The sequence below is a fragment of the Priestia sp. YIM B13491 genome, assembly GCF_042787605.1.
Lineage (GTDB): Bacteria > Bacillota > Bacilli > Bacillales > Bacillaceae_H > Priestia > Priestia megaterium_E.
The window spans coordinates 921760-963127 of the sequence record NZ_JBHZOR010000002.1 but is presented as its reverse complement, the minus strand read 5'-3'; the positions used below and the strand labels follow the sequence as shown (position 1 = coordinate 963127).

Annotated in this window: 32 protein-coding genes (1 of these 32 cut by a window edge); 24 read left to right on the top strand and 8 right to left on the bottom strand. The window is 38.9% G+C overall.

Annotation, left to right across the window (positions count from 1 at the left end):
- Positions 1 to 250: 250 nt before the first annotated feature.
- Both ACFX4E_RS10810 and aceA read left to right on the top strand, forming a co-directional pair.
- Positions 251 to 1510, top strand: coding sequence for a M48 family metallopeptidase (locus ACFX4E_RS10810; RefSeq protein WP_098790804.1), 1260 nt, complete (start codon positions 251 to 253; stop codon positions 1508 to 1510).
- 392 nt (positions 1511 to 1902) lie between these two features.
- A complete protein-coding gene (aceA, locus tag ACFX4E_RS10805) occupies positions 1903 to 3186 on the top strand; it encodes an isocitrate lyase (protein WP_028407422.1) in 1284 nt (427 codons plus the stop codon).
- A gap of 196 nt (positions 3187 to 3382) precedes the next feature.
- On the opposite strand, the gene ACFX4E_RS10800 is transcribed toward aceA, so the two are convergent.
- Entirely contained in the window at positions 3383 to 3619 is a 237-nt protein-coding gene (locus ACFX4E_RS10800; RefSeq protein ID WP_013055344.1) for an IDEAL domain-containing protein, read from the bottom strand.
- Between the two features lie 176 nt (positions 3620 to 3795).
- Here ACFX4E_RS10800 and ACFX4E_RS10795 point away from each other — a divergent pair, with 176 nt between their 5' ends.
- The 8 genes from ACFX4E_RS10795 to ACFX4E_RS10760 all read left to right on the top strand — a co-directional run bounded on the left by ACFX4E_RS10795 (position 3796) and on the right by ACFX4E_RS10760 (position 20316).
- Complete coding sequence (locus ACFX4E_RS10795) at positions 3796 to 5775, top strand: S9 family peptidase (protein ID WP_377237316.1); 1980 nt, start codon at positions 3796 to 3798, stop codon at positions 5773 to 5775.
- Positions 5776 to 5937: 162 nt separating this feature from the next.
- Positions 5938 to 6555 (top strand): TVP38/TMEM64 family protein, encoded by a 618-nt coding sequence (locus tag ACFX4E_RS10790; protein ID WP_013081701.1) that lies wholly within the window; start codon positions 5938 to 5940, stop codon positions 6553 to 6555.
- Positions 6556 to 7135: 580 nt separating this feature from the next.
- A complete protein-coding gene (fabG, locus tag ACFX4E_RS10785; protein ID WP_013055347.1) occupies positions 7136 to 7876 on the top strand; it encodes a 3-oxoacyl-ACP reductase FabG in 741 nt (246 codons plus the stop codon).
- A 262-nt stretch (positions 7877 to 8138) separates the two neighbouring features.
- On the top strand, positions 8139 to 11639 hold the full coding sequence (gene addB, locus ACFX4E_RS10780) for a helicase-exonuclease AddAB subunit AddB (RefSeq protein ID WP_098433390.1): 3501 nt from the start codon (positions 8139 to 8141) through the stop codon (positions 11637 to 11639).
- The gene (gene addA / locus ACFX4E_RS10775) at positions 11632 to 15369 is read left to right on the top strand and encodes a helicase-exonuclease AddAB subunit AddA (protein ID WP_377237317.1); all 3738 of its coding nucleotides are present in this window, start codon (positions 11632 to 11634) and stop codon (positions 15367 to 15369) included. Before addB ends, addA begins: the two co-directional genes overlap by 8 nt.
- Before the next feature lie 53 nt (positions 15370 to 15422).
- Entirely contained in the window at positions 15423 to 16607 is a 1185-nt protein-coding gene (locus ACFX4E_RS10770; protein ID WP_098525536.1) for an exonuclease SbcCD subunit D, read from the top strand.
- A complete protein-coding gene (locus ACFX4E_RS10765) occupies positions 16604 to 19996 on the top strand; it encodes an AAA family ATPase (protein WP_098248703.1) in 3393 nt (1130 codons plus the stop codon). Before ACFX4E_RS10770 ends, ACFX4E_RS10765 begins: the two co-directional genes overlap by 4 nt.
- Positions 19997 to 20010: 14 nt before the next feature.
- A complete protein-coding gene (locus ACFX4E_RS10760; RefSeq protein WP_028407428.1) occupies positions 20011 to 20316 on the top strand; it encodes an HNH endonuclease in 306 nt (101 codons plus the stop codon).
- Positions 20317 to 20362: 46 nt separating this feature from the next.
- Here the strand turns inward: ACFX4E_RS10760 and ACFX4E_RS10755 are convergent, their stop codons facing one another.
- From ACFX4E_RS10755 to ACFX4E_RS10730, 6 genes are all read right to left on the bottom strand, one after another.
- The gene (locus ACFX4E_RS10755; RefSeq protein ID WP_025749935.1) at positions 20363 to 20581 is read right to left on the bottom strand and encodes a spore germination protein; all 219 of its coding nucleotides are present in this window, start codon (positions 20579 to 20581) and stop codon (positions 20363 to 20365) included.
- Between the two features lie 59 nt (positions 20582 to 20640).
- Positions 20641 to 21072 carry a spore germination protein GerPE gene (locus ACFX4E_RS10750; RefSeq protein WP_028407429.1) on the bottom strand — a complete coding sequence of 144 codons (432 nt, stop codon included), beginning with the start codon at positions 21070 to 21072 and terminating at the stop codon, positions 20641 to 20643.
- A gap of 12 nt (positions 21073 to 21084) precedes the next feature.
- Positions 21085 to 21261 (bottom strand): hypothetical protein, encoded by a 177-nt coding sequence (locus ACFX4E_RS10745; protein ID WP_013055355.1) that lies wholly within the window; start codon positions 21259 to 21261, stop codon positions 21085 to 21087.
- Positions 21258 to 21974: a spore germination protein GerPC gene (gene gerPC, locus ACFX4E_RS10740; protein ID WP_028407430.1), complete on the bottom strand. Its 717-nt coding sequence runs from the start codon at positions 21972 to 21974 to the stop codon at positions 21258 to 21260. Before gerPC ends, ACFX4E_RS10745 begins: the two co-directional genes overlap by 4 nt.
- Positions 21975 to 22063: 89 nt before the next feature.
- The gene (locus ACFX4E_RS10735) at positions 22064 to 22339 is read right to left on the bottom strand and encodes a spore germination protein GerPB (RefSeq protein WP_016763006.1); all 276 of its coding nucleotides are present in this window, start codon (positions 22337 to 22339) and stop codon (positions 22064 to 22066) included.
- Between the two features lie 30 nt (positions 22340 to 22369).
- Positions 22370 to 22591, bottom strand: a complete 222-nt coding sequence (locus ACFX4E_RS10730; protein ID WP_013055358.1) for a spore germination protein — start codon at positions 22589 to 22591, stop codon at positions 22370 to 22372.
- Between the two features lie 198 nt (positions 22592 to 22789).
- Here ACFX4E_RS10730 and ACFX4E_RS10725 point away from each other — a divergent pair, with 198 nt between their 5' ends.
- Together ACFX4E_RS10725 and ACFX4E_RS10720 are read left to right on the top strand one after the other, a co-directional pair.
- Positions 22790 to 23962 (top strand): DUF418 domain-containing protein, encoded by a 1173-nt coding sequence (locus ACFX4E_RS10725; RefSeq protein WP_377237318.1) that lies wholly within the window; start codon positions 22790 to 22792, stop codon positions 23960 to 23962.
- A gap of 78 nt (positions 23963 to 24040) precedes the next feature.
- Positions 24041 to 24388 (top strand): DUF1516 family protein, encoded by a 348-nt coding sequence (locus ACFX4E_RS10720; RefSeq protein ID WP_013055360.1) that lies wholly within the window; start codon positions 24041 to 24043, stop codon positions 24386 to 24388.
- 41 nt (positions 24389 to 24429) lie between these two features.
- On the opposite strand, the gene ACFX4E_RS10715 is transcribed toward ACFX4E_RS10720, so the two are convergent.
- A complete protein-coding gene (locus ACFX4E_RS10715; protein WP_016763009.1) occupies positions 24430 to 24990 on the bottom strand; it encodes a DUF2777 domain-containing protein in 561 nt (186 codons plus the stop codon).
- A 171-nt stretch (positions 24991 to 25161) separates the two neighbouring features.
- On the opposite strand from ACFX4E_RS10715, the gene asnB reads away from it, so the two are divergent.
- The 12 genes from asnB to ACFX4E_RS10655 form a co-directional block, all read left to right on the top strand.
- Complete coding sequence (gene asnB, locus ACFX4E_RS10710) at positions 25162 to 27009, top strand: asparagine synthase (glutamine-hydrolyzing) (protein ID WP_025749930.1); 1848 nt, start codon at positions 25162 to 25164, stop codon at positions 27007 to 27009.
- Positions 27010 to 27324: 315 nt separating this feature from the next.
- A complete protein-coding gene (locus ACFX4E_RS10705; RefSeq protein WP_098248700.1) occupies positions 27325 to 28857 on the top strand; it encodes a phytoene desaturase family protein in 1533 nt (510 codons plus the stop codon).
- Complete coding sequence (locus ACFX4E_RS10700; RefSeq protein ID WP_028407434.1) at positions 28854 to 30311, top strand: phytoene desaturase family protein; 1458 nt, start codon at positions 28854 to 28856, stop codon at positions 30309 to 30311. The genes ACFX4E_RS10705 and ACFX4E_RS10700 overlap by 4 nt, the downstream gene beginning before the upstream one ends.
- A 58-nt stretch (positions 30312 to 30369) precedes the next feature.
- Positions 30370 to 31218 carry a phytoene/squalene synthase family protein gene (locus ACFX4E_RS10695; protein WP_377237319.1) on the top strand — a complete coding sequence of 283 codons (849 nt, stop codon included), beginning with the start codon at positions 30370 to 30372 and terminating at the stop codon, positions 31216 to 31218.
- Between the two features lie 185 nt (positions 31219 to 31403).
- The gene (locus ACFX4E_RS10690; protein ID WP_025749925.1) at positions 31404 to 31745 is read left to right on the top strand and encodes a P-II family nitrogen regulator; all 342 of its coding nucleotides are present in this window, start codon (positions 31404 to 31406) and stop codon (positions 31743 to 31745) included.
- 37 nt (positions 31746 to 31782) lie between these two features.
- Positions 31783 to 33183 (top strand): ammonium transporter, encoded by a 1401-nt coding sequence (locus ACFX4E_RS10685; protein ID WP_034275482.1) that lies wholly within the window; start codon positions 31783 to 31785, stop codon positions 33181 to 33183.
- A 148-nt stretch (positions 33184 to 33331) separates the two neighbouring features.
- Positions 33332 to 34846 carry an alpha-amylase family glycosyl hydrolase gene (locus ACFX4E_RS10680; RefSeq protein ID WP_098433395.1) on the top strand — a complete coding sequence of 505 codons (1515 nt, stop codon included), beginning with the start codon at positions 33332 to 33334 and terminating at the stop codon, positions 34844 to 34846.
- Positions 34847 to 34904: 58 nt separating this feature from the next.
- Positions 34905 to 35939, top strand: coding sequence for a LacI family DNA-binding transcriptional regulator (locus ACFX4E_RS10675; RefSeq protein WP_098433396.1), 1035 nt, complete (start codon positions 34905 to 34907; stop codon positions 35937 to 35939).
- 345 nt (positions 35940 to 36284) lie between these two features.
- Positions 36285 to 37832 carry an L-glutamate gamma-semialdehyde dehydrogenase gene (gene pruA, locus ACFX4E_RS10670; RefSeq protein ID WP_014461625.1) on the top strand — a complete coding sequence of 516 codons (1548 nt, stop codon included), beginning with the start codon at positions 36285 to 36287 and terminating at the stop codon, positions 37830 to 37832.
- 23 nt (positions 37833 to 37855) lie between these two features.
- Positions 37856 to 39061, top strand: a complete 1206-nt coding sequence (locus ACFX4E_RS10665; RefSeq protein ID WP_028407439.1) for an ornithine--oxo-acid transaminase — start codon at positions 37856 to 37858, stop codon at positions 39059 to 39061.
- 103 nt (positions 39062 to 39164) lie between these two features.
- Complete coding sequence (locus ACFX4E_RS10660; protein ID WP_060746439.1) at positions 39165 to 40844, top strand: M20/M25/M40 family metallo-hydrolase; 1680 nt, start codon at positions 39165 to 39167, stop codon at positions 40842 to 40844.
- A gap of 23 nt (positions 40845 to 40867) precedes the next feature.
- Positions 40868 to 41368, top strand: the start of a protein-coding gene (locus ACFX4E_RS10655; RefSeq protein ID WP_028407441.1) for an amino acid permease. 918 nt of this gene lie beyond the right edge of the window; only the first 501 of its 1419 coding nucleotides appear in the window; it begins with the start codon at positions 40868 to 40870; its stop codon lies beyond the right edge, outside the window.

Sequence of the window (41368 nt, the reverse complement as noted above, 5' to 3'; positions counted from 1 at the left end):
CTTTCACGGCGGTAACACGGGTTCGAATCCCGTACGGGTCATCTTAAAAGCAGTTTGCATATGCAAACTGCTTTTTTTGTTTGTAAACAGAGTTTATTCTTTTGTCTAAACTCTATTTTTCGTTTTTCTATGATTTCCTCGTCTCAAATTACATTTCTTATAGCACATCTATAAACGCTTGTTCTAAATTTCGAAAAAAAACCTACAATAGTAATAGCGGCATACTGTTTGTACAAAAGGAGGGGAATGCGTGAAAAAAATTGTTTGGTGGTCCATCGGAGTTTTTCTTGTGTATGGAGCGTGTATTTGGGTGTATTTATTCTATATAAGCGATACCTCTATTCCACAATCATTAAAAGGCACCAGCGTAGACCCGGCTACGTTTATGAATGGACGAGAACTTATGTTAACCGAAAAATATTCAAAAATTAGAGATGCGCTCTTTTTTATCCGAATTCCATATGAGTGGCTAGGGTTTATTTTAATTTTAGTGTTAGGTGTGTCTAAGAAAGTTAATAAGTGGTCTAAAGATGTCAGCCGTTTCAGTCTTCTCCAAACTGCTATTTATGTATTTTGGTTATCCGTTCTGCTGCTGATTTATTCTTTTCCTATGGACTGGATTAGCTATAAGCTTTCAAAGGCTTATCATATTACGACGCAACCTTTCCAAGGATGGATGAAAGATCTTTTTACAGATTTTTGGGTGAACTATGCCACCATGTTTTTAGTGATTGCTGTGTTATATGCATTCATTCGTAAGTTTTCAAAAAGATGGTGGCTGTATGCGTGGCTAGTATCTATTCCATTTACACTATTTTTGACGTTTATTCAACCAGTGGTTATCGATCCGTTATATAACGATTTTTATCCATTAAAGAATAAAGAGCTGGAGACGAAAATTTTACATTTAGCAGACGAAGCTCATATACCTGCTAAGCATGTATATGAAGTAAACATGTCTGAAAAAACGAACTCCCTTAATGCATATGTGACGGGAATAGGTTCTAATTCAAGAATTGTGTTATGGGATACTACTCTTAATAAATTAACGGAACGTGAAATTTTGTTTATCATGGCGCATGAAATGGGTCATTATGTAAAGAAACATATTTATGTAGGGATTGCTTCAGCATTAGTTTTATCGATCGTAGGCCTATGGCTAACGAAACATTTAGCCGGCTTTGTGATTAAGAGATGGGGGAAAGCATTAAAAATTACTTCTCTTAGTGATTTAAATTCTTTACCGCTTATTCTACTTATTTTTTCTATTCTTACATTTGCTGTGAGTCCGTTAACAAATATGCAGTCGCGTCATCATGAACTTCAATCTGACACGTACGCTATGAACCTAACAGGAGATAAGCAAGCTGCTATTAAAACGTTTCAGGACTTAACGAAATCAGGACTATCTCAGGTAAATCCGCCGTATTTAGTGAAGATTTTCCGATATGGTCACCCAACAATACTGGAAAGAATTTTATTTGTTGAGAAGTATGAAAGAAATGAATAAGTGATATAAGAAAAAGTAAAGGATATATGAAGCCTTTTATACGTAAGTATTAATAGAAAAGCCTCCTTGCGAGTAGGAAAAAAATTCTAAAAGGAGGTTTCATTTTCGGAAGTACTGTTATATAATAACGTATGTAAAATAAAAACTGTTTTATAACAATAGGGAGGAATAGTTATTTGTGATTGAAAAGATAGCAGTCTAAATTTTCAGCGTATATTCACCTCAGCTAAGTCTTACTACATGTCCTTCAACTACTTACTTATTTCATCTACGTTCTTGCTAATATTATGGCAAACTGCTAATTTACTTCATCATGAAACAGACATATTCTAACTGCTGCGTTTTATATTTTTATGAATATAGAATTTTAAATTCATTAGGGGGTATAAAGAATGAAAGACATTCGTGTAAAAAACCTTGAAGAGAACTGGAAAAGCGATGAGCGTTGGAAAGGAATTGAACGTCCATATTCTGCAGAAAAAGTCATTGGGCTAAGAGGGTCCATTGATATTGAACACACGCTTGCTAGAAGAGGAGCCGAAAAGTTCTGGAACTTATTAAAAACAGAGCCATACGTTCATGCATTAGGAGCTTTAACAGGGAATCAAGCAGTACAACAGGTAAAAGCAGGATTAAAAGCAATTTACTTAAGCGGATGGCAAGTAGCTGCAGATGCAAATCTTTCAGGAAACATGTATCCTGATCAAAGTTTATACCCGGCAAACAGCGTGCCGCATGTTGTTAAACGAATCAATCAAGCGCTCCAGCGTGCCGATCAAATTCAGCATTTAGAAGGAGAAGGGGATATCGATTACTTTGCTCCAATTGTAGCAGATGCAGAAGCAGGGTTTGGAGGACAGTTAAATGTATTTGAACTCATGAAAGGAATGATTGAGTCGGGAGCATCTGCCGTACACTTTGAAGATCAATTATCCTCTGAGAAAAAGTGTGGTCATCTCGGCGGCAAGGTATTGCTTCCAACTCAAACCGCTGTGAAAAATTTGATTGCTGCTCGTTTAGCTGCTGATGTAATGGGTGTTCCAACACTTGTGATTGCTCGTACCGATGCTGATGCCGCTGATTTAATTACAAGTGATGTTGATCCTGTAGATCGCCAGTTTATTACAGGTGAACGCACCGCTGAAGGTTTTTATCGTACGAGAGCGGGAATCGATCAAGCTATTGCTCGTGGCTTAGCATATGCTCCGTATGCTGATTTAGTATGGTGTGAGACGTCTGAACCAAACTTGGAACAAGCACAAAAATTTGCAGATGCTATTCATGAAAAATTCCCAGGTAAAATGCTTGCTTATAACTGTTCACCATCTTTCAACTGGAAGAAAAAATTAGATAAGAAAACGATTGAAAAATTCCAAAGAGAAATCGCAAAAATGGGCTACAAGTTCCAATTCGTTACGCTTGCTGGCTTCCACGCTTTAAACCACAGCATGTTTGAGCTGGCACGAGGATATAAAACAAGAGGAATGGCAGCTTATTCAGAGTTACAAGAAAGAGAGTTTGCTAGTGAAGTAAATGGATATACAGCTACAAGACATCAGCGTGAAGTAGGAACGGGCTATTTTGATGAAGTGGCACAAGTAGTTTCTGGTGGGACTTCTTCTACAACAGCTTTAAAAGGTTCCACAGAAGAAGAGCAGTTTCAGACGCATAAATAACAAAAAAATCTATGAGTGGAACGGTCGGTTACTTCCACTCATAGGAAAAACCCTAACAAAAAAGATTCTTACAGATGTAAGAATCTTTTTTTATGTAGTAAACACGATTTAACAGACAGCTGTTCTTCCTGAGAAGAAAGGATCTGCCTGTTAAACGTACATATAAATCATTAACATGAATTAAGTTATTAAAATATTAAGTAGATGTTTGAAGCAGGGATTGGTACTGTGCTGATAACTCATAAAAAGCAATTTCATCACGTTGATCTAATGCCGTGTTAATGTTTGTTTCTAACAGTTCTTTTTGACGCTTAAAAAGCGATTCATCAATTACCATTTCGATATAAACATCCAACATACTCACAGTATCAATTACTTTTTTCTTGCGAGCGAGGGACTTCATCATTTCCGTGTACGATTTTTCATTGTTCATACCTCATCACCTCTGCACCCTTTTTATTATTATATAGATTAAAAGAAGAAAAAACAACTAATTTTCTAAATTTTTAGATTTTTATTTTTAGAAATGATAAAGTAAGAGGGAAACGCTATTTTCGTTTTTATCGATTGACTATTTGATTTAAAAATGAATCCTTGGGGGCGAAGAAATTGAATGATTTAAAAAAGCGTACGGTAACGATAGAGGATTTGTATGAATTGAAGTCTGTTTATAATCCTCAGATTTCTCCAGATGGAAAAAGTGTAGTTTATACGGTTCGAAAAACGAAGAAAATAGAAAATGCGTATGAAACGCAGCTGTTTATGTTAGATCTTGAAACGAAAGAAACTAAGCAATTAACGTACTACAAAGGAAATAATCATTCTCCCGCCTGGTCCCCGGACGGCAAGTGGATTGCTTTTTTATCCGATCGCAGTCAAGCCGTTCAGCTCTACCTATTAGCAGCGACAGGCGGAGAAGCAGAAGCACTCACAGATCTTGAAAAAGGCGTTAGTAATCCGGTATGGTCTCCTTATAGTGATGAAATTATGTTTTCCACAAAAGTAGAAGAAAAAGCTGTAAGAGTTGAACAAAATCATGAACATCCCCCGCCGTATGAAGTGGAACGTTTACTGTACAAATCCGATGTTAGCGGTTATTTAAAAGGTGAATATACTCAAGTTGCTTTCGTTAAACTTAAAAATAAAGAAGTGACGTTTGTAACGGATGGACCTTATCATCACTCTGTAGGGTGCTGGGCCCCTGATGCAAGCTCAATTGTATTTTGCAGCAGCCGAGGAGAGAATCCGGATTTATCGCTAACGATGGATGTGTTTATTTTGCATCGTGATACTAAAAAATTAACATCTATTACAGCGGAAACAGGATATTTTCATCAAGTTTCGTGGTCACCGGATGGGTCATACATAGCATACATTGGAAATGAACGTACATACGGATCGGCTTCAATGAATGACATATATATTTATCAGATCTCTAACCAAAAAACAGTTTGTATCACTGCTGGTATAGACTTAGAAATAGGAGATATGGTAGCAGGAGATTTTCACTTTGGTAGAACCGCAGCGGGAATTATGTGGGGCAGTAATGAAGAATTTTATTTTGTCGTAAGTGAAAAGGGTTCTGTAGGCATATATAAAGGAACTGTGAATGGAAAGCTAGACTCTGTACTTATGGATAATGCTCACGTATATGAGGTATCTGTTCTTCCCAATTGTGAGGAAGCTATCGTGGCAATCAGTACATTTACACATCCCGGAGATCTTTATTCTCTAAATTTAAAAACAGAGGAATTAGTGAAGCTGACAAACGTTAATGACTCATTTTTAAAGCATGTGCAGCTCACACAAGCAGAATCTTTTTATGCCACTTCTACGGACGGTATAGATATCCACAGTTGGGTAGTAAAAGCTGCTGCTACTAATGATGTATCTCCAACCATTTTAGAAATCCATGGAGGTCCGCATCTTATGTATGGTCATACATTTATGCTTGAATTCCAAGTACTTGCATCAAAAGGGTTCAATATCCTCTTTTCTAATCCAAGAGGCGGCAGAGGATATGGTCAAGCATTTACAGATGCGGTTCGAGGGGATTACGGAGGCATGGATTATACGGATTTGATGGCAGTGACCGACGAAGCAGTTAAGCGCTACTCTTATATTAATGAAGATAAGCTTGGCGTAACAGGAGGAAGCTACGGAGGGTTTATGACAAACTGGATTGTAGGAAGTACAAATCGGTTTAAAGCAGCGGTGACGCAACGGTCTATTTCAAATTGGACAAGTTTTTACGGCGTTAGTGATATTGGCTATTATTTTACCGAATGGGAATTAAAAGCTGATATTTATGAAAATCCGGAAAAACTTTGGAACCATTCTCCGCTTCGTTTAGCGGAGAATGTTAAAACACCGCTGTTAATCTTGCATAGCGAACAGGATTACAGATGTCCAATTGAACAAGCTGAACAGCTTTATGTGGCCCTGAAAAGAAAAGATAAAGAAGTAGAATTTATTCGTTTTCCTCAGTCTAATCATGAACTTTCTAGAAGCGGTAAGCCTAATTTACGAACGGCGAGACTAAAATATTTAACAAGCTGGTTTAAACGGTATTTAAAACAGTCTCAGTAAAAAGTGCATGGCTGTTCAACCAAATATGTGTGTGTAAATAAAGGCTGTATGGCAAGCGTAAAAGGGCAGGAAAGGTAAAACGCTGTAAAACTTTTGTTTGGTAAAGGAAAGTAGTACAATAAGTGAAAAGTAGCACAGTTGTTTAAATAAGGAGAACATTCGATGGATTTTGAAACATTAAAGCATTATTTGACGTTAGACGGCGTCCTCGAGTTATTAAAACAATATCAATCATTTGGAATCATTCCAGGGCTGCTGTTGCCTATTTTAGAAGCGTTTATCCCTATCTTGCCGCTTTTTGCGTTTGTAATGGCCAATGCTGCCGCTTTTGGCTTATGGTTAGGTTTTTTAATTTCATGGGTTGGTAGCTGCGTTGGATCACTGCTTGTCTTTTTGATTTTTAGAAAATATGGACAGGCGAGGTTTTTACATTTCATCAGCCGGCATGCGCAAATTCGAAAGATTATGATTTGGGTAGAAAGACACGGGTTCGGACCGCTGTTTATTATGCTTTGTTTCCCTTTTACCCCGTCTTCGGCAATTAATGTAGTAGCAGGGCTATCACGTGTTAGTATGGCTCAGTTTATGCTGGCTGTATTAGCCGGTAAAATGGTGATGATATTTATGATGAGCTTTATTGGGGCCGATTTTGTTTCATTTGTGAAACAGCCTCTAAAAGCAGTACTTGTTTTAGTCATCATTTTTGTTCTATGGCTTGTTGGAAAACAAATTGAACGAAGGTTAAATGAAAAATCTAAAGTGAAACAGTATGACAAATAGTTTGTTTATATATAACAAATAGTGATGAAAGACTGCTTTTTAATAGGCAGTCTTTTGTTATACATACAGCCAAAAGGGGTATTGTAAACTATAGAAAAGCCTTTTCTTATAAGGATACAACAGCATTTTTGAAAGGACCTTAAAATTTTTCTTAAAGAAGTTATTTGTCTGTTTATTCGGTTGGCAGAACAATGCATATACAGAGTATCTGTCCAGCAATGAACAAGTTTTTTGTTTATCAATTATGAAAAATATGCTAAAATAAAAGAAAAAACTGGGAATAAATTAGACGTCTATTCCTAGTTGCACCTAAGTAATGAACCCTTTGTTTTCTAGAGATATACATGTTTTTTCTCAACATGTATTATCACCTCATGTATTTCAAAACGTTTTCTTAAAAATTATATGAATGATTTTTGAGCTTGACTACTAAGATGTAAGTAGAGGGATCATTACTAGAAAAGCACCGAATGATCATTAAGACGTGCTTGGCGTCGTTTTGAGGAGGGGAATGCGCTATTAAGATTCAAGCGACTTGCTGATTAATCGTTGTTAGTAAGCGTCTTATAGCGCGGGTGACATGAGATTAAAAGATAAAGTGGCAATTATTACGGGTGCAGCAAATGGATTAGGGTTCGAAGCTTCTCGAATATTCGCACAAGAGGGTGCAAAGGTCGCTATGGTTGACTACGATGCAAAAACGGGAGAAGAACGAGCAGCTCAGCTAAAAGAAGAAGGCGGAGATGTAGCATTTTTTCAAGTGAACGTAGCGGATCGAGACAGCGTAGATGCAATGGTAGAAGAAGTAGTGAAACGCTACTCTAAAATAGATATTTTAATTAACAATGCAGGTATCACCAGAGATGGAATGCTAACCAAATTATCAGTTGAAAATTTTCAAGCAGTAATCAACGTAAACCTTACAGGCGTTTTTCACTGTACACAAGCAGTGGTACCGCATATGATTGCTCAAGGTAAAGGGAAAATTATTAGCACATCTTCGGTATCTGGCGTATATGGAAATGTTGGTCAAACAAACTATGCGGCGACAAAGGCAGGCGTAGTAGGAATGACAAAAACATGGGCTAAAGAGCTGGGACGAAAAGGAATTAATGTAAACGCTGTAGCTCCCGGGTTTATTGAGACGGATATGGTGAAGGCGATGCCAGACAAAATCATTGATCAAATGAAATCCACGATTCCTTTACAAAGATTAGGTCAGCCTTCTGACATTGGTTATGCTTATCTGTATTTAGCATCTGATGAGTCCAACTATATTAACGGTACAACACTTCATGTAGATGGTGGAATCATGATGTAAAAGTAGAAAATAATTCGCTTTTCTAAAACTTTTCAGTGGTCTTTTGACTACTGAAAAGTTTTTTTGTTGCATCCAGCATTTCACATATCGGCAAAGTGGAATTTTGTCTGCAAGTTCAGTAAAATAATAAGGAGAGAGATAGAGAGATTTAGATGATTATCACTATAAAATTTTGACGACTGCGTCACGTGTTTACGTGGCGTTTATCCATTTTGTACTTAAACAAATGAAAATATAGAGAAAAAAATCAAGGGGTGAAAACGTGGGGCTACAGTTTTTATTAGGACGTTCAGGAAGCGGGAAAACGGAATATCTTTTAAATAGCATGCGCCAAGAGCTGTTAAATGCACCGCTTGGGCATCCACTTATTTATATTGTACCTGAACAGATGACATTTCAGTCGGAGTATGCGCTTGTTCAAACACCTGGGTTAGAAGGCATGATGCGTGCTCAAGTTTATAGTTTTACACGTCTTGCATGGCGTATCCTGCAAGAAGTTGGAGGTATTAGCCGCTATCATGTGGATCAAACAGGTATTCATATGATGCTTAAAAAAATTATCGAACATCAAAAAGAAGAGCTTCGACTGTTTGCGAATTCTTCAGAACAAGCAGGGTTTATTGAAGAACTGGAAAAAATGGTTAAAGAATTTAAACAGTACACAGTAGATGCCCCGTCTCTCGAAGAGATGAAGAAAAAGCTTCAAGCAGAAGATGAGAAAGTCCTTGCTGATAAATTACATGATTTACATCTCATTTACGGAGAATTAGAAAAACAGCTGATGACGAAATATGTAGATGGAGAAGACTATTTGAAGCTGCTGAGTGAAAAAGTAGCGTCTTCTGGCTATCTTGCTCAAGCAACGATTTATGTAGATGGATTTCATCACTATACTCCTCAAGAATTAACCGTATTAGTAGAGCTGATGAAAGTTTGTAGAGAAGTAAAAATAGCGGTGACTTCTGATTATTCATATCAAGATTTTATTCCAAATGACTTGCACTTGTTTCGATTAACGAGCGAAACGTACCGAGAAATAATGGGCCTGGCGGCTGAAAACGGGATAGAGATTCAAGAGCCAATCGTATTTAACGAACAAAAAAGGCATCAAAACAGTCCAGAGCTTGCCTATTTAGAACGATATTATGATGAACGGCCAACGCCGGAATTTCAGTCAGAGCCCGAGCACATTCAGCTGCTGCCGGCTGTTAGCCGAAGAGCAGAAGTTGAAGGGATTGCAAGAGAAGTACTTTCACTTGTGCGCGATCACGGCTATCGCTACCGTGATATTGCCTTGATTGTTAGAAATGCAGAAGATTATCATGACTTGCTTCAAACCATTTTTCGAGATTATGAAATTCCGTACTTTATTGACCAAAAGCGAGCGATGTTTCACCATCCACTCGTTGAATTTGTTCGCTCAGTCTTAGAGGTGGTAAGCGGGTCATGGCGATATGAAACCATCTTTCGAGCAGTGAAAACAGATCTTTTATTTCCTTTGTCATCTGATGTGCACCAGCTTCGCGAAGAGATGGATGAATTAGAAAATTATGTACTCGCTTACGGTATTCAAGGATCTAAGTGGACGAGCAAGGAACCATTTACCTACAGAAAATATCGTTCACTTGAAGACATGAACCTTGGAAAAACGGACGAAGAGCTTGCTTTTGAGCAAAAAATAAATGAATTAAAAAATATGATTGTTCCTCCTATTTATTCGCTTCAGCAAAAATTAAAACAAGGGAAAATAGGAAAAGAAAAAGCAGAAGCGCTCTATCGTTTTTTAACGAATTTAGATATTCCACAAAAGATAGAAGCGCTGCGCAATCGATGTGAAGAAGAAGGAAAGCTTCAAGAAGCAAGAGAGCACGAGCAGGTATGGAAAGCAATTCTTCACTTATTTGATCAGTTTGTTGAAATGATGGGAGAAGAGAAAGTATCGATTTCTTTGTTCGCAGATCTATTTGAGACAGGGCTTGACAGCATGCAGTTTGCACTTGTTCCGCCTGCACTGGATCAAGTGGTTGTGGCAAGTTTTGAGCGTTCGCGTTTATCCGATATCAAAGCAAGCTTTGTGTTAGGTGTAAATGACGGTGTGATTCCAGCTAAACCAAAAAGCGATGGCCTGTTATCTGAGAAGGAGAGAGAGCAGCTGCTTGAATCAGGTTTATTACTTGCGCCAACCGGAAGACAAAAGCTGTTTGACGAACAATTTCTCATTTATTTAGCACTTTCCAGCTCTTCGGAAAAACTTTATGTTTCGTATCCTCTTGCCAATGAGGAAGGGAAGACCCTGCTGCCTTCACTCGTTATTAATCGAGTAAAAGAGCTATTTCCGCTCCTGCAGGAGAAGCTGTTAATGACGGAACCTACAGATTTAGAAGAAGAAAAGCAGGTTGATTATATTACAAATCCTTTAACAAGCATCGCGCATTTAGCCAGCCAGCTGCAAGGATGGAAACGCCATTATCCAATGAGTTCCGCTTGGTGGGATGTGTATAATTTTTATGTGGAAAATTCAGATTGGAACTCATACAGTGGGAAAGTACTAAGCAGCTTATTTTATCAAAATGAAGCAAAACGGTTAACAAAGAAAACGAGTCAGCGTCTGTATGGAAAGCATATTCAAGCAAGCGTATCGAGAATGGAAAAATTTGAAGCCTGTCCATATGCGCATTTTGCTTCTCACGGGCTCAAGCTTAAAGAACGAAAAGTTTTCAAATTGGCGGCTCCTGACATAGGCGAGTTATTTCACGCGGCGTTGAAAATGATTTCAGACGAACTTCGCGGCGGTCAAAAAGAATGGAAGAACTTAACGAGAAAAGACTGTCAGCAGCTTTCTACGGCTGCAGTGCATGAGCTTGCTCCGCGCTTGCAAAATGAGATTTTATTGAGCTCGAATCGCCACCACTATTTAACACATAAGCTGCAGCAAATTATTGAACGTGCGTCGCTTGTGTTAAGTGAGCACGCTAAGATGAGCGGCTTTGTTCCCGTTGGATTGGAGCTTGGATTTGGACCTAGCGCAGAGCTGCCTTCTATGCAGTTCACACTGCCAAATGGCCATACGATGGAACTCGTTGGCAGAATTGACAGGGTAGATAAAGCGGAAAGCTCAAAAGGACTTTTACTGCGTATTGTCGACTATAAATCAAGCGATAAAGCATTAAACTTAGTGGAAGTGTACTACGGTTTATCTCTTCAAATTTTAGCTTATTTAGACATAGTCGTGACGTATGCTGAACAGCTTCTTCATGATAATAGAGGAGCATTGCCTGCTGGCGTTCTTTATTTCCACGTTCATAATCCAATGATCAACAGTACTAAAGCATTACAGCCTGATCAAATTGAAGCTGAAATCTTCAAGAAATTTAAAATGAAAGGACTGCTTGTAGGAGACGAGGAAGCAGTAAGGTTAATGGACGAAACGTTAGAATCAGGGCACTCACAGGTTATATCAGCGGGCATTAAAAAGACAGGGGGCTTTTATTCCAATTCTTCGGTTGCGAGCGAAGAAGATTTTACACATCTCCGTCAGTATGTGCGAGGTAAATTTGTGGAGGCAGGTACAGAGATTACAAATGGGAAAATTGATATTTCGCCTTATAAACTAAAAGATAAAACACCATGTGCGTTTTGTGAATACCGCTCAATTTGTCAGTTCGATGAATCAATGGAAAACAACGAATATCGTCAGCTTAGTACAGAGAGTCAAAGTGTTATTTTAGATAAAATTCGAGAGGAGGCCAAACGAGATGAGTGAAGATATACACATAAAACCGGCCGACTCCCAGTGGACGGATGATCAGTGGAAAGCCATTGTTTCATCCGGTCAAGATATATTAGTAGCCGCGGCGGCTGGCTCAGGAAAAACAGCGGTTTTAGTTGAACGTATTATTAAAAAGATTACGATGGGTGATGAGCCAATCGATGTTGATAGATTACTCGTTGCTACGTTCACAAATGCTTCTGCAGCCGAAATGAGAAATCGAATTGGAGAAGCATTGGAAAAAGAGTTAAAAAAGAATCCATCTTCTTTGCACTTACGCAGACAGCTTAATTTATTAAACCGTGCGTCGATTTCTACGCTCCATTCTTTTTGTTTAGAAGTCATTCGAACGTATTATTATTTGATCGATGTAGACCCTGGTTTTCGGATTGCAGATGATACGGAAGCGGATCTTCTGCGTGAAGAAGTATTAGAAGAATTGTTTGAAGAACAGTACAGTATTGAACAGAACGAACGATTCTTTGATTTAATTGATCGTTATACAAGTGACAGAAATGACTTAGATATTCAGCTTATGGTAAGAAAGCTGTATGACTTTGCAAGATCTAACCCTGACCCAAACGGCTGGCTTGAAATGATTGTGAGTCAATATGATGTGACAGAAGACTCTTCTATTGATTCACTTCCGTTTCTATCTTTTCTTTTACAAGAAGTAACAACGCAGCTGATGGGCATTGAGTCGATTTTAAAACAGGGCTTAGAGTTAACAAAGCTGCCAGGAGGGCCTGCTCCTCGCGCCGTTAATGCAGAGGAAGACCTGGCTCAAATTCATCGGCTGATCAGCGCTTCTAAGCATTCTTTTGCTGATTTGCATGAGGAAATGCAGAATTTGAATTTTACTCGTTTAAAGCCATGTAAAGGAGAAGCATACGACTCACAGCTTTTAGATGATTTCGGAGAGCTTCGCAAAAAAGCTAAAACAAGTCTTGAAAAACTTCATGCTGATTTGTTTTCTAGGCCTTTGCACGGCTACATGGCTGATTTTGAGAAAATGAAGCCCGTTATTGAAACGCTAATCTTTTTAGTTCAGCGCTTCGGTGAACGATATGAACATATGAAAAAGGAAAAAGGGTTAGTGGACTTTTCTGACTTAGAGCATTATTGCCTGCAAATCTTGAGTGTAAAAGAAGATGGAGTGCTTAAGCCTTCGTCCATTGCCCAAAAATATCGCACTCAGTTTGAAGAAGTGCTTGTTGACGAATATCAAGATACAAATATGGTTCAAGAAACACTGATTAAACTAGTGACGAGAGATAGTGAAGAACAAGGGAATTTATTTATGGTTGGAGATGTAAAACAATCCATTTACCGCTTTCGTTTAGCGGAGCCATTTTTGTTTTTAACAAAGTACAAGCGCTTTACGCAAGATGGTCGCCAGTTCGGAAAACGTATCGATTTGAATAAAAACTTCCGCAGTCGTTCCCAAGTGCTTGATGCTACAAACTTTATTTTTAATCAGCTGATGGATGAAGAAGTCGGAGAAATTGCATATGACGATGATGCTTCTTTAAAATTAGGAGCATCGTATCCAAAAGCGGAAGGAATGGACACGGAGCTTCTGCTCATTGCAAAAGAAAATGCAGAAGAAGGAGCGGAAGAAGAATCGGATTCTTCTCTCGTCGCTTTTTCAGAAGCAGAGCTTGAAACGGCTCAGTTAGAGGCAAGAGCAATGGCGCGCAAAATCAAAGAACTCGTTCAAAATCGTTTTCAAATATATGATCGCAAGCTCGATATTATGAGAAACGTGACGTATCGTGACTTTGTTATTTTGCTTCGTTCCATGCCTTGGGCTGCGCAGATTATGGATGAATTTAAGCAAGAAGGCGTGCCGATTTATGCCGATTTATCAACAGGTTATTTTGATGCTACTGAAGTGATGATTATGATGTCTTTATTAAAAGTAGTAGATAACCCGCATCAAGACATTCCGTTAGCTTCTGTTCTTCGCTCACCGGTAGTAGGGCTTTCAGATGAAGAGTTAGCTACACTGAGAGCAGAGCAAAAGAAAGGAACGTATTACGATGCGTTAAAAACGTACTTAGCGGTTTCAGATGATGAAGAACTTCGCGATAAAGTAAAGTATTTCTATGAGCAGTTAAAAGCATGGAGAACACAAGCTAGACAAAGCTCTTTGTCAGAACTGGTATGGCAAATTTACCGCGATACGGGTTTCTTTGAATTTGTTGGCGGACTTCCTGGCGGGAAACAGCGTCAAGCCAATTTACGTGCTCTTTACGATCGCGCTCGCCAGTACGAGGCAACCTCATTTAGAGGTCTGTTTCGATTTTTACGCTTTATTGAACGCATGCAGGACCGAGGGAACGATTTAGGAGCTGCTCGAGCACTGGGAGAACAAGAAGATGTGGTGCGTTTGATGACGATCCACAGCAGTAAAGGTCTTGAGTTTCCTGTTGTTTTTGTAGCTGGTCTTGCTCGTCAGTTTAACTTAATGGACTTGAATAAAGCATATTTACTCGATAAAGAACTAGGTTTTGGATCTAAATATATTGATCCAAAACTGCGTATTACGTACCCTACTCTTCTTCAGCAGACCATGAAGAAAAAAATGAAAAAAGAAAGCATGGCAGAGGAAATGCGGGTATTATACGTAGCTTTGACGCGTGCGAAAGAAAAACTTATTTTAGTTGGAACAGTAAAAGACGCACCAGAAAAGCTCAGACAATGGAGCTCCGTTATGGCACATGAAGATTGGACGCTTCCAGCTGACGTGAGAAGAGATGCAAAATGTTATTTAGACTGGATTGGACCTTCTTTAATTCGTCACCAACATGTTAGTCACATGGTTGAAGGAGCGGTCCAGCCGGCCAAGATGATTCATCAGCATGCTTCAAGCTGGAAACTTTCAACGTTATTAGCAGGTGATTTAGCCGAACAGCCTCTTGAAGAGCAGCAGCATCATGAAGAGCTTTTAAACGCTCTTCAAAAGCATGAGCCAGTTTCAGAATCGAGCGATTATAAAGACGAAGTGTATAGACGCTTAAATTGGTCTTATGATTATCGTGTAGCTTCCGTTCATCGTTCGAAGCAATCTGTTTCTGAACTAAAAAGGCAGCAGCAGCTGACGGATGCAGGTGGAAGCGACGATCTCGTTCGGGGATCTAAAGCACCTCTTGAAAATCGTCCGCTGTTTCTTCAAGAGAAATCTCTCACAGGAGCTGAAAGAGGAACAGCTACACATGCTGTTATGCAGCAGCTTCCATTAAATAAAGCTTATACCCTTGAAATGGTTCAAGACTTTATTCAATCAATGGTTACCAAAGAATTGTTGACGCAAGAACAAGCGGATGCTGTTGATGCAAATGATGTAGCAGACTTTTTAGACAGTGACATTGCACAAGGTATTCGAACGGCTCGCACGGTTTATAGAGAGATGCCTTTTAGTTTAGGTGTCTCCGCTAAAGAAATCTATGATCATTGGGAGCAGGAAGACGAAACAATTTTAGTGCAAGGTATTATTGATTGTTTGTATGAAACGGAAGAAGGCCTCGTTTTACTTGATTTTAAAACAGATAACATTTCGGATCGTTTTCAAGGGGATTTTGAACGGGCAAAACCATTTCTAATTGACAGATACCGCATTCAGTTAGAGCTTTACGCAAAGGCCATCGAGCGGATTGTAAAACAACCTGTTCAGCATCGCTATCTGTACTTTTTAGATGGTGGACATGCTGTTGAAATATAAAAAAAGAAGAAGGCGATAGTCTTCTTCTTTTTCACCAATAAGGAGAGAGTAACATGCGTTTATTACATACAGCAGATTGGCATTTGGGGCGAACGTTAGAAGGTCGAAGCCGCCTGGCTGAGCAAGCACAGTTTTTAGATGAACTGGCAGACATTGTGGAAGAAGAAAAGATAGATGCTATTCTCATGGCGGGAGATGCCTTTGATACGGTTAACCCTCCAGCAGCGGCAGAGCAGCTTTTTTACGAAAGTATGTCTAGGTTGAGCAACAATGGAAAACGTCCGATTATTGTTATTGCAGGTAATCATGACAACCCAGACCGGCTGTCGGCGGCTTCTCCATTAGCTGTTCATCAAAATATTACGCTTCTTGGTTTGCCTACTACCGATGTAGAAAGCATTCACATTCCTACATCAGATGAAGTGTTAAAGGTTGCGGCTCTTCCTTACCCATCTGAATCAAGGTTAAAGGAACTTTTAGCAGAAGAAAATGATGAGCTGGCTCTTCGAAACTCATATGATGCCAGAGTAAAAGGTATTTTTGATAAAATGAGTGAGCAGTTCACAACAGATACCGTTAATATTGCCATGAGTCATATTTACGTAGCAGGCGGAAGTTCAACGGACTCAGAACGTCCAATTGAAGTAGGAGGAGCTTATACGGTGGCGGCAACTAGTTTACCTGCTAATGCTCAATATGTAGCATTAGGACATTTGCATCGCCCGCAAATGATCAATCGCGCCAGCACCCTTGCAAGATATTCCGGTTCACCTCTTGCTTATAGTTTTTCAGAGTCAGGCTATGCAAAGTCCGTTACCATTTTAGACGCTAAGCCAGGAAAAGAGATTGAGATGACTGAAATTCCATTATCCAGCGGAAAGCCTTTGACACGTTGGAAAGCGAAAAACGGATTGGCAGAAGTATATACGTGGCTTGATGAGCAAAAAGATACGGAGGCATGGGTTGATTTAGAAGTTCACGTAGAAGATGCACTTTCACTAGAAGAAATCCATCGTCTTCGCAAGCTTCATCCAGGTTTTATTCATATCCGTCCGGTATTCAAAGCAGAAGAACTAGCACTCGAAACACGTTCACAGCGCGAAGTGCCGATCGAAGAACTGTTTACAAAGTTCTACAGCAGGCAAACCGGCGGAGGGGCACCTGATGATGAATTAGTCAAACTGTTTTTAACCTTGATTAACGATGAAGAAGTATCGGGAAAGGAGGATGAAAAATGAAACCTATTAACTTGACCGTTTCGGGGCTTCACAGTTTTAGAGAAAAACAAACTGTCGACTTTGAAGTGCTGTGTTCAGGCGGTGTGTTTGGAATATTTGGTCCTACAGGAAGCGGGAAATCCTCCATTTTGGATGCCATTACACTAGCTTTATACGGAAAAGTAGAGCGTGCAGCCAATAATACACAAGGAATTTTAAATCACGGGGAAAATGAACTGAAAGTATCGTTTACGTTCGAGCTGGAAAACGCTAGTCATAAAAAACGCTATACTGTTGAAAGAAGCTTTAAACGGACGGATGAGCTTCGTGTAAAATCAACTTCAAGTCGATTGATTGAAATCGAAGATGAAACGTACGTATTAGCAGATAAAACAAATGATGTAAACCAGCAGGTACAGGAGCTTCTTGGTTTAACAATTGATGATTTTACAAGAGCTGTTGTATTACCGCAAGGAAAATTTGCGGAGTTTTTATCGTTAAAAGGAACGGAGCGTCGTCAAATGCTTCAGCGTCTTTTTAATCTCGAGCAGTACGGAGATCAGCTTAGTAAGAAAATACGCTATCAAGTTCAGCAGCTAAAGACAGACCTAGATAAAATCACCGCAGAACAAACGGGATTAGGTGAAGCTTCAACAGAGAAAGTAACGGAAGCGGAGCAGCTTGTAAGTGATAGCATTATACTTTTGGAAAAACGAGAAAAAGAAGCGTCTGATTTGCAGGAAAGATACGATCAGCAGGCGTCTCTTTGGAAAGCGCAGCAGGAAAAAGCACTGATAGAAGAAAAACTAGTGCATGCTTCTAAGCAGGAAGAGGAGATTAGACAAAAGCAAGATGTGGTGACGAAAGCTCAGCAGGCAGAACGTCTTTTTCCCTATTTAGAAACATTTGAACAAGCTGAAAAGCAGCAGAAGCTTTACGAAGATAAAGTAGAAAAATTAAAAGCACAAATTGTTCAAAAAAGTGAGGAATATAAGCGATCGAATAGTTTATATGAGCAGGCTCGCTTACAAAAAAATGAACAGCAGCCCAAATTAGTTGTTCAAAAAGAACAGCTTCAACAAGCTTCTGATCTTCAAAAACAAATTAAAGAAGGACAGCAAGAAATAAAAGAAGCGGAAGTTTCTCTTCAGCAAAAGCAGCAGGCACTTCAAGCGAAAAATGATGAATTAATGGAAGCAGATAAGCGGTATCAGCAAGGCTTGACTCTTCAAAAAGAGTTAAAAGAAGCATTAACAAAAGTGGAAATTCAACCTGATTATCGCCAGGCTGTTCAGCAAGCATTTTATCGTTATCAAGTATGGAATAACGATAAAAAAAATCTAGATGAAGGTCAAAAAACGTATAAAGAAAAAGCCGAACAGCTTAAGCATTTGCACACACAAAAACAAACACATCAAGAGAGAGAGCAGCAAACAATAGAACAAAGTAAAGGGTTATTTTCAGATATTCAAGGCTTGTATCACACTGTATGCGAGCGGGAAAAAGAGTTTCAGCAGCTTTTTCAACAAGCAGATCGTTTAATGAGCGATCTAAAAAGACGCAAAGAAAAAGAATGGTCACGCCGTCTTGCTCATCAATTAGCTGAGCAGCTGACCCAAGGTGAGCCTTGTCCAGTTTGTGGCTCTGAGCATCACCCTAACCCCGTATTACACCAACAAGAAGATGACATCACAACTGAATCAGCGGATCAGTTCGAAGATCAAGTTAATCAGTTGCGTGAACAGCGATTTAGCTACTCGTCGCTCAAAATGCAGCTTGAACAGCTAGCTAAACCTCTTGTTGAAAAAATACCTGAGTTAGCTGAGTTTATGAACGAAGCTGGCGAAGTTCCTGCTTTAGGAGAAATGAATACAGATGCCTTTGGGCATTATGCTAAGAAAATAGAAGTTGAAATCAAATCTCTTGAGCAGGATTATTTGCAGGTAAGTGAAAAACAGCAGGCAATTCTCGGGCAGATACAAAAGGTCCAGCAAAGCCTTGAAAAGATTGAATTAGAGCTTGCTCATTATCAAAAAGAGCAAGCTGAATTAGAAGGAAAAGTAAATCGGCAAAAACAGGCGCTACAAGCAGGAAAAGAAGCTTTTCAACAAGATTATCCTTCCTTTGTATTTGAAGAGATGGAAAAAATTAATGAAAGGTTGATTGAAAGAGAAAAAGAAGAGCAGACAATAAAGGCTCGAATTGAAAAAAGCAGCGTATTTTTTGAAAATCAGCAAAAGAAAATCGAACGTCTAAAAGAAGAGAAATATGCGGGCGAAAAAGAATTTACAGAATTAAAAGCAATGCTGTCTCATAAACAATCTCTTGTTCACTCGCAAATTGAACGCTTGCGTACGCTTACAGATCAAGAAGATATTGAACAGGCGCTGCAAAAAACAGTTCTTTTACTTGCGGAGTTAGAGACGAATGAACAGCAGGCATATCAACATTGGCAGACTGTTCAAAAAGCGTATCAAACGCTGCAAATGGATGAAAAAGCAGCGAGCGAATCTCTAGAAACAGCTTATATGCAGTATAAAAAAGCAGCTGAAAAATGGGAAGAAGCTGTAGGGAATTCTTTATTCAGCGAAGGAAAAGAAGTTCAGCAAGCTTTGTTATCACATGATGAGATGAAATTGTTGGATGAAACTGTTCAGGCTTATTGGGACAACATAAAACAGATGAAGTCATCAATTGAACAGTTAAATATTCAGCTGAATCACCAGTCCATAGAAGAGCACCAATTTGAAGAAACTCAGCAGCTGCTTCATGATATAAAAGCGGCTGTGAAAGAAGCGGTTCAGCTCAAGGGAGCAGCTGAGCAAACGTTAAAAAGCGTCAAAGAACGGCATGAGCGATTTTTAGTGCTTGAACAGGACCGTGAAGAAAAACAAGCGTTATTTGAACAGTATCAAAAGCTTCAAACAGTATTTAAAGGAAATGCTTTCGTGGAATATATTGCTGAAGAACAGCTGATATCCGTTAGCCGAGATGCTTCAGAGCGTCTGGGTATATTAACACGTCAGCGCTATGCGATTGAAGTGGATTCCCAAGGCGGCTTTATTATGAGAGATGATGCAAATGGAGGCGTAAAACGTCCGGTTTCAACTTTATCCGGTGGAGAGACGTTTTTAACTTCGCTGGCTTTGGCCCTTTCATTATCTGCACAAATTCAGCTAAGAGGAGAATATCCGCTGCAGTTTTTCTTTTTAGATGAAGGATTTGGAACACTTGATGGAGAGCTTCTTGATACCGTTGTTACAGCGCTTGAAAAGCTTCAATCAAATAATTTATCAATTGGAGTCATCAGTCACGTACAAGAACTTCGTGCTCGCCTGCCAAAACGTTTGATTGTTGAGCCGTCCGAGCCTTCTGGCAAAGGAACTAGTGTAAGAGTAGAAACTTTATAGGGAAGGAAATCTATATGAACAAAAAAGACAGGCGGATAGGAACATGCGAATTATGCGGAAGGCAGGATGTCTTGACGACCGTACATCATTTAACGCCAAAGGAAATGGGCGGAGCGTTTGAACCAACGGCAAACTTATGTATTCCGTGTCATAAACAAATTCATGCATTATACACAAATGATGAATTAGCCATTCGTCTTAATACGATTTCTTTATTACAAGCTGATTCTAAAATTAGCTCTTTTATTAAATGGATTCGTAAACAGCCTTCTTCTAAATTACCTAAAACCAAGAAATCAAACAGCCGAAAATCCAAGTGAATAAAAAACCCCTTATCCGCTTTAATAGCAAAGATAAGGGGTTTTTTTAAGCATTTGCTGCTATATTTTGATCGAATAAATCTGGATCTAACGTATTTGTTCCTGAAATGCCGTTATTTGTATTAACAAAGTTACCTGTATTTAAAGAACCAGAGCCTGACGCCGTTTTGGCGGCACTTTTTGGAGAAACATAAAACGTATCTCCAAACGTTACGACACCGCCTCCGACGCTCATGATACTAACGGGTCCAATTATTGCTGGCATGAGACTCACACCCTTTTTTCATGATATTAATTTAGTATATGAGCAGCTTTTTAAAAGGTTCACTCACTGCTGCTAGCTTGTGAAGAAGCACTACTTGATGTTCCTGTTTCAGCTTCCTTTGAAGGTTCATCGTTGATCAGTTCCCGAATATGCTTAATGCGGGCTTCTGCATAAACATTGCACGTTGATCCAATATGAATAACTGATGAGAATGAGCACCCTTTTATATCAATTCTGTTAACGCGGATCAAAGGTATTTCATTCCATGTTTGAACGGGAATAGGTTCATAATCGCCATGAGGAATAGGCTCATTAAAGATAGCGTAATCATCAAAGTTTCCTTCTCGACCGTAGAAAAACGGATACTGTCTCCGATCGGCTAAAGCTTTATTAAGTAGATGAATTTCTGTTGAATCACCAATTTGGCAAAAGGAGCTCGCCGACAAGGAATTAATTTCTATATAATTAACAGAAGATGTGCGTGAAAGCATACGTAAGCTCCTTTATGATAACGATAGTGGAACATAAGGTCCGATAATCAACGATTCAGCCGGCGTATCAAATGTTGAGGATAGAGAGATGTAATTGGCATCACCAATTAAAAAAAGAGAAGAAGAAGATACGCCTGTAATACTAACGTCTCCAACAAGCAATTCGCGGTTTACAACGTTAAAGTTCATGAAGGGGGTCCACCTTTCTTTAAAGATTCAGGTAAATACGTTAAAAATGCGTCAATTCCTTTTTTCATATCTTCATAAAGTTTACCGATAATTTGAGGTTTAATTTGTTCAAAATTTCGTTCCATTTCTTCCGGCTGAACTTGCTGTATATAAAAAGTAATCCGCTGCTGCAGCTGCTTTTTAATATCTTCTAAAATAAACTCGTAGTACGATTCATCAATCATCATCGAGCGCTCATCAAGCACATGTTGAACCATAGAAAATCCATATTGATTAAGTTCAGCTAAAATCGTTTCGTGGATATCAGAGACCCACTGTTTTTCTAGCTGGCGGTTCAACGGTTTTAAGCTAGGATTTTGTGGTCCAGGACCTCCGGGTTGTCCCGGCTGCTCACCTTGAGGCGGCTGCCCCTGTGGCTGAGCTCCTTGCGAAAACGTTACTTCTGGTTTCTCATTGATAATGATATCTTCTAAATTATCAGGTGTAAGAGGGTTTAATCCAATATTTAATGTTCCATCTAAAGAATCGATTTTTAACTGTTCAAATTTATATTCAATTTTATCAATTTTAATAGGTGGCTGTTCACCTAACTCTTTTATTTTTTTCTGAAGTTCTTGTACGTTTTTTTCAAGTTGAGCAATGCGTTCTTCTTGCTGCTGAATATACGAAGACATTTGCTGAACATACTGATGTACCTGCTGAATATAGTCCATGTTATCCACCTTCAATCACCTCAATTCCCTTATCTTCTGATAAAGAAAATAGTTATATATATACATATGGCGATGAAGGTTGTAACATGTCAGTCGTTGTCTCGAACTGGGGGAGTTAACGACTGTGAGAAAGGAGCTGGGGCAGTGCCCGCACCGGTTCCGGGAGTAAAGGTAGAAGGAGAAACAGATCCAAGAATGCCTTTTTTTGTTTCAGTAGGTGCAGCGCCTGTAAACCCTCCTGTATTAAAGAGATTTGAGTTCGGTTTAATAACACCTACGCTTCCAATTTGAAGTACTGAAGAGTTACTTACGGCACTGATTTTCATACTTTGAATACAGATACTTTGATTCACGTAAAAGTTCATAAGCATCCTCCTGTATGAGCTTCATTTCTATTATAGATTTCCAGCAACATTTTGGTCATTTACATCATTGTCTGACGTATTGGTTGAGCTCTGCTGATTCACAACATATAATCCGTCGCCTGTATTAAACGAACCTGCGCCAGCAAATGTTTTAGCAGTGGAAATAGGGGCTATTGTATAAACATCTCCAATATGAAAGACGCTGGCTGAACCAACACTGTTAAGATTAACAACACCAACAATGGCAGGCATAGGCAAACACCCTTTTAATTTAGTCTAGTAACAGCATATGAAGCCTAGACAAAAAGGTGATTAATGATTTTTCTTTATCTATATGCAGGGAGGAAGCAAAACATTAAAGAGAGGAATGGAAATAGTAAACATTGAAGAAAAACTTTTGCGTTCGATATAATGTGAAAGCAATAATGAAATAATGTAAGGTGTGAAAGAATGAAACGTTTCAAAATGAACGCAGCTGATAAAGAACAGCGCATTGAGGCAGCAGATGTATTAAAAGGAATCGCGCTTATTGGTATTTTGCTCATAAACATGCCGGATTTTTATTCACCTGCTTCCTATTACGACCATAATTTGTTGGACGGTTCAAGAATGAATTATGTTGCTAATGGATTAGTTGATGTAGTTGTAGGGCAGACAGGCTACGCGCTGCTCGCTATTTTATTTGGATTTGGTTTTGTGAAAATGTTCCAGCGTACATACGAAAGGCAAGTAAGCTTTACTCCTTTTTATGTACGAAGAATCACAGCTTTGCTTCTTGTTGGTGCTATTCATGCTTTATTTATTTGGCACGGTGATATGATTGTGATGTACAGCTTCTTTGCTTTGATCATGCTATTTTTTCAAGAAGCAAAGAAAGAAGTGTTATTAGCGTGGGGAACCGGAATATTTAGCATTTATGCTGTGATTATGATTGTTATTTTAACAGTAGCGGCTTTTGTTAACGAAGGAGAGACAGCAGCGGGAATTCACCAGCCTATTATTGACCAAGCGCTTCAAGCATATGGACACGGAAGTTTTGCGTCAATCTTTCATCAGCGCTTGCTTGATTGGTACTACGCGTATAATTTAAATACGGTTCCTTTTCTGTTTTTATCGCTATTTCCACTGTTTTTATTAGGCGGTTTTATGGCAAAAAGCGAGTGGTTCGAAGAAATAGAAGAATATATAGTGGAGACAAAGTGGCTTTGTCTTATTTCATTCATCGTGTATGCATCATCATCCGTATTGCCGTATGTTTTAGATCACAATGTAGCGACATCGTATATTCACGATACAATCGGAGGAACGGCAGGAGCAATTTTTATTGTAACGTTGGTCACATTAGCTATGCGAAGTGTATCTATTCAAAAAGTCATGCAGCCATTTGCCCTTTTGGGGAGAATGATTTTAACTAATTATATTGTCCAGTCCATTGTATGCACATTTCTTTTTTACTCATATGGGTTAGGATACTACGGACATATTTCAATTGTAGAAGGTTTGGCTATTGCGGGGATTATCATTTTTATTCAACTGCTGGGAAGCCGGATATGGATGAGCCTATTTTCAGATGGACCCCTTGAAAAACTCATTCGGTATGCTACTTATGGACGCAGTCGCTAAAAATCCTTTTTCTTCCTTATATTATTGGTGAAGGAAAGGTTTTCATGATATGATATTTTCAGAAAGGACGTGAGATGAATGGCTCCACTACATATTCATGTAACGCTTTGGACATTATTAATTATCTCGTTTGTGGTTTCGTTGATTTTACATCGAGCAGGTAAAGCTAAAGGTCAAAAAATCCTACATATGGTGGCGAGACTCCTATACTTATTAGTATTAGTATCAGGTCTGCATATGTTAGCAGCTTGGTACCATTTTCAAGGCGCAGCGCTCATTAAAGGAATTGCCGGAGTGTTAGTGCTTGTGGGAATGGAAATGGTACTTGTTCGTACTGAAAAAAGAAAGCGTACAGGCGTTGCTTGGGCAGTTCTTGTAATTGCGCTTATCTTAGTATTCTATTACGGATATGTCGTACTAGGATAAGAAAAAAGCTATCTTGGATAAGATAGCTTTTTTCTTTTGCTTTAATCTAAAAAAAGATTCATTGAACGTTCTCCATCATTAACGGTATATTCAAATCGATCTAGGTGATGCGTGCCTCGTTCGAATAAATGCTGAACGGCACAAATTTTCTCCTCATTGTCATAAATGATAAAATTAGCACCTTTTGTATCACCGTCTGTCGGTAAAAAACATAATGTGTTGTGACAGTAAATACAATCATAAAGAGAGAATTTTAATGAATTTAAGTGCTGAGTGAATGATAAAAAGGTCTCTTTCGGTAGCGATTGAAGAAGCTGTTCGTATGCATAAGGTAGCTTTTTAGTCAGTCTTAGCTTATCCCCATTTCGCAATAAATAGGTTCCATCGTGAAGCTTTATTTGACGGTCATCAACCATAATGGCTTTTTCCCAGCGTGTATCAATAAGAAGTTCTAATGTATCATCCATTACTTCATGGAGCATGGAAGCTTCGTCACTTTCATCTTCAAAGAAAATCCACTGTGAATCAACACATTCAACCGTACCAATCACGAAGGAACGCGGCTGATTGTTCAGAGCTTGTTGTTTAGAATAATGAGTCATAATCAAACCTCCGTGTGAAATTTATCCATATTTTTTTATTGCCTAAAAAAGCTCTCTTTATAACTCGAAAGTGAAAATAAAATATAAGGACAATTCAACTGTAACTATTGCGTGCATACAATGGCATTATTTCATTCATAAACAAGAGCGTGAAAGAAAGGATGATAAACGATGTGTGGTATAACGGGTTGGGTCGACTTAAAGCGATCGCTTTTAAATGAAACAGCAACAATAACAAAAATGGCTGACACTTTATCGAAAAGAGGTCCTGATGACACCAACGTATGGACACAGCAGCATGTTGCTTTTGGGCACAAACGCTTAGTTGTAGTAGATCCTCAAGGCGGAAGACAGCCCATGACAAGAGAAAAAAATGAACAGCTCTATACGCTTTGCTATAATGGAGAGCTTTACAACACGGAAGATATTCGGAAAGAATTACTAAAAAGAGGTTATCAATTTCAGGGACATTCAGATACGGAAGTACTTCTAACATCTTATATAGAATGGAAAGAATCATGCGTAGATCATTTTAACGGTATCTTTGCTTTTTCAATCTGGGATGAAGCCAATGAAAAGTTATTTATAGCACGCGACAGAATGGGAGTGAAGCCCTTATTCTATCGATCTTATGAAGGTGGAATTCAATTTGCATCGGAGTTAAAAGCGATATTAGCTCATCCTGAGGTGAAAGCGGAAGTAGGATTAGATGGATTAGCAGAAGTGTTTGGCTTAGGACCTTCTCGTTCTCCCGGCCATGGAGTATTTAAAGAAATAAATGAATTGCGCCCGGCTCACGCGCTCACGCTTACTCGTAACGGGTTGAAAATTTGGCGATACTGGAACGTGAAAAGTGAGCAGCATACAGATGATTTAGGTGAAACTACAGAAAAAGTTAAATTTTTAGTGCAAGACGCGATTGTAAGACAGCTAGTGTCGGATGTCCCGGTTTGTACATTTTTATCAGGTGGAGTAGATTCAAGCGCCATTACAGCAATTGCTGCAAATGCGTTCAAAGAAAGCGGCAAGGGCTCTCTTCATACGTATTCTATCGATTATGAAGACAATGATAAATTTTTTAAAGCAAATGAGTTTCAGCCAAATTCTGATGGAACTTATATCAAGCTCATGTCGGATACGTTTCAAACAAATCATCACCGCTGCATTATTTCAACGGAGGACCTTGTGCAGCATTTAACAGAGGCTGTAGAGGTGAGAGACCTTCCTGGAATGGCTGATGTAGATTCATCGCTGCTTTGGTTTTGCCGTGAAATCAAACAAGATTTTGTCGTGAGCTTATCAGGAGAATGTGCGGATGAAATTTTTGGCGGATATCCGTGGTTTCACCGAAAACATGATTTGTCTTCGGATACCTTCCCGTGGATGCGTTCATTAGATGCTCGAATTGATTTGCTGCAAAGCTCATGGAGAAAGAAATTACAGTTAGAAGATTATGTGCGTGCAAGATATGAAGAAACATTAAAGGAAGTGCCTGAATTAGAGGGTGAATCGTTAGAAGATGCGCAGCGGAGAAAGCTGTTTTATTTAAATCAGATTTGGTTTATGACAACTTTATTAGATCGTAAAGATCGTATGAGCATGGGCGCGAGCTTAGAAGTACGCGTACCTTTTGCAGATCATCGCCTTGTGGAATATGCATGGAATATTCCGTGGGAGATGAAAATGACGGGCAATAAAGAGAAGGGGATTTTACGAAAAGCGCTTGAAGGAATTTTGCCTCATGACGTTCTTTATCGCAAGAAAAGCCCTTATCCTAAAACGCATAACCCAGCTTATACAAAAGCTGTAACTGTATGGCTTCAATCTCTTTTACAAGATAAACAGTCACCTCTTCATGAATTTTTTGATAAGCAGCAGTTAAAGCATATTATTGATACAGGCGGAGAAGGATTTAAAGCACCGTGGTTTGGTCAATTAATGACAGGACCCCAGCTGCTAGCTCATCTAGCTCAAATTCACGTCTGGTTTACTCACAATAATATTCAAATTGTGGAATGACAGGACCCTCTCAGTACAGAGGGTTTTTTTTATGAAATAAGTCATCTGTTTCTCTTTTTTGTACGTTTAACTAGAGAAGAAGACCGCAGTCTATTTTTGTATAACTTTACATAGATATAAAATAAAAGCTTGAAAGCACCGAATAAAGGGAAAGTGTACTGAAACCCTGGAAAAATGGTACAAACGTCATATTTTAATGGTTTAGTTATTGGTAATTTTATGATTCGAATAAAGACAAGCAGTTTATCGTTGTGTTTAATAATAAAGCTTTGTATAATGTTTGTATAACTATTGTATAGGATTAGGAGTGTATGTATGCAAAAAAACGTAATCGTGATTGGAGCAGGTCCAGGAGGACTAGCGGCAGCGATGCTGTTAGCAAGTCATGGCTATAAAGTAGATGTATATGAAAAGCAAGGATACGTGGGCGGGCGAAATTCAGCGATTAAAATGTCGGGTTATACGTTTGATATGGGTCCTACATTTTTGAGCATGCCACAGATTTTTGAAGAATTATTTCAAGCTGCTAATCGCAATGCGCATGATTATATGGACTTAAAACGTCTAAATCTCATGTATGAGCTTATTTTCGATGATGCGCAGATTCAGATGACGGATAATCATAAAAAGATGAAAGAAGAAATCGAACGTTTATACCCAGGAAACGGAGAAGGCTATGAACGCTTTATGAAAGACACCGAAGCGAAGATGGCGGCTTTGCTGCCTTTATTGCAGGGCGAGATGGATCGTTTTCATCACTATTTAAAGCCTGAAGCAATTCGAGCACTGCCGCATTTATCCTTAGGTAAAACGCTCTATGATGTACTTGGCAAGTATTTCACTGATGAGAAATTGAAATTAGCTTTTACTTTTCAATCGAAGTACTTGGGAATGTCCCCTTGGGAATGTCCAGGAGCCTTTTCTATTTTATCGTTTATGGAACACGCTTACGGTATCTTCCATCCAATAGGAGGAGTAAACCAACTATCTCAAGCAATGGCAAAAGTAGTGGAAGAACATCAAGGGCACATCCACTTAAACCAAGGTGTCCAAAAACTATGGATTGAAAATAAGAGAGTAAAAGGAATTATTCTAGAAAATGGAGAGCGAATAGGGGCAGACGACGTCATTATCAATGGAGATTTTGCTCATGCCATGACGAATTTAATAGATGAAGGTACCCTTAAAAAATATGCAGTTAAAAAACTTGAAAAGAAAAAATACTCTTGTTCTACTTTCATGATTTATCTAGGCATAGACAAACAGTACAAAGACCTGCCTCATCACACGATTGTGTTCGCTGAAGATTATAAAAAAAATGTAGAAGAAATTACGAAAACGCTAGCTCTTTCAGAAGACCCTTCTATCTACATTCAAAACCCTGTGGTAACGGACCCAACTTTAGCACCGGAAGGAAAGTCTGCTCTTTATATTTTAGCGCCGGTTCCAAATAATTTCAGTGGTGTAAACTGGGATGAAAAACAAAAAGATTTCCGGGATGCAGTATTAAAAATTGTAGAACAGAAAACGGGTTTCAAAGATTTAGAGAGTCATATTGAAGTTGAAAAAATCATTTCACCAAAGCAGTGGGAAGAAGACGTGCTGGTCTATAAAGGAGCGACATTTAACCTTGGACATCAGCTCACTCAAATGATGGTGCTGCGTCCGCATAATAAATTTGAAGAATTAGAAAACTGCTGGCTAGTTGGAGGAGGAACTCATCCAGGAAGCGGTCTACCAACTATTCTGGAATCATCTCGCATTACGACAAAGCTCATCTTAAAAAGAGACGGACAATTACTGAATGAGCCGTTTAAAACCATGAAGGAAATGGAGAGTGCATTATGAGAACAGCAATTGTTGGAGGCGGCATAGGCGGTTTGATTACCGCTTTGTTATTAAGCAAACGAGGATTTTCTGTTGATATTTTCGAAAAAGAAAACAAGCTGGGCGGCCGGCTGGCGTTTGTAGAAAAAGACGGTTATAAAATTGATGAAGGTCCCACGATTGTCTTACTGCCTTTAATGCTTGAACGTATTTTAGATGAAGCAGGCATTTCTGCTTCTCAATATGAACTAATACGCTGTGATCCACTTTATGATATTCATTTTCCAGACGGTACGACCTATACAAAAAAAGCGACTGAAAAAGATCAGTTAGAGGAAATTAGCCGTTTGTTTCCAGGCGAAGAGCAAAACTACCGGCGTTTTATGACTGAATTAAAAAAGCGATTTGAATTAGGAAGTAAGGCATTTTTGGAAAAAACATTTGTAAATAAACGAGATTTTTGGACATGGCAAAACATCAAGGCATTAAAAAAAATGAATGCAAATAAATCAATGAGAAAATTTGTTTCAACGTATTTCCATGATGAACGTCTAGTAGATGCCTATTCCCTGCAATCTCTCTATATTGGGGGAAATCCTTATTCGGCGCCAGCTATTTATTCCCTTGTTCCTTACAGTGAGCATGCTCATGGCATCTATTACGTAAAAGGCGGATACGCAAGTCTTGTGCCACTTCTTGAAAAGGCGCTGATAGAGCAAGGTGTAAACATTCATTTGAATAAGGCGGTTCAAGAGCTTTCTATATCAGGAGACAAAACGGAAGGGGTTATTGTTGACGAAAAACTTTATCCATTTGATCAAGTTGTTTTAAATGGCGACTTTCCTAATATGGCGAAAATTGCTCGAAAAAAAGAAAAGAAGTATGTGCCTTCGTCCAGCTGTCTCCTGCTTTATCTTGGTTTGAAGAGAAAATATGATCATCACAATGTGCATCAATACTTTATGGGCAATGATTTAGCTAAACATATGGAAGCAGTGTTTAAGCATAAAACGATTCCTGAAGATCCCGCTGTTTATACATTTAATCCCTCTGTTATTGATCCATCGTTAGCCCCTGAAGGGAAAAGTGTGCTATATGCACTTATACCGGTTCCATCAGGCGGCCACATTGATTGGAGCAATCAGCAAGATTTTGTTGATGGAATCATTCGAACTTTAGAAGAAAAAGGGTTTGAAGAGCTTCGTAAAGAAATAGAGTGGGTAAAAGTACGCACGCCAAATGATGCTCAAGCATTTGGACTTTACGAAGGAGGAAGCTTTGGTATTGCTCCTGAGCTGTTTCAATCGGGCGTATTCAGACCCCAGTACCAGCCGTACGAATATAAAAATGTCTTTGCGGTCGGAGCATCTATTCATCCAGGCGGAGGCGTGCCAATTGTTATGCAAGGAGCAAAAATGTTAGCTGATCATCTTATTGAACAATCATCTGTTCAAACGGTTGCAAAGCTTTCTTAAGATCTTGTAAGCCATAAGGAAAAGATGGTTTGTCCTTTAATAGAGAAAGGGGTCCTATATGATGAACATTTCGTTAGACAAAGCGTACAATCAGTGTGAAGAAATTATTAAAGAAAACTCAAAAACGTTTTACAAAGCTTTTTCCATGCTGCCGTCAAAACAAAGAAAGGCAGTATGGGCAGTATATGCATTTTGCCGTCAAGTCGATGATATTGTAGATGAAGGATGCAACCCTGAAATAGAGCTGCAGCAATTTGAATCAGAATTTGTCCGATTTAAAAATGGAGAACTATTGAACGAAAGCGCCATGTGGGTAGCTCTGCGCAATGTATTTGAACAATATGAGATGAATGTTCAAGCGTTTGATGATATGATTACCGGCCAGAGAATGGATTTAGTAAAAAAAGAATACGATACGCTTGATGAAGTGAAAACATACTCTTATCATGTAGCGAGTACGGTAGGGTTAATGCTTTTACCGATTTTAGCTCCAACTACTCATAAAGAATTAGAAGAAGAAGCAGTTGCATTAGGCATTGCAATGCAGCTGACCAACATTTTAAGAGACGTTGGGGAAGACTTAGAGCGAGGGCGCATTTATTTACCGAAAGACCTTATGAATTCTTACGGATACACGCGCATGCTATTAGAGAACCGGTGGGTCACTTCTGAATTTATAGAGATGTGGGAGCACCTGGCCAAAGAAGCGGAGGTGTATTATATAAAAGGACTTCAGTCGATTCATAAATATCCGGTCGCTTCTCGTTTGCCTCTTACAGGAGCGGCGCATTTATACCGAGCGATTCTTGATAAAATTCGAAAAGAAAATTATGACGTATTTACAGAAAAGCACTTTGTCACAAGTCAAGTAAAAAAGAAAATTATGACATCTATTTCTACGGGGTAACGCAAAGGAATTACTTTTCCTTTGCGTTACTTTTTTTTGAAAAGATATGAAAGCGTTAACTATTATGTAAATAAGAAAAAAGTCTCATTTTTATCACATATTAACTTGAATATTCAGAAAATTATCTATATGATAATATACATAACATTAAATGTGAATAAAACTAACATGGAAGAGGGGTTACGATGAAAAAAGTAGAAGCCATCATTCGTCCAGAAAAATTTCAAGCACTGCGCGTAAAATTAGAGGAAGTAGGAATAAACGGATTAACGGTCTCAGAAGTAGCAGGATGCGGTCAGCAAAAAGGAGAGCAGGGACTGTTCAGGGGACAAAGTTTTGAAATCAAACTAGTACCTAAAGTGAAGGTAGAAATGATTTTAGAAACAGAACAAGTTGATGAAGTCATTAAGATCATTCAATCAATTTGTTCCACGAATCAAATAGGCGACGGAAAGGTTTTTGTATATCCGGTAGAGGATGCTGTACGAATTAGAACAGGAGAAGCAGGTGTAGAGGCTATTTTATAAAAAGAGAGTGTTATTTTAATAGAGGGGGAGTTAAGCGTTGAAAAAGAAAATTAGTGCGGCTTTGTTTGTTAGTTTGTTGGCGGCAACACGCGTTAATGCGGCTGACCCAACTGTTGAATCAGTCAGCGCATCAATTGACATGATGTGGGTAATGTTTGGGGCAGTACTTGTGTTTTTAATGCACGCAGGGTTTGCGATGGTTGAAACAGGCTTCACTCGTTCGAAAAATTCGCTTAATATCTTAATGAAAAATATGCTAACGGTAGCTGTGTCTTCCGTCTTGTATTTTGTGGTTGGTTTTGCGCTCATGTTTGGAAATTCTAAAGGAGGATTTATCGGTTCGAGCGGTTTCTTTTTAAATGGAGAAAGCGATCAAATGAGCTTTTTTGTCTTTCAAATTGTTTTCGCAGCAACATGCGCTACGATTATTTCAGGAGCGGTAGCAGAACGTATGAAATTATCGAGCTATATGATGCTAACAATTGCTATGGTAGCTGTTATTTATCCAGTTGTAGGTCACTGGGTGTGGGGAGGAGGATGGTTGTCTAAACTAGGCTTCGTAGATTTTGCAGGGTCGACAGTTGTTCATTTGACTGGAGCTCTTGGTGCGGCTGTAGCAGTTACTTTTCTAGGAGCACGTCTTGGAAAGTATGGAAGCGATGGAAAAGTCAATGCTATTCAAGGACATAATATTCCACTTGGCGCATTAGGTGTATTTATCCTCTGGTTTGGCTGGTTTGGATTTAATGGAGGAAGTACATTAGCAGCGGATCCTGCCCTTGTACCAGGAATCATCGCAACTACATTAATGTCTGGGTCATGCGGAGTCCTGTCTTCTGCTTTATATACAAAGTTTCGCTACAAACGTATTGACGCTAGCTTAACATTAAACGGTGCTTTAGCTGGACTTGTAGGAATTACAGCTGGAACAGCAAACGTATCGATTCCAGGTGCAATCGTCATTGGGCTAATTGCAGGAATTATTCTAGTAGAAGCTGTGCATTTTATCGATAGCAAAATGAAGTTAGATGATCCAGTTGGTGCTATTACTGTTCATGGAATTTGCGGTATTTGGGGGACGTTAGCAGTGGGGCTGTTTGATACGGCTAATGGTTTATTTTATGGCGGAGGCGTACAGCTATTAGGTATTCAAGCTCTTGGAATCATAGCTGTGATGGGCTGGACAATTGGAACGGTTGGGTTATTCTTATTTGTTCTCACGCGTTTTTCTTCTATTCGAGTATCAAGCGAAGAAGAAATTGCTGGTTTAGATTTTGCTGAACACGGTTCATCCGCATACGAATTTCGTGAAAGTTTCGTAGCGACAGGAGATGGTAACCTTCATCCAGAATTTGGTGTTGGATTGATTGATCGATTAAATAAAGTTGGTAAAGTATCGGATAAACCTCATATCTCGAACGTAAATGAGACGGTATAGCAGTATATAGATGAAAAAAGTGATTAAAAGTAAAAACTTTTAATCACTTTTTTTGTTTTTATCAACTTATTTAACAATAATGTAAGCGTTAACGTTATAATGGAAACAAAAGTGAGTTTGAAACAGTTCGTCTATAGGAGGGGAATAGATGAAATGGAAAAGGATAAGTATGCTGCTTATACTATTATTGCTTTTTGGAAGCAGTGCCTCAGCGCAAGATCATAAAGATATACGTGATGAGGTAATATACTCATTGATGATCAACCGTTTTTATAACGGAAGTGAACAGAATGATCGAAATGTTAACTATGAACGTTCAGATGCCTATTATGGAGGCGATTTACAGGGAATAGCACAAAAGTTAGACTATATTCAAGAGATGGGATTTACCGCTGTTTTATTAACTCCGTTTATGGAAAATGATGAGACAGGCTATCATGGATATGCGGTGACCAACCATTATAAAATAGACGATCATTTTGGAACGTTAAAAGACTTACAAAATCTTGTGAAGAAAGCACATGAGCGCAATATAAAAATTATGGTCGAATTTCCTTTGACAATCAGTAACAATCATTCCTGGGTAGCAGATAAAGAAAAACAAACATGGATAAGTAATGAATCCGGTACAGATAACGAAGTAATTAAAGCATTGCCTCACCTTAATTTAAAAGAAAGCGCTGTGCAGAAATACCTTATTAAAAATGCTGCTTGGTGGAGCAAACAAGCAGATATTGACGGATATTACGTTAAAGATATCGATCAAGCTCCTTCTGCATTTATTTCATCCTTTTCTAAGACGCTAAAAAGCATGAATCCTTCTTTTCTATTAATAGGAGAAATAAACGGGCAACCATTTAAAAAAAATGAGCAGGCTGATTCGTTAGGAGTAGATTTGCTTGTAGATAGAACGCTAGCCGAAGCCACTGCTGCTACGTTTAGCGGTACTAATCGTCCGCAGAAAATGTTGTATGACAAGTGGAGGAAAGGAAGTAATCAGCCTTTAGCCAATTTTTTAGATGATGTTCATAGCACACGTTTTACAGCACAAGCATTGAAGAGTGAAAATCATCCTGGAGCCCGAACAAAGCAAGGGCTTTCGTATCTTTATACTTCGCCGAGTGTACCAATCGTTTTTTATGGAACGGAAATTGCGCTGAATGGGGGAAAGGGAGCAGAAAATTATGGGATGATGAATTTTTTAGCTAATCCCGATATTATAGATCATTTAAAAAAACTGGCTGAACTTAGAGCAAAGTCGCCTTCTCTTCGAAAAGGAAGCTTTACCCTTGTGTCTGAGCAAAAAGGTGTGGCTGTATACAAGAGAAGGTATAAGGACGAAACGACGTTTGTTGTGATTAATAATACAAAGGAAACGTCGGACATTAATGTCCCGCTCAAAAAAGTTGGAAAAGAAAATGAACTAAGAGGGTTAATAACGGAAGGAATTATACGACCCGTTGACGATGTATACAACATTTCATTGGAGCCTGAGACCACAAATGTATATAAAGTAGTGAAAAAGTCAGGGTTTAATATTGGATATATCGCAGCGGTTGCTGCTGTTTATACGGGATTTGGCATCTTTTTGTACAAAGCATCTTCAAAAAGAAGAAAAGAAAAGAAAATTTCTCAATCACGTAAAAAGGACAGCGCGTCGTAGTTGTCAAATTATAATTGGATAAGTATTAATGAAGAAAACATAATTAAGAGGTGGAATTATGGGTGTAACAATAAAAGATGTGGCAAATTTAGCAAATGTAGCCCCTTCGACGGTATCTCGCGTCATTGCAGACAGCTCAAGAATTAGTGAAAAAACAAAACAGCGCGTGCGATCGGCTATGAAAGAACTTGGTTATCACCCAAATATTATTGCGCGAAGTCTAGCAAATCAAACGACAGAGGCAGTCGGCCTAGTGATGCCGAGCTCAGCAGACAAGGTGTTTCAAAATCCATTCTTTCCCGAAGTGCTAAGAGGAATCAGCACCGGAGCTCACGAAAACAAAAGAGCGATTTATATGTCCACTGGAGAAACGGAAGAAGAGATTTTTGCAGAAGTTGTTCAAATGGTACAGGGAAGACGAGTGGATGGATTAATTTTGCTGTACTCCAAAGTTGATGATCAAGTACTTTCTTATTTGCAAGAACAGAGCGTGCCGTTTGTAGTTATTGGAAAGCCGTTTAAACATAGTGAAAGCATCACGTTTGTTGATAATGATAATTTTAAAGCTGGAAAAGAAGCGACGGAATATTTAATTGAATCTGGACATGAGCGTATTGCGTTTATTGGCGGAAGTCTTGAATTAGTCGTTACCATTGACCGTTTAACAGGCTATGATAAAGCGATTCAAAAAGCAAACATTCCTTACCGGGACGAGTATGTAATTCATGAAGAATTTCTACAGAAGGGAGGAAAAGAAGCTGTTTGCGAACTTTTATCTCTAAAAGAACGTCCAACGGCTCTGGTAGTAGCGGACGATCTAATGGCATTAGGCGTTTTAAATACATTGGATGAACTGGGAATTTCGGTTCCTGAAGACATTTCGATTGTCAGTTTTAATAATGTTTTGATCGCCGAAATGGCTAGACCTGCTCTCACATCTATTGATATTAATATTTTTGAACTTGGTTATCAGGCTGTACGCTGTTTGATTAAGCAGATTGAAACGCCATATGCTGTTGCAGAACAAGTGCGCGTTGCTCACAAAATGATTGAAAGACAATCCTGTAAAACCATTCAAATGACGAAGAGATAACTTTATAAACAAATAGAAAGAGGCTGGGACAAAAGTATTGTAGTTGAAGGAAGATCCGAACGAGTTTGATTCTTGATGGAGAATCAAACTTGTTCGGATTTTTTCGTTTTTAGATTGGATTGATTTAGGTATGTCTCAATATATTTTCTGTGCCAAAGATATTGGCGTTTAAAGTGCAAAAAAAATATACACGTGCCAATTATTTTTTCCTGTATTAAAAAGAAAGAATAATACAAGTGGTGAAAACCTTGATGGCAAATAGGCTGTAAAGTTTTATTAAAAGTTGGCACGCTATTTGCATAACTATAAAGTAAACAAAGATTTGCATACTAGGAGGTATATATCATGGTAGTTTCTTATTCTCATGAACCATTTACAAATTTTAAGGACGAAAACAATAAAAAGGCATTTCAAGAAGCATTAACATATGTAAATACACAGCTTGGCAAAACGTACCCGCTTGTGATCGACGGTGAAAAAGTGGAAACTGAAGAGAAAATTACGTCTGTTAACCCAGCGAATATAAAAGAAGTGATTGGATATGTCTCTACAGTAAATAAAGACTTAGCAGAGCAAGCGATGCAGTCAGCTTTAAAAGCTTTTGAAACGTGGAAAAAATGGAAAGTAGAACATCGAGCAGATATTCTTTTTCGTGCAGCGGCCATCATCCGTCGCAGAAAGCATGAATTTTCTAGTTATCTTGTAAAAGAAGCAGGAAAGCCTTGGAACGAAGCAGATGCTGATACAGCAGAAGCAATTGATTTTTTAGAGTACTATGCACGTCAAGTCCTGACGTTAAAAGATGGTTCTCCAGTACAGAGTCGAGACGGTGAGTATAATCAGTACAATTATATTCCACTTGGCGTAGGTATTATTATTTCACCCTTTAACTTCCCGTTAGCTATCATGGCTGGAACAGCAGTAGCAGCTATCGTAACAGGCAACACGATTTTATTAAAGCCAGCTGATGCCACTCCTGTAGTAGCAGCGAAATTTGTAGAAGTAATGGAAGAAGCAGGTTTACCGAAAGGCGTATTAAACTTTATTCCTGGTGCTACACCTGAAATCGGTGACTATTTAGTTGAACATCCAAAAACACGTTTTGTTTCATTTACCGGCTCGCGAGCAGTAGGTTGCCGCATTTATGAAAGAGCAGCAAAAGTACAGCCGGGCCAAAAATGGCTAAAACGCGTTATTGCTGAAATGGGCGGAAAAGATACGGTGGTTGTAGACAAAGATGCGGATCTGGATTTAGCTGCTTCTTCAATTGTATACTCTGCATTTGGTTTTGCAGGGCAAAAGTGCTCCGCTGGTTCTCGTGCTGTTGTGCATCAAGATGTGTATGATGAAGTGCTTGAAAAAGCAGTTGCGCTAACAAAAACATTAACCGTTGGAAACCCAGAAGAAGTTTCAACTTATATGGGACCTGTTATTCATGAGGCGTCGTATAACAAAGTATTATCGTATATTGAAATTGGAAAAGAAGAAGGACGGCTTGTTGCGGGAGGAGAAGCAGACAATTCAACTGGATACTTTATTCAGCCAACTATTTTTGCGGATGTAGATGAAAAAGCTCGTCTCATGCAAGAAGAAATTTTTGGTCCGGTAGTAGCATTCTCTAAAGCGCGAGATTTTGATCATATGATGGAGATTGCAAACAATACAGAATATGCATTAACAGGCGCTTTATTATCAAACAACCGCGAGCATATTGAGCGCGCCCGTGAAGAGTTCCATGTTGGAAATCTGTATTTTAACAGAGGATGTACAGGAGCGATTGTTGGTTACCAGCCTTTTGGCGGATTTAATATGTCAGGAACGGATTCAAAAGCAGGCGGACCGGATTATCTTGTTCTTCACATGCAAGCAAAAACAACATCTGAAACATTCTAATTAGAAAATAAGGAGGAGTAAATATGACAACTGAAACACAAAAAACGGTGAAAATCATTGAGCAAACAGAAAAATTTGGGGCACACAACTATCATCCGCTGCCGATTGTAATTGAAAAGGCAGAAGGCGTATGGGTACACGATCCAGAAAATAATAAATATATGGATATGCTAAGTGCTTATTCCGCTGTTAACCAAGGACATCGTCATCCAAAAATTATTGAAGCATTAAAACGTCAAGCTGATAAAGTAACGTTAACGTCACGAGCGTTTCATAATGATCAGCTTGGTCCATGGTATGAAAAGATTTGTAAATTAACAAATAAAAATATGGCTCTTCCAATGAATACGGGAGCAGAAGCGGTGGAAACAGCCATTAAAGCTGCACGCCGCTGGGCTTACGATGTGAAAGGCGTTGCTGAAAATCAAGCACAAATCATCGCATGTGTGGGCAACTTCCACGGTCGTACAATGACAGCTGTTTCCTTATCGTCTGAAGCAGAATATCAACGTGGTTTTGGACCGATGCTTCCAGGGCTTCAAACCATTCCTTATGGTGATTTAGAAGCGTTAAAAGCTGCTATTACACCAAATACAGCCGCATTTTTAATTGAGCCAATTCAAGGTGAAGCAGGTATCGTTTTACCTCCAGAAGGCTTCTTAAAAGCTGCAGCTGATTTATGTAAAGAACATAATGTGCTATTTATTGCTGATGAAATCCAAGTTGGCTTAGCGCGTACAGGCAAAATGTTTGCTTGTGATTGGGAAGACGTAGAACCAGATATGCTGATTTTAGGTAAAGCGCTTGGAGGAGGAGTTTTCCCTATTTCTTGCGTAGTCGCTAACGAAGACATTTTAAGTGTCTTTAACCCTGGCTCTCATGGTTCAACATTTGGAGGAAACCCGCTTGCTTGTGCCGTATCATTAGCTGCTTTGGAAGTAATTGAAGATGAAGAACTTCCAGCGCGTTCATTAGAATTAGGTTCTTATTTCAAGCAGAAGCTCCAAAGCTTAAGCAATCCAGTTATTAGAGAAGTGCGCGGCCGAGGTCTATTCATCGGGGTAGAATTACACGAAGAAGCTCGTCCTTATTGTGAAAAATTAAAAGACCAAGGTTTGCTTTGTAAAGAAACGCACAGTACGGTTATTCGTTTTGCTCCGCCGCTAACGATTTCAAAAGAAGAGTTAGACTGGGCAATTGAACGAATTGAAAAAGTATTTGCTGAGTAATCGGTTTAAAATAAATAAAAATAGTACGATATGTATATATCGTACTATTTTTATTCATATGCAGCTAAATAACGTTTTTATTTGATAGGCAGGAGGAATAGAAGTGTATATCCAACTCTCGCAGCTAAGCATGGAAGAGCAAGTTGAATGTTTAACAAAAGCGTTAGTGAAAATCAAAAGTATCAATGGGACAAGCGGCGAAGTAAAGATTGCTGATTTCATTAAAAACACGCTTCAAAGTTTTCCTTATTTCAAAGAAAATCCCCTTCACGTTTGGGAACAGAAAATTAATGGCGATACGCTAGGTAGAAAAAATGTATTTGCTTTTATTCAAGGCAGCAAAAAAAATGCTCAAACAATGATTTATCACGCTCATTTAGATACGGTTGGCATTGAAGATTTTGGTCCATTAAAAGACATAGCATTAGATCCAGAAGAACTTCAGCGCTATTTCTCTATGCATAACATTAATGAAGATGTACAGCGAGATGCTCGCTCAGGTGAATGGATGTTTGGAAGAGGAGCCGTTGATATGCAAAGTGGAATTGCTGTACATTTAGCCAATGTGCTGCATTTTACTAAGCATCCAAATAAATTAGAAGGAAACGTCCTTTTTATGGTCAACCCAGATGAGGAAAGTCAGCATGCTGGAATTATTTCTGCTGTTTCTGAACTGAACCGTTTGAAAAAAGAAAAAAATCTTTCATATGTAGCAGCGATTAATACCGACTTTATTACACCTCTTTACGATGGAGATTCCACGCGCTATATTTATACAGGAGCCGCTGGGAAACTGCTTCCATGTTTTTATATTTACGGAAGGGAGGTACACGTAGGAGATACGCTTGCTGGTATAGACCCTAATTTGATTGCATCTGAGATTACAGGAAGCATCCATAACAATATTAATCTAGCTGAAAATATTGAAGGAGAGCTGGTACTGCCACCTTCCTGTCTGTATCAACGAGATAATAAAGAGGCTTATAATGTGCAAACTGCTGTAAGTAGTCATTTGTATTTTAACTATTTCATCTATGAACGAACGGCAAAAGAAGTGATGAGTCAATTAATTGGATTATCAATCGAAGCATGTGAAAAAGTGGAGAAAAAACTTTCTGATTATTACGAACTTTTTGTTCGGAGAACGAATTTACCAAAGCGAAACTTGTCTTGGAAAGTAGATGTTGTGAGTTTGGAAGATTATTTGGAAGAATTGGATCAAAAAGGGGTAAATGCTCAGGCTTGTATTGAACGAGCTTTCGAACAGTATGCGCATTTAGAACTTAGAACAAGGTGCTTTAAAGTAATTGAAGAACTTCAAAGGTTAGATCCGCATCAAAGTCCGCGCGTAATTGTCTTTTTTGCACCGCCTTACTTGCCTCATAATCACTTGAAGAAAGAAGAAAGCAGAGATCAGCAGCTTCTTTATCCCTTGCAAGCGGCTGTGGAGAAGGTTGGAAAACAGACGGGAGAGACGTTTCAGTTTAAAAAATTTTTCCCCTACCTAGCGGATGGCAGCTTTTTATCTCTTCATGAGACAGATGAGGAAATCGATGCTTTTACACGTAACTTTCCGGGATGGGGGATTGCAGGGGCGATTCCTTTCCGTGAAATTCGAGAATTAAATATTCCGTCCATCAATATGGGGGTATATGGGAAAGACGGACATAAGTGGACAGAGCGAGTGTACAAGCCTTATTCGTTCGGCGTCCTTCCTAAGTTGATTCAAGAAACAACTGTTCAGATGTTAAAAAGTAGGTATGCTTGTACAAACCACATATAAGAAAATGAAGAACGGAGGTACCGATGAATAGACATACAGAACAAAACCAATTACAGAGAACAATGAAAAGCAGACATTTATTTATGATTGCGTTAGGAGGCGTGATTGGAACAGGCCTATTTTTAGGTTCGGGTTTTACTATTAGCCAGGCAGGGCCGGGAGGAGCCATTCTTGCATATATAATAGGCGGCTTCCTCATGTATTTAGTTATGCTTTGTTTAGGAGAGCTAGCGGTAGCAATGCCGGTTTCAGGTTCCTTTCAAGAATACGCTACAAGGTTTTTAGGGCCTTCTACAGGCTTTATGATTGGATGGCTGTACTGGTTCAGCTGGGCAAATACGACAGGACTTGAATTTACGTCAGCAGGAATTTTAATGCAGAGGTGGTTTCCTGATGTACCTATATGGTCATGGTGCTTGATTTTTGGCGTCATTACATTTTTAATTAACGCTCTTTCTGCTCGAAGCTATGCTGAAACTGAGTTTTGGTTTTCGAGTATTAAAGTTACGGCTATTATTCTATTT

Coding starts and splice junctions, on each gene's coding strand:
- aceA (WP_028407422.1), top strand. CDS start 1,903: ATGAAAGACATTCGTGTAAAAAACCTTGAAGAGAACTGGAAAAGCGAT.
- ACFX4E_RS10800 (WP_013055344.1), bottom strand. CDS start 3,619: ATGAACAATGAAAAATCGTACACGGAAATGATGAAGTCCCTCGCTCGC.
- ACFX4E_RS10790 (WP_013081701.1), top strand. CDS start 5,938: ATGGATTTTGAAACATTAAAGCATTATTTGACGTTAGACGGCGTCCTC.
- fabG (WP_013055347.1), top strand. CDS start 7,136: ATGAGATTAAAAGATAAAGTGGCAATTATTACGGGTGCAGCAAATGGA.
- addA (WP_377237317.1), top strand. CDS start 11,632: ATGAGTGAAGATATACACATAAAACCGGCCGACTCCCAGTGGACGGAT.
- ACFX4E_RS10770 (WP_098525536.1), top strand. CDS start 15,423: ATGCGTTTATTACATACAGCAGATTGGCATTTGGGGCGAACGTTAGAA.
- ACFX4E_RS10765 (WP_098248703.1), top strand. CDS start 16,604: ATGAAACCTATTAACTTGACCGTTTCGGGGCTTCACAGTTTTAGAGAA.
- ACFX4E_RS10760 (WP_028407428.1), top strand. CDS start 20,011: ATGAACAAAAAAGACAGGCGGATAGGAACATGCGAATTATGCGGAAGG.
- ACFX4E_RS10755 (WP_025749935.1), bottom strand. CDS start 20,581: ATGCCAGCAATAATTGGACCCGTTAGTATCATGAGCGTCGGAGGCGGT.
- ACFX4E_RS10750 (WP_028407429.1), bottom strand. CDS start 21,072: ATGCTTTCACGCACATCTTCTGTTAATTATATAGAAATTAATTCCTTG.
- ACFX4E_RS10745 (WP_013055355.1), bottom strand. CDS start 21,261: ATGAACTTTAACGTTGTAAACCGCGAATTGCTTGTTGGAGACGTTAGT.
- gerPC (WP_028407430.1), bottom strand. CDS start 21,974: ATGGACTATATTCAGCAGGTACATCAGTATGTTCAGCAAATGTCTTCG.
- ACFX4E_RS10735 (WP_016763006.1), bottom strand. CDS start 22,339: ATGAACTTTTACGTGAATCAAAGTATCTGTATTCAAAGTATGAAAATC.
- ACFX4E_RS10730 (WP_013055358.1), bottom strand. CDS start 22,591: ATGCCTGCCATTGTTGGTGTTGTTAATCTTAACAGTGTTGGTTCAGCC.
- ACFX4E_RS10725 (WP_377237318.1), top strand. CDS start 22,790: ATGAAACGTTTCAAAATGAACGCAGCTGATAAAGAACAGCGCATTGAG.
- ACFX4E_RS10720 (WP_013055360.1), top strand. CDS start 24,041: ATGGCTCCACTACATATTCATGTAACGCTTTGGACATTATTAATTATC.
- ACFX4E_RS10715 (WP_016763009.1), bottom strand. CDS start 24,990: ATGACTCATTATTCTAAACAACAAGCTCTGAACAATCAGCCGCGTTCC.
- asnB (WP_025749930.1), top strand. CDS start 25,162: ATGTGTGGTATAACGGGTTGGGTCGACTTAAAGCGATCGCTTTTAAAT.
- ACFX4E_RS10705 (WP_098248700.1), top strand. CDS start 27,325: ATGCAAAAAAACGTAATCGTGATTGGAGCAGGTCCAGGAGGACTAGCG.
- ACFX4E_RS10700 (WP_028407434.1), top strand. CDS start 28,854: ATGAGAACAGCAATTGTTGGAGGCGGCATAGGCGGTTTGATTACCGCT.
- ACFX4E_RS10695 (WP_377237319.1), top strand. CDS start 30,370: ATGATGAACATTTCGTTAGACAAAGCGTACAATCAGTGTGAAGAAATT.
- ACFX4E_RS10690 (WP_025749925.1), top strand. CDS start 31,404: ATGAAAAAAGTAGAAGCCATCATTCGTCCAGAAAAATTTCAAGCACTG.
- ACFX4E_RS10680 (WP_098433395.1), top strand. CDS start 33,332: ATGAAATGGAAAAGGATAAGTATGCTGCTTATACTATTATTGCTTTTT.
- ACFX4E_RS10675 (WP_098433396.1), top strand. CDS start 34,905: ATGGGTGTAACAATAAAAGATGTGGCAAATTTAGCAAATGTAGCCCCT.
- pruA (WP_014461625.1), top strand. CDS start 36,285: ATGGTAGTTTCTTATTCTCATGAACCATTTACAAATTTTAAGGACGAA.
- ACFX4E_RS10665 (WP_028407439.1), top strand. CDS start 37,856: ATGACAACTGAAACACAAAAAACGGTGAAAATCATTGAGCAAACAGAA.